The following is a 54995-nucleotide window of genomic DNA, read 5'->3' as shown; positions in this document are numbered from 1 at the left end:
AAGCTGCGCAGTCAGTTGATCGAGGTCGATTACCAATTATACGAGAAAGCTAGTGCCGGATCAGGGCAAGGATTGCGGACGGATCAAGTGGAAATCGACCTACTAGAAAAGCGAAAAGGCGAGCTAGGACGCAGGATTGCGAAGCTAGAGTCGCATATCGGCGATATCGGCTCAAAGGTTCCAGATTTAAGGCAGTATACAGACGGAAATATGCAAAATATCTATTATATTCACGACAAAGAGCAGTTTGACGCAGCGGAAAAAGGAATAACCAAATCATAAGGTGCCCTTCGGGGCGTCTTTTTAAATTTTAGGAGGGATTAAATGGTTTATTACATGTATTCGCGCGCAACAAAAGGTGGAGGCGCACTCGTTAAGACCACAAAAGGCGGCGGAGCTACAACGGCAACAAGTTCGGCAGGGGGCGGCGTAAGCACGTCAACAGCAAGTGGCGGTGGTAGTTCACAGACGTCTAGTTCAGGCGGGGGCACGCAGTCGACAACAAGTACACGAAACTTTGCACAACTGAATTTATTGAGCGGTATTCCGGAAGGTTTGAGTAGCGCTCATGTTCATGAGGTCCAGATACCAGGTGATCGATTCAATCATAGTCATGACATTAGTATAGCGAGTCATACACACACGGTAAATATTCCATCACACACGCACAATTTTAATGTACCGAACCACAGCCATGACGTATCTATCCCGAATCATCATCACGAAATCGAACTACCGGATCATAGTCATGACATAGATCATGGGATTTATAAATTAGACCGATTACCTACTGCGGTAAAAATTAAGGTTGATGGAAATGTTATACCGCATACTGCAACTAGTGGGGAAAACATTGACTTGGTTCCTTATTTAGCTAAGGACAGTGAGAACAAAATACTGAGAGGATGGCATACGGTAGAAATATTGCCGAATGATTTGGGCAGAATTGCAGCGCAGTTAAATGTCCAGTTCTTTCTACAATCGAGGGGGAAATATACATTATGAGTCTGGTTATAACTATCGCGACACAGGATTACGCAATTATCGCCGGTGACCACCGATGCACTCATATTCGTGATGATAATGTCTATTACGATGCAGCCTTAAAGGTGTTTAACGTCAATCAGAATGTAATTGTCGGGTTTACTGGCGACGTTGACGCGACAATGCAGCTTGTTAATCAGTTGCCGGCTCTTTCCTCGAACGCTACGGTTGAACAAATCGCACGAGAGTTGCGTGTCTTGGTTCTGGATGATACCTATCTAACGATAGTGTTATCGGGTGTAGCTAAAGACGGCCGCGTTCGTCTTATTGAAATGAGTCATCGTGATAACTTTACGCAACATATAACGGACATTCCTGACGGGGAGATTCGCTGGCTATCGAGTTATGCTTACGTCAATCCTAACGACATGATCGCGGAAGAGTTTTCGAAGTTACCGGAAGGAAGTCCGCAAGAAGTGGCGGAAATGATTAAAGGTATTATCGAAAAGGTGTCCGTTGAAGATATACGCGTAAGTAAAGAATGTACATTACTAGGAATTGTTAACAAAACTATGTAAATTCGTATTGCCTTCATGGTATAATTTAAGTAAAAAAGGTGATGGATGATGCGGAAATTAACTATGTTGGCGCTACTTTTACTATTAACTGCTTGCGCAAATGAGTCTACGGAAGATGATAAAAGCAAAGAAGTCAAAGCAAGCGCTGACGTAGTTACCGCAAAGGCTGAAGATGTGCCGTGGGAAAAGTATACAGCACAAGAGGTATACGATTTAGTTGAAGGTGGTAAAGAAGTCTATTCGCTAGAATATGCGGAACCATTGGAGGAAGAGTTTTTCCGTCTTTATGAAGCAGGAGAGCTAACATCCGAATGGGGCAACTATTTGTATGTATTTGGCGCTGAGTTGACGTCAAAGCATCCGGAAAAAGAAGAGTATTTAAAATTGATAGCAAACGCAGGAGTTAGTGTGAAAAACGAAAATTATGACGAAGCGAAGAGTAAAATGGAACATGCAGAAGCTTTGAGAGATTCTAATTAATGCGTTACTTTAACTTTCGATGGAGTGTGTACAATGCGAATTAGACCGAAAAAGACAAATAACGTTGCAATTCCAGTTAATATTTATAAAGGAGAAGCGCTTATCCGAGAATGCAATAGTATCCAAGAAGCTGCGCATTTCTTTAAGGAAGAGACTAATGCGAAAAAGAAAAATTGGTCAGCTATTAACCGTGGTATTTGGGAAGGCGAGTCGTATTCAATTAATGGAGCAACATATCATTTTATGACTGACGAAGTATTAGTGCAAGAAAAATCAAATAAATATACAAAACATGACGCCAAATAAGGCGTCTTTTTTGATGCGTCAAGGAGGAAAAATATGAGCAATCATCAAGCGACCATGGCGGAATTAACCGCAAGGATAGAACAGATGCGCCGGGAACGGATAGCAGCCGGCAAGCCAGCCGATCCGCCCGAGCCATTCTTGCCATATGCTGCCGCAATAGTGCTCGCGGAGAATATACCGGATTATCTGCCATACATTGTTAAATATACGCAAATATTAAACGAGACAGACGAAGTGCACCCGATTGATACTTCGAAGCTAGACCGTTACTTTGATGGGCTGAAACTTATTGGCCAAACAGCGGGAACTGGCGGGCGTGAGGCTAAACTATGGGCGATATTTACGGGCAGAGCACTTGCCTTAATAATTCGCTTAAACAACGACACATATGACGGCACGGTCGAAAAGGCAGTCCGCCAGCTTCATCAGTTTATTAGATTAATCAAAATGGGCAAGAAGCCGTCAATAGAGCACGGCGTCAACCATTCGACTGAAATAGATGATTTAAAAGCAGAATGCGAACGCTACAGGTCCGACGAATCGTTAATGGATAAGTGGCGCGAACGTTACGCGGAAATTGAGGGGGATTTATAATGATTACACTTGGAGAAATTAAATCGCAACTAACACCGGAACAAATGAAGGCGGCGCAGGCACTAGTAGACAACGAGTTTGCCGGCAAAAGTAAACGAAGCTATGAGGAAATAGCGGAAGGGCTTGGGGTTACGGTGCGCACGCTCTATACTTGGCGTCAAGACAGATACTTTACGCTTTATCAGACTTATTTAGCGGATCATGCGCTTGATAACTTCATGCCGACGGCTGTCGCAAAGCTTAAGGAGTCGATAGAAGGACGTTCTAGCAACGGCATTCCGTCGATGAAGGCGCTAGAGCTATACTTCAAGTTGTCCGGTCGCCTAGTCGATAAGAAGGAAATTGTTAAATCGGAAGAGCCGACGTCAAGAGTACGTGTGACGCGCGAAGATATTAGCCGTGAGCTGGCTGAATTGGATAAGCTGCTGAATTAATGAGAGGTCGCCTTCGGGCGGTCGATACATAACGCTTGTGAACGCGATTCTGACGCAGTTAACTTTTGATTCGTGAATAATGACGCATTCGATGCAAATATCGCTTGTGTTATCGGAAAACTTTGGGTAATATTGAGTTAACGTAATCCATCGCTATGATTGAGCGATATTATTAATCTGAAAGAACAATAACAATCGTCGAATACGGCATTAAACGTTGATATTATCACGTTTAATCTACCGTTTAACTGAACGAGGGATTCACCATCGACAATCCGAATGCGATCGCCAATTGCGGCTGCGGCTCTTCTTTTAGAACAGCAACAAAGGTTGGAACGCCTGAAGAGTGCTAAATAAATGCTTGATTAATTTAAAAATCAATTGCCATTAAGGTAATTGATTTTTGCTTTTTTACAGCATCTGTTCAAAAAAAGCCCTCGGAACCATCCAAGGACTTTTAAATTAAAACATTGAAGTACTATGTTTAGGCTGAACTCTTGCTTTCGGATCGATATATGTTTTTGCATGGCTGACAGCAACAGGAGCCTCACCGAAGCCGCAGGCAATTAATTTAACTTTGCCATCATACGTACAAATATCTCCAGCTGCATATACACCTTCAATATTTGTTTCCATCTTTTGATTTACGACGATTGAATTTTTTTCGATTTCAAATCCCCAATCTTTAATTGGGCCAAGGGAAGAGACAAATCCATAGTTTACAATTACTGCATCAACATCGAAAACTTCTTTCTCCTCTTCGCCTACTTTTTCTAAGATAACTTGATTAATTCCGTTCTCATCACCGACTAACTCAGAAGGAATATATGGTGTTTTAACATCCACTCTAGAATTGTGCAGGTTTTCGACACTATGTTCATGGGCGCGGAATTTATCTCTACGATGAACAATCGTTACTTTTTCAGCGATTGGCTCAAGCATTAATGCCCAGTCTACGGCAGAATCTCCGCCACCAAATACAACAACTTTTTTACCGGCAAAATGGTTTAAGTCATCGATAAAGTAATGAAGGTTTTTACCTTCATACTGCCTGGCGCTTTCAAGCTCTAGGCGGCGAGGTTGAAATGCGCCATTTCCAGCTGTAATAATGACTGATTTAGAATAATGAACCTCTTTGTCTGTGGAAATTTTAAAGGTGCCGTCCGCTTGCTTCTCAAGTGTTTCTACAGATTGCTCCAAAGAAATTGTTGGGTCAAACTTCGCCATTTGTTCCTTTAGATTATCGATCAATTCTTGTGCGCGAATTTTTGGGAACCCAGCTACATCATAAATATATTTCTCTGGATAAAGCGCTGAAAGTTGTCCGCCAAGCTGTGGTAAACTTTCTATTATATTAACAGAGGCTTGTCTCATTCCGCCGTAAAAAGCTGTGAATAAGCCTGTAGGGCCCCCTCCGATAATCGTTATATCATAGATTTTCTGCTCTGTGCTCACACTATATCCCCCCGAGTAAATTAAGATTGTTTTTATAATTTTACCATAAATGAATGAAGTTCTGTAATATTTGCAGTTGCTATTACAGCTGCAACACTGAATTTTTTTAATCCTTTAAATAATTAAAGGGAAAAAGTGGAGAAAAGTCCATGTTTTTTTCCAATTGACTTATTTATGTAAGCGTTACCGAAAGGCGCAGTTTTAGTAAATTGAACATAGATATATGGAAAATATCTTAAAATTCTCAAAGTAAGATTTTAGCTTGAAAATAGTGTCGAAAAGGAATAATATGAAGTAGGAGATATAATATTAATTTTTTGTGACATTTTTCGAACATTTTTTTGAACTTCTTAGTGAATAAAATCACAAACTTCTGTTTTCATATAATATGATGGAATGGAAGAGAATAAGAAGAACTATAAAATAATTTTTAAAGGTGGAAGTGATACACTTGAGAAAGCCAAAGATCGTTATTTTAGGTGCAGGTTACGGTGGATTAATGACAGCAACGCGCTTGCAAAAAGCTGTCGGTGCCAATGATGCAGAGATTATTTTAGTAAATAAAAATGATTACCATTATGAAACTACATGGCTTCATGAAGCTTCAGCTGGTACATTACATCATGACCGTGTACGTTATGATATTAGCAAGGTTATCGACAACAGCAAAATCGAGTTCGTTAAAGGTACAGCTGTTGAGATTAAGACAGAAGAGAAAAAAGTTCTCCTTGAAAAAGGCGAATTAGAATATGACTATTTAGTTGTTTCACTTGGCGGAGAGTCAGAAACGTTCGGAATTAAAGGATTAAAAGAATACGCTTTCTCAATCTCAAACGTGAATTCAGCACGTCAAATTCGCGAGCATATTGAATATCAATTTGCTACTTATAACACTGAGAAAGAAAAAGACGATACTCGCCTTACAATTGTTGTTGGCGGAGCTGGCTTTACAGGTATTGAATTCCTTGGCGAACTTGGAAATCGCATCCCTGAGCTTTGCAAAGAGTATGATGTTGACTTTGAAAAAGTTAAAGTGATCTGTGTTGAAGCAGCGCCAATGGTTCTTCCAGGATTTGATCCAGAACTAGTGGAATATGCAGTTGCTCACCTAGAGAAGAAGGGGGTTCAATTCCGTATTGGTACGGCAATTAAAGAAGGAACTCCTGACGGCATCATTGTTGCTAAAGGCGAAAACGATGTAGAAGAAATTAAAGCTGGTACAGTTGTTTGGGCAGCTGGTATTCGCGGCAATGCAATCATTGAAAAATCTGGATTTGAAGCAATGCGCGGCCGTGTAAAAGTTGATGCAAACTTAAGAGCACCAGGTCATGATAATATCTTTATCATTGGAGACAGCTCTCTAGTGATTAATGAGGAGATCGACCGTCCATACCCACCTACTGCTCAAATTGCAATGCAGCAAGGTGAAGTTGTTGCGCGCAATTTAGCAGCATTACTCCATAATAAAGAGCTTGAAACATTTAAGTATGACAACAAAGGTACTGTATGCTCTTTAGGTGATGACGATGCAATTGGTGTTGCTTTCGGCAAAAAATTGGTCGGCACTAAAGCTTCATTTATGAAGAAAATGATCGACAACCGTGCGCTATATATGATTGGCGGGGCTTCTCTAGTAGCGAAAAAAGGTAAATTTAACGTATTAAAATAAGTTGTACTTTGATATAAAAAACAACGAAGGAGCAGACTGTCAATGGTTTGCTCCTTTTTTATATTTTGCTATGAAAAATCTATATTGGAGGATAAACATGAGCGGGAAAAATAAACGAGGGAATGTATGGCTAGGGGTCACAGGTCTACTTATTAATGCAGAACAAGAATGGCTTGTTGTGAAAAAACGATATGGTGGCTTAAAAGGAAAATGGTCTCTCCCAGCAGGTTTTGTGAATGCTGGAGAAACGGTAGATGAAGCAATCGTGAGGGAAATGAAAGAGGAAACAGGAATTAATTGTAAAGTAAAAGGCCTTATCGGTTTAAGAACAGGCGTCATACAATCAGAAATAAGTGACAATATGTTGATCTTTCTTATGGAAGCGACCGAAAAACAGATAATTAAGATTCAAGAAGATGAATTATTTGATGTTCAATTTTTGGATCCAATGGAATTAATTAGAAGTGAAGATTCATCCATCATGATCAAATATATTCTCGAAAAGACTGATGCAGAGGTAAAAGCAGCGATTCATGGAATTAACCCTGGCGATCAGTTTGGGTATACAAGCTATAAACTATTTTTATAATGTTCTGATATTTTAAGATATATGAAGATAAATCAAGCAATATATACTTGTATACGTTTACATAAGCAGTTTTTACTCGTTTTTAAACCTTTTCATTTTTCTTATTTTTCTGTATCATTTAGTTATTATCAGAAAATTCAATTATTCCAAGGGAGATGAACAACATGACAGTAAAAAATTATGAATCAAAAGTATGCATCTATTGCTCAGGTAAAGGATATTTTCAACTAATCCTTGGTGGATCTGAAACATGCGCCTGCTGCGGCGGTTCCGGAAAAACGAAAGAATAGAACTTAATGAAACCTTCGCTAATGATAGCGGAGGTTTTTTATGTTTTTCTTATTCTATTAATTAGGTGAATAATCATTCTTTTTATTGACTCGCAAATGTACATTCAGTACACTAAATATTGATGTGCAAAGGGAGGACAAGCTTTTATGCAAATGACTATTTTCGTATTGCCAATTTCCATGCTTCTCTTTTTCGTGTTATTTTTCGGAATTGGATTTATATTGAATATGCTTTTAAGAATGTCGTGGATTATGGCAGTTATTTATCCAATAGTTACGATTAGAATTATTGATAAAGTTCGTTTTATTGAATATTTTACTGATACTAAAGCAGCTTTTTCGAGCCTTTGGACTGAAATTACCAGCCTTGCAGTGGCGGATGTGCTCATTTTAAGCAGCGGAATGGCCGGAGCAATTGTAGCAGGAATTGTGATAAGATTGCTTCGTAAACGTGGATATCAAATGTTTTAAAGTAGAGCTCTGCAAAAGGCAGGGTTTTTCTTTTTTTGCTTGAAATAGAACGTATGTTTGTTTATTCTCTTATAAAATATGAATATTTCTCAGCAATATGGGAAATGACTATTGTTGGGAGGAGTGATTTTTTAATGATTTTAATAAAAAAATGGGCAAAAAGGGCAATGATGTCGGTGTTCTTTATTGCAGCCTTATTAACAACCTTTCATTCTATTTCTGGTGTTGAAGCAAAACAATTTGCAGAATATGTTAATGAAGATTTATCGTTAAAAGCAAATAAGGAAGAAGATTGGTTTACCTTCAATCACGCATTAAAAACAGTTGGAGTAGCTTTTAAACAATTAAGAGAAGCTGTGAGTTCAGAATCAAAAATCTCTTCAAGCACGGCGGTTGTTGAAGAAATCCCGTCATTGGAAGATTCTGTAGACTGGACTCAATATTCAGCGAAGGAAGTTGTAGCAACTGGATATACTGCTTATTTTGAATCGACAGGGAAAAATCCAGACCATCCTGAATTCGGCATTACTTATTCAGGCGTAAAAGTTAAAAGGGACTTATATTCTACAATAGCAGCTGATTTAAATGTTTTTCCAATAGGGACGATTTTATTTATTCCAGACTATGGATATGGTGTGGTCGCTGATAAAGGCGGTGCAATTAAAGGGAATAAATTGGATCTCTATTACGAAACAGTCGATGATGTTTATAATCTATGGGGTAAGAAGACATTGGATGTGTATATTATCTCGATGGGCGACGGCACTTTAACAGAAGACCAATTAACCGAATTGAATGAAAATGAATCGATGCAAGTTTTCAGGCAGCAATACAATTAATGCGGATGGAAAAGGACCGGAATCAAAAACACTATTTATGCTGGCAACTGATGAAAAGGCGTTATGGTTAAGTGTGGAAAGAAACGATCCGATGGAGCATTTTCAGCGGGCAATCCTTTAGGGACATGCTCATGGAAGTGCTTTTTTCTTTTGTTAATAATCCGTCTGATATATAAACTAACCATTAATCTCTTGTGCAGTGTATAACCTTTAGATAATGATGTAAGCTAATATTAAAAGGTACTTCATTTTCTGTTCAACTAAGTGAAGCTGATTCAATTTAGTTAATCTTTATTTCAAAAATAAATGCTTAGTCTCGTCAGGGAACCGTTAGGCTAAAAAAGCGTTTAGGAAAATGTTGATAGAGTATTAGCACTTTAATACTAAGTGCTTGTAGCTATACATATGTTTAGAAGCTGTTAAAATATCTATTCGGTACAATAACCATCAACATTTCACAAAAGAAATTAAAAACCTGAGTTCCTATAAATCATGGAATCAGGCTATTTTAGTATTGCGCTTTTATTCGTGCAAACTTGACAGGGCTATTTAAGTCCAATATTTTCTGTATAGCTCGTTTCTGCTAAAAAATCTTGAATCCTCTCTAAATATTCAGGGCTATGAGGATAGTGTTCGTAGACGTTACGATCGGTATCGAATTCGTATAAAGATTCAATTTGTTCATTATTAAGGTCATATATAAGTTCGATGTATTTACCCTCAGAATAAACAATTATTCCAACATCTTCCCTTTTTAACCCATCATTATTCATTAGTTTTTTATTTTCTAAAACCAAAACTTCCTCAATAGCAGTTTCGTATTTTTGGTTCACTTCATTTCTATTTTGACATCCAGACATTACTAAAATAATAGATAATAACATCATAAATTTTATTCTCCTCATTGACACTCCCCCTTTTGGCACGTTCAATAAATCCCTTGTCTCCAATAGAAAAAACACCTTCAATTCATATGGTGTAGCATTCCCTGAATCTAAAGGTGTTTTTATTTGTTTCTCTAGTCGGCTTCTACATAGAGGCGCCTCTATTGATTTAAGCTTTATCCCTTTTGAAAACTTAACTGAGCATAATATTCAGGATGAAGAATTTTTGCTAATTTAATTGCTCCCTCCATTAAGCGTGGGGAAGGGCGGCAATATAATTCCTCTTCCAGTACATGCACATTGTTCCTTTTAATCGCATCCATATTCATCCAGCCTGGTCTTTTATACAAGATATTCGGGTTTACCTTTTTTCTTCTGACACCTACCCATGCTAAGCAAATATAATCTGGATTTCTATTTAATATATCATCCCAATCAGTTTGAATATTAGCCTTTTCCTCCTTGTGAAAAATATTCGTTCCACCAGCTAATTCACTAATTTCAGTTAACCAATTTGTCCCTCCAGGTGTAAATACAGGTTTGGGCCACCATTCCCAATAAATTGTTGGCCGGTTGGCAATATCTTTAGAGATGTTTTTCATTGCTTCAATTTCGCTTAGGTAGGTATGAACAATTTCCTCGCCGACTTCTGGTATATTTACAGCTTTAGCGACAGTATATAAATCCTCGGCAATATCTTCGAGGCTTTGTGGATTAAGTGTGATAAACGGGATATTTCTTTCTTTTAGGGAGTCAATATTTTTTTCCATGCCAGGGACGCTTAGTGATGCTAATACTAAATCAGGTTTAACATTCTCGAGCTTATCCATATCTATCGATAAATCTGGACCAAGCCTTGGCAGGGCATTAACCGCTTCTGGCCAATCAGAGTAATCATCGACGCCAACTAGCATATGTGTTAGTCCGAGATAGGCGATCAATTCCGTATTGCTGGGACAAAGTGATGCAATTCTCATTGCTAAACTTCCCCTCTCTTATAAGGATAAAAAATAGTAAATCACTAAAGTTAATAGGACACCAGTAAGTCCGCCAAAAAAGACCTCGACTGGTTTATGACCTAATAATTCCTTCAATTCTTTTCTCTTCTCCTGCTCAGGTTTCTTTGGCCACGATTTGGCTTCATCAACAAACTTATTAAAGTCTGTAACAAGCTGATTGAGAACGATCGCCTGTTCACCTGCTTGTCTGCGCACACCTGTAGCATCAAACATTGTTATAATGGCAAACATAGCTGAAATAGCAAAAGCTACTGAATCAACGCCGCTCTCAATCGCTACCCCTGTAGATAAGGCAGTTACTGCAGCTGAATGGGAACTTGGCATTCCTCCTGTGCTCGTCAATAAGGACCAATCCAATTTTCTTGTAGCAATAAAGGTAATCGGTACTTTAACAAATTGAGCGAAAAGGATGGCTGCAATTGCTGACCAAAGCGGGAAATTTTGAAATAATTCCATATTAATAACCACCTTACACTAGTATAAAAATTTTTTACCCGTTCATGTAACTTTTACACTCCTCTAGTAACTAAATGACAAGAAGGAGTGCAATGAGAGGGGATTTTAAGGGGCAGTATGTATATTATTATTAGGGTAGCATAAATAAAATGCATTTGAAAATTTACTTGTAAAATTTTTATTGAATTTTTACAAAAGGCTGCCTTCATGCTCTTTGAAGATGAGTAAGTCGAAATATTTCTACAGATTAGATATAATAAATATATATTTGATGGAGGTGGAAACATGTTTACTGTAAAACATGAAAGCTTATATTCTTCAAGCCATGAGAATTTGATTATAGGTGTATTTGATGCACCAAATAAATTCGAGAATAAATTAGCTAAACTAAATGACATTTTCGAAGGGCAGTTAATGGATTTTGCCAAAAGCGGGGATGTTTCGGCTAAGCCAAAATCCCTTTCAAAAATACATACATTTGGGAAGATTGGTTCAAAACGTTTATTGTTTGTTGGACTCGGCAAGAAAAAAGAGTACTCCTTTGACGTTCTTCGCGAGGCATTAGGCAAAGCATTTAAAGAGACGAAAAATATGAAGATTGAAGAAACAGCGGTTTTTTTAGATTCCTTAACAGCGGATGAAAAAGTGGATACGTTGGATGCCGCCCATGCGATAAGCGAGGCTTTTGCAATGGCTACATATGAGTTCGAAGGTTATAAACAAAAATCAAATGAACCTGAAAAAAATATAGAGAAAATAGCTGTTTATACAGAAGAATCACAAGAAGATGTGATGGCGGCTTTAACCGTTGGCTTTGCCTATGGTAAAGGAACGAATTCAGCGAGAACACTTGTTAATATGCCGGGTAATATCCTAACCGCATCGGAAATGGCTAAGTATGCTGCAGAGCTAGCGAACCGATATGAGTTTGATATTGAAATATTGGACAAAAAGGAAATGATTGAGCTCGGCATGGGTGCATTGCTGGCTGTTAACCAAGGATCAGTTGAACCGCCAAAAATGATTGTGATGAAATATCAAGGAAGAGAAGATTGGAATCATGTTATTGGCTTAGTTGGAAAAGGAATTACGTTTGATACGGGCGGCTATTCTATTAAACCAAAAGATGGCATTGTTGGAATGAAAACTGACATGGGTGGCGCTGCTGCTGTATTAGGGGCTATGGAAATTATCGGTGAGTTAAAGCCTGAGCAAAACGTAATCGCTGTCATCCCGTCAACAGATAATATGATCAGCGGTGCTGCTTTTAAACCGGACGATGTCATTACGTCAATGAGCGGAAAAACAATTGAGGTATTAAATACGGATGCAGAAGGACGGCTTGTTCTAGCCGATGCAGTCACTTATGCAAAACAGCATGGTGCGAGTTATTTAGTTGATGTAGCTACATTAACTGGCGGAGTTATTGTTGCGCTTGGTACGGAAACGACTGGAGCAATGGCGAACAATGAGGCGCTATTTGAGCAAGTTTTAGAAGCGTCCTATGAAGCAGGTGAGCCGATCTGGCGTTTGCCGCTTTTTGAAAAAGATAAACAAAGAATAAGAAACAGCCAAGTAGCTGATTTAAACAATTCTCCAGGCCGAGAAGGACATGCAATTATGGCAGGAGGATTCATTGGAGAATTTGCAGAAGATACGCCATGGGTGCACCTTGACATTGCGGGAACTTCTACAAACAGCAAACAGCATGATCTAGGTCCTGCCGGAGCAACCGGTGTCATGACAAGAACCCTCGCGTTGCTAGTCGAGCGTTTTGAAGCAACCGAAGAATAAAATACAGCGATTAGTATAAGCCTTGGGTGATTCACTTCAGGGCTTATTTTTTTGATTTAAAAGAGGAGAACTGGAACCAAAAAAGCTTGAGCGAATCGCAAAACCGGTCATAGAGTGAGGAACTGGAACCAAAAAGGCTCGAGCAAAGTGCAAAAATGGTCATAGAGTGAGGAACTGGAACCAAAAACCTCGAGCAAAGTGCAAAAATAGTCATAGAGTGAGGAACTGGAACCAAAATGGCACGAGCAAAGTGCAAAAATGGTCATAGAGTGAGGAACTGGAACCAAAAAGGCTCGAGCAAAGTGCAAAAATGATCATAGAGTGAGGAACTGGAACCAAAATGGCTTGAGCGAATCGCAAAAATGGTCATAGAGTGAGGAACTGGAACCAAAAAGCTTGAGCAAAGTGCAAAACCGGTCATAGAGTGAGGAACTGGAACTAAAATTAGCTAAAAAATCACAAAAATGTTAATAATTTCACCGGATTATGAATTAGTTGAACTAATTAAGAGGAATTAAGGAGTGTGTTTACTAGACATAAATTAAGCCACTGGTTGACAATATCCAGGAAAATATGATATTTTTATATTCATATTTTATCACTCTACCATTTTAGTGAGATAAAGAAAAAATAATTAAGTTCAACATAGAAAGGTTTTTCAACTATGAATTCGGTAATAATTGCAGTATTTGTTATGCTAATCCTCAGTTTATTGCGGGTCAATGTGGTTTTATCGCTTATAATCGGTGGGCTCGTTGGCGGTCTCACCGGCGGGCTTGGTATAGAACGAACAATTGAAGTGTTTACGAATGGACTAGGTGGAAGTGCAGAGGTTGCACTGAGTTATGCATTACTAGGCGGTTTTGCTATTGCAATCTCACAGACGGGGTTGCCTAATTTATTAGTAGAATTAATTATTAATAAGGTAGGTAAAGAAGGAGATTCAAGAAAGAAAGTACTTTCAAAAACACTCATTGTACTTGCGATATTAATAATGGCATGTTTTTCCCAGAATGTGATTCCGATTCATATCGCATTTATTCCGGTATTAATTCCACCATTATTAAAAGTAATGAATGAATTGATGATTGACAGAAGATTGATTGCATCTGTTCTTACATTTGGGCTAGTTACACCGTATATGCTGATTCCTGCCGGTTTCGGAGCAATATTTCATCAGCTGCTCGCTGATAATATGACAAGCAGCGGTCTTACGGTCAATGTGGCTGATATCCCAGCTGCCATGATTCTTCCTTCATTGGGGATGGTGGTTGGATTAGTGATTGCAATTTTTATATCCTATCGTAAGCCTCGTCAATATGAGCAGAAGGAAGATGCGATTGTTCAAAAAAGTGAGTACTCAAAGGTTGGCATTGTTTTTTCTTTCATTGCCATTATCGTTGCGTTAATTATCCAAATTACTTTAGATTCCATGATCATCGGGGCAGTGGCAGGTATTATAGTTGTATACTTAAGCGGGGCTGTAAAGCTAAAAGAATCCGATCAATTGCTGACAGATGGCATGAAAATGATGGCTTTTATAGGGTTTGTCATGCTTGCGGCATTTGGTTTTGGAGACGTGCTCAAAGAGACAGGAGATGTCGCTTTACTCGTTGAGGATGTTGCTGCTGTAATCGGCAATAATCAGGCGTTAGGGGCTATCTTGATGCTTCTTGTGGGGCTCCTGGTGACAATTGGGATTGGTTCCTCATTTTCTACAATTCCGATTATTACAACCATCTTCGTCCCATTATGCTTAGAGCTTGGTTTTAGCCCGATGGCAACGATTGCCTTAGTAGGTGCTTCTGCAGCCATTGGCGATGCAGGCTCACCAGCTTCTGATAGTACACTTGGACCAACTGCCGGGCTAAATGCAGACGGTCAGCATAATCATATATGGGATACTTGTGTTCCAACGTTTATCCATTACAATATTCCTGTTATTCTTTTTGGATGGTTGGCAGCAATGATTCTATAATTGTTTAACCGTTGTTTCCTTTTCGGGGGCAGCGGTTTTTAGCATTGCGTAAAAAATAGTCCAGGGATCCAATCAGCCTTGGACTATTTTCCATGTACTAAAAGTCATCGAAATGTCAGAATCCAAAAAGCATAGTGAGGATATTTTTCTTTCTTACTCGTTTTCTTGGTTTTTCTTGATCAAAAATCAAAAGATTATCCGAGGGAAGAGGGGCGGTAGCATGTGCATGTTTCTTTTCTAATTGTTGAATTCTTTCGTTAAGTCTTAAAACCTCAGCCTGCAGCTCTTCAATTTCACTGCGATGATGAAGCAGCTGATAGGAAGCGACGTCATCTGCTTTAGCATTTAAGCGACTTTCGATATCATCCATTCTTGCGAGAATTTTATTGAATGATGCTGTGTCATTTTGGGGAGCAGCTATTCCAGTCCGTTTTTTTCTTCCTTCTACATGTACATCCTGCAGCAATACTCCATTATTTAACTGCTCGTGTACTTGCTTGAGAAGATGGATATCCTCTTTTGAAAAAGTATAATGGCCAAGTTCATTTCTCTCCATTTCAAGCTGTAATTGCTTTACCCAGCGCTGAACGGTACTTTGTGAAACGCCAAGAAGTTTGGCAACAGCTCCTGTGTTCATAAAAATCTCCTCCTTTATTGACTAATTGTAAATTGTATTGAAATTATGTGTTCATTCCAAGCACTTATCTAATCCTTGCTATCTTGATTCTTTATTAAAAAACAAAATCCTTTCACTATGACAAAAGTAGTTTTTCTTCGGCAAAGAAAGTGTAAATTTTACAAATAAATATAGGAAGGGATAAGAATGTTTTTTCATGTGCACAATGGTTGAAAATAGATGAGGTGTTGCAGATGACAGAGTCACAATTAGAAGCAGCATTTGATGCTGTCGGCTATAGCATTCTATATGAAAAGCTTAAATATAAAATTTGGGTAGCGTTTAATTGGAAAGAGGATGATGTCGATATATTGGAGCGGTTTTTATCAGCTTATGCCTTTGAAGAAGATGAGGAAATCCATTGCAATGAGTTTTTATTTCACTATAAAATTTATAAGAATATCGTTGAAAAAAACCATTGGAATTAAAAAGGCTGCAGATTCTGCAGCCTTACTTCTATTATTTTGCTGATGCTTTATAATGACTTTCAAAAAACTCATTTGTGTCTTGTACCACAACTTTTCTTAAAAGTATAAGGGCAATTAAGTTCGGAATCATCATTAAAGCATTGGCCATATCTGCGAATGCCCAAACTGTTGCAAGGTTTACCATTGCACCTGCAGCACAAGCGATGATATAAATTGCGCGATAGCCTGCAATTCCTTTAGTTCCAGCTAAATACTCAAAACACTTTTCACCGTAAACATACCAACCAACGATGGTTGAAAAACCGAAGAAAATTACTGAAAAAGCAACGATATACTCGCCTGCCGTCCCTAGCACATGAGCAAATGCTGCACTGGTTAGCGCTCCGCCATCGAGAGAACCATCATGCGGAACACCTGAAATTAATCCTCCGGTCGTATCCCAGAATCCTGTAATAATTAAAACGAGACCAGTCATTGTACAAACGATAATAGTAACGATAAATGTCCCAGTCATTGCAACTAATGCTTGTTTAACGGGGTGATCTGTTTTTGCATTGCCTGCAATAAGTGCAGCAGTACCGAGACCGGATTCATTGGAAAAAATCCCTCTTGAAACCCCATTTTTTATTGCCTCTGAAACAACGATACCAACAAATCCGCCTGTTGCTGCAACCGGATTAAAGGCATAGTAAAAAATCGTCTGGAATGCCGGGATAATCTGATCATAATTAATAAATAGAATGATGAGTGCCCCAGCAATATATAATAATGCCATAATCGGTACGAAGAAACCTGCAACTGTGCTTATTCTTTGCAGTCCGCCGAATATAATCAAGCCTGCTAATACTGCAAGCAAGATACCTGTAAATATACTATTAATGCCAAATGAATCCTCTGCAACTTGAGCAATTGTATTTGATTGCACACTATTCCCAATGCCTAGAGCGGCGAAAGCGCCAAATATAGCAAACGCGAGGGCAAGCCATTTAAATTTGCTTCCTAATCCGCGCTCTATATAATACATGGGCCCACTGGAATATTCTCCATTTTGGTTTTTTACTCGATATTTCATTGCTAATAAAGCCTCTGCATATTTAGTGGCCATACCTAGTAGGCCTACAATCCACATCCAGAATATAGCACCCGGTCCTCCAAGTGTAATGGCTGTTGCAACACCAGCAATATTACCGTTACCAATTGTGGCAGCTAAAGCAGTCATTAAAGCTTTGAAGTTGCTTACATCTCCTTCATCATCTGAAGAGGCGTTACCTTCTTTAGTAAATGCAAGCTTAAAGGCATAAAAAAGCTTAGTAAAGGATCTTCCTTTTAATAAAATTGTTAAGAGCAAGCCTGTACCAAATAATAATATTAAACTTGGGGTTCCCCATAGTACTGCATTAATTTTAGCTAGGAGTGCCATAATGTCCATATTTTAATCTCCCTTTATGTTAGATTCAAGAAAAATCATTGAGCCATGCCGAACATTTGAAAGCGATTGCAGTAATTTTTCTTAAGAAGCAATTGATTAAATTTATGAGAATATTTATTATTGTAAAATTATCTAAATATAACATCAAGTGAAATGAAAAAGTAAGTCAATTTTGAATTTTGAATTTATTTAGAGGTGAATAAATGAATTTTTCAAGCATGTCACTCCTAGAGCTGTCTAGCTTTTTAAGCTATAATAGAGCTAATATTATTTATAAAGATGTGTGCTTTTGTTTTAGGGGAAAACATAATTTATAGGGGGATAAAAGGGTGGCGTTTGAGAAAATGAACAAAGACAAAGATCCATTTAAACGACCTTTTGATAGTTTGGAAAATTTAGTTGATAAAATCCGAGATGTATTGGAATGTCCAGTAACGATTGAGGATGCTAATCACCGCCTTCTCGCATATAGCACACATGACGATCAAACGGATGCAGCCCGAATTGCCACTATAATAAGCAGAAAAGTGCCAGAGAAGGTAATTAACAGCCTTTGGAAAGCAAATGCAATTCCGCAACTTATGAAGAATGGAGAGCCTTTGAAAATACCGGAAATTAAGGAGATAGGTCTAGGAAATAGGGTGGCAATTTCAATAAGAAATCAAAATGAGGTACTAGGTTATATTTGGGTAGTGGAACGGGATAAATCACTTTCAGAGGATGAAATGAATTTATTAAAACTTGCTGCCAAATCAGCAAGGACAGAGCTCCTAAAGCTAAATCGGCAAAAGAAAAAAAGAGAAGAAAGCTATCAGGATTTCTTTTGGCAGCTACTTACTGGCAGATATCCAAATCATGAAGAAATTGTAGATAAAATGGAAGATTTGCATATACAGCCACCTTCGAGCTTCGCAGTGATTGTATTTAGGTTCGCTGACGATATTGATTTACAGACAGAGCAAAGCATCATATATTTAATTTCAACGAGCCAAAAGCTGCATGTAACCTTTCACACAGCAATGGGAACTGAATTTATCATTCTAGCTTCACCTTCCGAAGCTAAGGCGACAGAAAAAAACATCATTGAGTTTATTCATTATTTTATAGGTCAAATGAACACCCGATTTCAAGTTAATCAAATTATTGGCGCCAGCAGCGCTTTATCTGATGTTTTAGAGCATGTAGAGGAACGATACGCAGAAAGCTTGGAGGTCCTTCGTTTAAAATCACAATTCCCTGACGAAATGGAGGGAATTCAAACATATAATCAACTTGGTTTGTTCAGATATTTTGAATCCATCCTTGAAAAAAAGCAGAATGATGAATATAAATATCCGGTTATAACAAAGCTGCAGAAATACGACCATGAACATAAGACGGATTTATTGAATACAATAGAATGTTTTCTGGATTATGACAGTAATGTCAATGAAACAGCGAAAAAACTGCATATTCATGTGAATACGCTAAACTATAGGCTGAAGCGGATTTCCGATATCGCTGAACTAGATTTAAAAAGCGCCCATGAGAAATTTTCATTATATATGGAACTTAAAATAAGAAAATATATGTATAGAAAGCATCGTTTGTGAAATTCTACAAACGATGCTTTTCTAATTTTCATATATACACAATGTCATTTCAATTCTCTATTATTATACTGATAATAAGATAAAATAAAACTCACCAAATGGAGAGTTATACTGACGTAATGATCATTACGTTTTTTTAAGGGGAATTTTCAAAATACTTAATAATATATTTGGTGGATGAAAGGGGAATACTGATGATCATCGGGGTACCTAAGGAAATTAAAAACAATGAAAACCGTGTAGCAATGACGCCAGCTGGTGTGGATGCATTAGTAAAAGCTGGACATGAGGTCTTAATTGAAACAAATGCCGGGGTTGGAAGCGGTTTTGAAAACGCAGCTTACCAACAAACAGGTGCAAAAATCGTTGATACAGCACAAGAAGCTTGGGCTGCAGAGATGGTGATGAAGGTGAAAGAACCTCTTCCATCTGAATATGGATATTTCCGTAAAGGTCTTGTACTATTCACATATCTACATCTGGCAGCAGAGCCTGAACTTGCGCAAGCTTTGGTTGAAAGCGGTGTAACGGCAATTGCTTATGAAACGGTAGAAGTAAACCGCACTCTTCCATTATTAACTCCTATGAGCGAAGTGGCTGGAAGAATGGCAACACAAGTAGGCGCGCAATTCCTTCAAAAAACAAACGGCGGTCAAGGTATTTTGTTAGCAGGCGTGCCTGGTGTTTCTCGCGGAAAAGTGACGATTGTCGGTGGCGGAGTTGTTGGCATTAACGCTGCTAAAATGGCAATCGGTCTTGGCGCAGATGTAACAATTATTGATTTAAGCCCTGAAAGACTTCGTCAATTGGATGATATCTTCGGTAATAGCATCCAAACATTAATGTCAAATCCATTCAATATTGCTGAATCTGTCAAAGAGGCTGATTTGGTTATTGGGGCTGTTCTTATCCCAGGTGCAAAAGCGCCTAAGCTTGTAACGGAAGAAATGATTCAATCTATGAAACCAGGTTCAGTTGTCATTGATGTTGCAGTTGACCAAGGCGGTATTTTAGAAACAGTTGACCATGTGACAACACATGATGATCCAACATATATTAAACATGGCGTTGTTCATTATGCTGTCGCTAATATGCCTGGAGCTGTTCCAAGAACATCTACGATTGCCCTAACAAACGTAACAATCCCTTATGCCCTGCAAATTGCAAACAAAGGGGTAAATGTGGCAGTGGAAGCAAATCCTGCGCTTAAGCTTGGTGTGAACGTTGTAAATGGCAGCGTTACTTACGAAGCGGTTGCAAAAGATCTTGGCTATGATTATATGCCGGTTTCAACTGCACTAGACAATCAAAAAATTGCTAACTAATAAAACAGGCTCCCTTTTAATTAAGGGAGCTTTTTATAAGGATAATTCGAGTTAGAAAAATGTCTCAGCTCCAGCGCCTCCCCTTATCTATGATCTAAGCCAATCCTACCGCAAAGGTAAAGAACACCTTTCTGCGCTATTCTAATTTGCTAATGGATTTGACTTTTTCCTCCAAAGTATATATAATCTTCAAAAAATAGCTAAACGTTGATGAGGATTAGTAAAATGATGCCGTTTTTCACAGAGAGGGAGCCGTTCGCTGCAAGGCTTCTATTAACAATCATTTGAACCTGCCTGCTGAGTTCATGATGGACAATTGATGTCTCATCATGCGGATTGGATCTGAGCAATCCGTTATCAATAAGAGTGTAAAGCTTTGCTTTGAAATAGGGTGGTACCGCCATGCATATGGTCCCTATTTGAAAGCAGAGCTTTTTTTATACAAATGAACAGGAAATAAAAATAAATGAGGTGTAAAGAATGGGAAAAGAATTTGTTAAAGAAATAACTAGCATGGATGTAGACTTTGCACAATGGTATACAGATGTAGTAAAAAAAGCAGATTTAGTCGATTATTCCAGTGTTCGCGGTTCAATGATCATCAGACCATATGGTTATGCATTATGGGAGAATATTAAAGGTGAGTTGGATGATCGTATTAAAGAAACTGGACATGAGAATGTGTATATGCCTTTATTCATCCCTGAGAGCCTTCTTCAGAAGGAGAAGGACCATATTGAGGGATTTGCTCCTGAAGTAGCCTGGGTCACTCATGGAGGCGATGAAGAGCTGACAGAGCGTCTTTGTGTGCGCCCAACATCAGAGGTGCTTTTCGGTGAACATTATAAAAACATCATTCATTCCTATCGTGACTTGCCAAAGCTCTATAACCAGTGGTCTAACGTTGTTAGGTGGGAAAAAACAACGAGACCTTTTCTACGCACACTCGAGTTTTTGTGGCAGGAAGGACATACTTGCCATGCGACAGATGAGGAAGCCCATGAAGAAACAGTGAAAATGCTCGAAGTTTATGCTGATATTTGTGAAAATATTCTTGCTATCCCTGTCGTTAAAGGGAAGAAAACAGAAAAAGAAAAATTTGCAGGGGCAAAGTTCACCTACACAATTGAAAGCCTAATGCATGATGGCAAGGCGTTGCAATCAGGAACTTCCCATCATTTAGGCGATGGCTTTGCCAAAGCATTTGGCATTCAGTTCACTGATAAGGATGGAAAACAGCAATATGTGCAACAAACCTCATGGGGCTTTACAACAAGAATTATTGGCGCAATGATTATGGTGCATGGTGATGATCGCGGTTTAGTCATTCCTCCAAAGGCTGCACCAATACAAGTGATGATCGTACCTGTTGCTCAACATAAAGAGGGTGTGCTTGATTATGCTTACGGATTAAAGCGTTCACTTTCTAACGTTGCCAGGGTGGACATAGATGCGAGTGATAAAAAACCAGGATGGAAATTCAATGAATATGAGATGAAAGGTGTACCATTGCGCCTCGAGGTCGGACCAAAAGATATTGAAAAGGGACAGGTTGTCTTAGCAAGAAGAGATACCGGTGAAAAAATATTCGTCTCTGTTGAAAAACTGGAAGAAACGGTCGAGCAATTGCTTGAAGAAATTCAAACTTCCCTTTATAAAAAAGCATTGAATCATCGTGAAGAAAATACGTACACTGCATATAATTATAATGAGCTGGTTGAGCTGTTTAAAGAAAAAACCGGGTTTGTAAAAGCAATGTGGTGTGGTGACCGCGCATGTGAGGATAAAATAAAAGAAGATACTAGTGCGACATCAAGATGCATGCCGTTTAATGAAAAGGCCATTGGGTCCAAATGTGTATGCTGCGGAGAAGAAGCCGGCCATTTAGTATTTTGGGCTAAAGCATATTAAAAAAAATTTTATGACCCGTATCTTTTTATCCCTTTGTTTCGTTTAAAAAATAGAAAGGTTGAAGGAGTGAATGAAATGTATGGGAAGAGCAAGATGGATACTAAGGAAGAACAGTCTGGCATAGTGAATCTATACCCGGATCTTGAGCGTTACTGCTGCTTTCTCTGCCAAAATGAATGGGACGGCAAGGATGTTGCTCAAGAGACGATATTAAAAGCATGGAAATACTATAGTGATCAGGAGAAAATCACGCCTGCATTGCTGAATAAAATGGCTTATCATCAATGGATTGACACGATTCGCAAGCGAAAAAAAGAAATGATTACAGATGAACCTGAGGATAGGGCGCTGGCGCAATCAAACATTAATGAAATCGTGGAAACGCTGTTTGAAAAGCTGACGCCAAAGCAGTCGCTTATCTTCACTTTAAAGGAAGCGTTCCTGTTTAAAGTGGCTGAGATTGCAGAGATGCTTCATTTAACTGAATCTACGGTCAAAGGGATTCTATATCGTGCAAAACAGCGGGTAGAAAAAGAGGATCCTGCATCAGTAGCGCTATTTTGGAATGAAGAGCAGAGAGAAGTATTCTTTCCGATATTTTATCAAGCATTGACGCAGCAAAATCCTGATTTACTATTAGACATTCTTCCATACTTCCATGAAGAAAAAGTATCTACCATTCATTCTCATATTTCCACACCTTCCAATACTTTCTGTATGGCAGCATAAGCTGCTTCAAAAAGGAGGGAAAGATCATGAGCACGATTCCTTATGTAGTGGAGCAAACTGGTCGCGGTGAGCGTTCGTATGATATTTATTCCCGTTTATTAAAAGACAGAATTATTATGATTGGTGAAGAAATCAACGATCATATGGCTAACAATATTGTGGCTCAATTATTATTTTTAGCAGCGGAGGATGAAACAAAAGATATTTCTCTTTATATTAATAGCCCTGGAGGGTCAACTTCTGCAGGCTTTGCCATCTACGATACGATGCAATATATTAAGCCAGAAATACGTACGATATGCACAGGAATGGCAGCTTCATTCGGCGCGCTCCTTCTTTTGGCTGGGACAAAGGGAAAACGATTCGCACTGCCAAACAGTGAAATAATGATTCATCAACCGCTTGGAGGAGCTCGAGGCCAAGCAACTGATATTGAAATCTCTGCAAAAAGAATTTTAAAGTTAAAAGAACACACAAATAAAATTATTGCAAACAGAACCAATCAGCCGCTGGATAAGGTTGCCAAGGATACCGACAGAGACTATTTTATGAGCGCAGAAGAAGCAAAGGAATATGGCATCATTGACGGTATACTAGAATAAATTTTTGTTAAAAAAGACTTCCGCACAGGCAAAAGATGAGCGGAAGTCTTTTTTGCGGAACAAACCAATCATTCGGACTTCCTTTGGGCTTCCAAAGCCCACGCTCATGTCGTGACATTCGCATATGTAATAGTGTAGCGAACTCTAATTAAGGAGGTATCCCGATGCAATACTATTATAGAAGCCCGTATCCGGGAGAAGAGCGTTTTTTTTCATTTTTAGCAGCGCCATTTGTCGGCGGTTTTCTTGGCGGATTAGCTGGGGGAGCATTGGCAGCTCCGTTTTTCTTCCGGCCAAGACCATGTGGGTTTGGCCCTTGTCCACCCTTTGGCCCAGGATTTGGTCCATATGGTCCATATGGTCCGACACCGTATGGACCCGGCCAGGCTCAGTTTGGCGCAGGCGCACCGTTTAATCCAGGTCCATATGGTAACACTTTGATTAATATAAATAACGATGTATATTAATTTGTAAAAAGCACTCATATTTGAGTGCTTTTATATATTGTGCTTATGTCCACCGTAATCTTAATGCAAGGCTCGTATTCGTATCTCCTTTTGCTTCAAAGATTAGACGTAAACCGTCAGGATTGTATGTTACTTTAGGAATATTGTTTATGCCTGTCGATTGAATAAGGCTTTCCACCTTGGCTTGGTTTGATTCTTGTGCAGCAGTCATAATATTATATGAGAATTGCCGAGATTCCGCCATTTTGGCTAGTAATTTACTTGCATTTGTCATTAAACCCTCCATTTCTTTTGCTGAGACAATAAACTTGCTCGGATCCACACTCGGGAAGGTTCGATAGTTTTGAGCGTAATATGGGTAGGGAGCAGATGGATAATAATAGGGTGGTTGACAGGGAGAATAGTAATATGGGTACATTGTCTTTCTCCTTTCCATTTAGTCACTGTCATTAATTTATGTCTTTCAGGCTTTTCCTATGATTAAAAGCTAATATTTTCCTAATCCTGAAGAATAGAAGCTATAATAAAAAAGAGAAGCTAATTTACGAATACATAAAGGAGAGATAAGCATGTATCAAGGCGGCACTTTAGTGGATGCATTAGGAATTGAATTAGTTACACTTGAAAAAGGTAAAGTCGTTGCGACAATGCCAGTTGATGAAAGAACAAGGCAGCCCTTTGGCATATTGCATGGAGGGGCATCGGTAGCACTTGCCGAGACGGTCGCAAGTATCGGTGCCTATGAGTTGGTGGATAAGGAATCGGAAGCAGTTGCAGGCTTAGAAATCAATGCAAATCACATCAAATCCAAAACTGAGGGTATTGTAACTGCAACAGCGACTGTACTTCATCAAGGGAGAACAACTATGGTGTGGGATATAAAGATTGTGGATGAGGATAATCACTTAATTTGTGTGTCACGTTGTACGGTAGCCGTTCTGAAAATTAAAAGATAGATGATAAAAAAACAGCGAAGGGATTTGGCTCCTCCGCTGTTTTTCCATTAGCATTATTTCGATTCTGCCTTTATATTCTCTTCAATTTTCTTTCGATATGCCTCATATTCCTGATATTTCTCGGACTTCTTGATTTCGATATATTCTTTATAATCATCCGGCCCGTTTTGACCCCACATTTTAACACCAGAATGATAAGCGGCTCTTCCAAGCAAATGACCAGCCACTGGAGCGGTTAGGAACATGAATAGAATGCCTAAAAGGACTCTGGAGTTAAAGTGATCGTGAATAAAATAAAAATATAGAAATGTACCGAGTAAGATGCATAGGACACCGAGTGTCGCCGCTTTTGAGGCCGCATGGTTTCTTGTATAAACATCAGGTAGCCGAATGACACCAAGTGCAGCAATAAGGTGGAAAAAGGCTCCGATGAGTATGAAAGCGACAATAATAAGTTTAGCTATTTCTATCATTTTCAATAATCACTCCCTTCTCTAAATATTTGGAGAAGGCAACTGTACCGATAAAAGCTAAAATACCGAACAAGAGAATGACTTCCAGAAAAGCGTTTGTATCAAGCGCAATACAAACTAATGCCACCATCGCTACAATATTGACGCCAAGGGCATCAAGCGCAACAATTCGGTCAGGGAGCGTAGGTCCTTTTATTACACGGTAAAGCAACGTAATCATGGCAACCGCTACACAAATGAGGGCTATATAAACAACCGTTTGAATCATGTTCGGCTCACCTCCATGATTGCTTTTTCAAAGCTTTCTTTTATTCCATCAATTTCTGCTTTTGCATCCTTTATGTCAATCGCATGGACGAAGAGGATTTTTTTATCTTCAGAGATATCAATGACCATTGTCCCAGGTGTTAATGTAATCAAGTTAGCCAAAGTCGTAATCTCCCAATCCTTTTCCAATGAAGTAGGATAAGCAAAGATTCCTGGTGTCATATCCATTTTTGGCTTTAAAACCACCTTCACCACAGCTATATTCGCCATAATTAACTCTTTAATAAAAATCAGCGCGAGTTTGATAAAGGAGAATACTCTATATAAATAAAACCGTGAGTCAAAAAATTTCCGGAATACGAAAATAATGAGCAGGCCGAATATATATCCTTTTACAAATGCAACTGGTTCGTAAGTCGTTGTTAAAAACATCCACATGAAACCTAGAAACACATTTAATAATACTTGTTTTGCCATACTCACTACTCCTTTAGAACTGCATCGATATAAATATTTGTATTTGTTAATGTCTCAGCAGCTTGAGAAATATAAGGGTAAACAAAATCTGCACCTACACCATAGCATACGGATAATATGACAAGAATAACTGGTGCGATCAATAGTTTCTTATAAGGTACACGCTCTTCATTTTCAAAAGCGCGCGGTTTTCCCCATATCCCGTTAATAAATATTTTCATAATTGAGATGAGCACAAACAGACTCGACATCAGCACAATCGCAGCACCCCAATAATGCTCGGAAGCAAATCCGCCTTGGACGATTAGCAGTTTGCCGACAAATCCGCTTAATGGCGGGATTCCTGCAAGTGCTAGTGCAGCTAGGAAGAATGTCCACCCTAAACCGGGATAGCGTTTAATCATGCCGCCCATTGAACGAAGGTTGCTTGTCCCGGCAATCGCAGCCATAAGGCCAACAAGGAGGAACAGGGCTGCTTTTATAATCATGTCATGAATGAGATAAAATACGGAGCCTGTTAAGGCATCCTGATTCATTGTGGCGATTCCGAACAGAATCAAACCTACAGCAACGATTATATTGTAAATAACGATTTTCTTAACATCCCAGTAGGCAATTGCGCCGATCAGACCGCCTACAATCGTTAATATTGCCAGAACGATTAACAATTGTTGAATATAACCAGCTTCCTCAAAGAAAAATAGGGAATAGGTTCTAATAATTGAATAAACGCCTACTTTAGTCAGCAAGGCACCAAAGATTGCCATGACCGGTACTGGCGGGGCGTAATAAGATCCCGGCAGCCAGAAATATAGCGGGAATATCGCTCCCTTCAACCCGAAGACAATCAGGAAGAGAACACCAATTATTGTCACAATGCCTGGCTGAGAGATACCGCTCAGTTCACTTAATCTCACTGAGATATGAGCCATATTCAGCGTTCCAACTACAGAATACAAATAGGCAATTGAAATAACAAACAGAGCTGATGAGATGACATTTACTAATATATATTTAATAGATTCTCTCAGTTGAATTTTTGTCCCGCCTAATAATATTAATACGTAGGATGACATCAGCATTACTTCGAAAAATACGAATAAGTTAAAAATATCACCTGTTGTAAATGCACCATTTACACCAACAATCAAGAAATTGAACGCTGCGTAATAATGAAATTTTTCACGTTCTTCGCCAATTCCTTTAAATGAATAGATGATGCAGGCAAAAGCGACGACACTAGTTGTCAAAACAAGGAGTGCTGACAACATATCTGAAACGAGCGTAATGCCAAATGGCGCATCCCAGTTTGATAAGTTCAACGTTTGAACGCCGTCATTCTTTACCTTCTGGACGAGCATTGCCGCTACAACTACAGTCATAAAAGCTGAAAGACCTGCAATCCATCTTTGCAGCATAATTGATTTATTTGCGAAGATGAGAAGGACGCCTGTAATTAACGGGATGAGTATTGGTAATATTAAAAAGTTAATCATTGCCTTCATTTCCTCTCAATTTTTCCATATTATCTGTTCCTAGTACTTTATAGGATCTGTATCCAACGACTAGGAATAAAGCGGTGACACCAAAGGCGATAACGATTGCAGTTAAGATTAGCGCCTGAGGTAGCGGATCAGTATATGAACTAGCATTTTCACCGACTAGAGGCGCAGCTCCGCCTTTCAATCCGCCCATCGTTAATAAAAGCAGATGAACGCCGTGGCTCAAAATGGTGGTGCCAAGAATAATCCGAACAACGCTTCTAGATAGCATTAAATACGTTGCTGACATAAATAATATGCCTACGACAAAAGCCATCAATATTTCCATTATTCATCCCCTCCTATCGTTTGAATAATGGACATGGTCACACCCACGACAACAAGGTATACACCTAAATCAAATAAAGTCGCAGTGTGAAGATGCAATTCACCAAGTACAGGCACATGTATATCCCCAAATGCATGAGTAAGAAAAGGTGTGTTAAATAATAATGCACCTGCACCCGTGCCAATCGCAAATAATAATCCTAATGCAACCATGTACAAATAATTAAAAGGTAGAATTGTTTGTACTGTTTTCATATCGAAAGCAAGCAATAGCAAAAGAATCGCTCCTGATGTTAGAAGACCGCCGACAAATCCACCGCCGGGCGTATAGTGACCGGCAAAGAAAATATACACAGAGAAAAGAACGATGAGAAACAAAATCAGCTTTGTTGCAGTTTGTAGTATTAAATCACTTGTCTTCAACTTTCTTCCCTCCGTTCTTGCGCAGTTTAATTAAACTGAAAATGCCTAATGCAGCGATTCCTAATACTGCAATTTCAAACATCGTATCAAAGCCACGGAAGTCAACGAGAATTACGTTAACCATATTTTTACCAGCTGCTTCGGTATAAGTATTTTCAATATAATACTGTGAAATTGAATCAAATAGCTTGTTGCTATGGGCGGAAAGTGCAATTAGTGTTACGACTGCTCCGACTCCAACAGAGATGATCGCATTCCTCACTTTAAATGAAAGCGGGTCTTCTGTGAGCTTCTTCGGCAAATGGTAGAAGCAAAGAAGGAATAATGAAACAGAAATTGTTTCAATAACCAATTGCGTCAATGCCAAGTCAGGTGCTCTAAAGATGACGAAGAATAACGATACAATATATCCGATTGTGCCCGTTAGAATAATAGACGTAATCCGCGATTTTGTAAAAAGAATGGCAATGGAAGCGATCGCAATGATTAGCGAAAGCAGCACTTCGAAAAATTCAATCTGAGCAACATTTTCAGTACTAAAAGCAAACGCATCTTTTCCAAACAAAGTGGCAGCCAGAATGATAATGATAAACGTGAACATATAAGCTAAGTAGTTGCGAATCGAACCTGTCATATAGGCATTCGTTATTCCGTAAGATCCCTTTTGCATCCAATCGAGACTGTTATCATAGAAGCGGTTAAGTGCAAGCTTTTCCGGAAATAGACCATATACTCCACGCCACTTTGATAATGTGAAATAAAGAATCACGCCGACAAGAATCACGCCTATTGTCATGAGAAGCTCTTCATTTACTCCATGCCAGAATGAAATTTTAACATCAAACGAGAAGCCTGGCATAATCGTCTCCAAAGCTGGAACTAAAACTGAACTAGACAAAATATTAGGGAAGAAACCGAAAATAATTACTAATGAAGCTAGGATAATCGGTGAAATCAGCATACCGATCGGTGCTTCATGCGGCTTTTTCTCTAATTTTTCCGGCTGATATTTGCCTGTAAAAGTCTTGAAGACAAGAATCATGCTGTAAATGAAAGTGAATACGCTGGCTATCCAGGCGATAATTGGAATTAATATACCCCAGTTGAAATCCATTTCCAACACGCTTAGCATGCCTGTAAAGAACATTTCTTTGCTCAAGAAGCCATTAAATGGCGGTAATCCAGCCATTGAAAAGGCGCCGATGATCGCGATGGTGAAAGTAATCGGCATAAAATTCATTAACCCGCCGAGTTTGCGAATATCACGCGTTCCTGTCTCATGGTCGACAATCCCGACTACCATAAACAAGCTGCCTTTAAAAGTGGCATGGTTGATTAAGTGAAATACAGCAGCTGTTGTAGCGACAGTAAAGATTGCCGGGTTCAGCTCATCAAAATGCAGTGCGGCAGCGCCGATGCCAAGCAGCGACATAATTAATCCGAGCTGGCTGACCGTTGAAAAGGCAAGAATTGATTTTAAATCTGTTTGTTTTACCGCCGAGAAAGATCCCCAGAATAAAGTAACAAGTCCAAAGCCGGCAATGAGCCAAACCCAAAGTGCATGCTCTGCAAATACAGGACTCATTCGCGCTACTAAGTAAATTCCCGCTTTAACCATCGTAGCGGAGTGCAAATAAGCACTAACAGGTGTAGGCGCTTCCATTGCATCAGGTAGCCAGATATGGAATGGAAATTGTGCAGACTTTGTAAAGGCGCCAAGCAAAATACATAATAATGCCGGAACAAATAATGGATGATTAATAATCGCATCTGATTGTGCAATGATTTCAGTAATGCTAAAGGTTCCCGTCATTAAGTATAGAAGGATAATTCCGCCAAGCATCGCAAGACCGCCAAGCACGGTAATGATCATTGACTTTTGTGCACCATAGCGGGACTTCTCACGGTCATACCAATAGCCAATCAGCAAAAAGGATGAAAAGCTTGTCAGTTCCCAAAATGCATACAGGACAATGAGGTTATCAGATAGAACGACACCTAACATGGCTCCCATAAATAACAGCAAATACACATAAAATGTATTGAGCTTTTCAGTATTTTTAGATAAATAATAAATTGAATATAGGACAACCAATGAGCCAATACCAGTAATAAGCAAGGCGAAAAGCAGACCTAATCCATCTACTTTTACGGTGAAATCAATTCCGAGAGATGATATCCATGAAAAAGACTCAGTTATCGTCTGCTTGTTAGAAGTAGAGGAGATAAACGAAATAAAATACACGAATAAGAGAATAGGCAATGGCAGGACAAACCAGCCAGTATGAACTCCTTTTATGTACTTATAAAAAAATGGAACAAATATCGCAATGATAAAAGGCGCGATAATTGCCAAATGTAACAGTGACAAAATAATACCCCCTTCGTTTTGAGACTGTTTTATTCACAATCCATTATATCGAATTTTGTCTAACACTTTTAATTTATTCATCCACCATGAAAGTAATTATAACGTAAAAATATTGTCCCTGCATGACAGAAATCCTTAATCAATAGGTTTTCCCAACTGATTAATAAATAAGTAGAAACACGTCGATTTTTGGCAAAAATTTTTTATTTGGAATAAAAGTTTGTATATTTATACAAACTACTATTAGGTGGTGGTTTGTATGTTGAAAATAAAGGCTTTAACCGCGATTTCAATATTTTCAATCATGTTTGCAGGCGCGTGGATTATTAATCAGGCCGAAGTGGACGATTTTTATATTATTGCTCCAAATAATCAGCCAGAGCAGAATGTAAATGATTCTGTGGAGATTATAGACGAAGAGTTTAAAGCAGGAAATGACTTGGAATTTGGTCCAAGGGAATATGTGAAAATCAGAAGAATTTCTTAAAAAAAAAGTTGAATCAAGTGAAAATGCGGAGAAGGCAGACTTCTTCGCTTTTTTCTATTACCAATGTGCAGAAAAATGAAAATATTTCATGATATAATAATATATATTTAATAAAATGGACTTGGAGAAGGTGAGGAGAAAGTGAAGGAGCAGCAATATTTATTTATTGATTTTGAGTTTACAATGCCTGAAAAAGGATGGAAAACGAAAGGCTTTTATCCAGAAATCATCGAGGCTGGCATTGTTTCAGTTGTAAATGGAACGATCCTTCATGAATACTCATCTTATGTTAAGCCTGAGCGATTCCCCGTATTATCAAAACGATGTAAATCATTTTTGAACATCGAGCAGCCGCAAATAGATTCCGGTATTTCTTTTCGACAATTAGTTGAAAACATGCGGAAAATCAATGAGAAAAGACCATGCACAATCGTTACTTGGGGAAATATGGATATGAAGGTGTTGAAAAATAATTGTTTGCAAGCAGGTGTTTCATTCCCATTTGTTGGGCGAGAAATAGATTTATCTATGGAGTATAAACGCTTTTTTGGCGACCAAAACCAGACAGGACTTTGGAAGGCTGTGCAGGAATACGGCAGGGATGGCACAGGCAAGCATCATCGTGCTCTGGACGATGCGATGACAACTTATAACATTTTTAAACTGGTCGAAAAGGATAAAAAGTACTTGCAAAAGCCCAAGCCCACCACAATAGGTGACCTTGTCGATTTCTCAAAGCTGTTTAATCATTACGCATAAATCGGCCGTCCAATTGGGCGGTTTTTTGTGATGGGGATCAATTGAAGTATGCTGTTAATATAGCTGTTCATTCTAAAGAGAATCTAAAGTTCCTCAATAGACACTTAACAGAATTTACTCTTGTGAAGTACTCCCAAAAGCAGCGGAACAGCGGAATAAATAGAGTTTATTCCGTTGAATAAGCCCCAGAGGCCTGCCAAAAAGCCGAATAAATGGCTTGAACAACAAAATAGCATCCAAAAGTTTTCAGCTTGTGGATGCCGCATTTCAAAGTGAAGGAAAATTAATTTCTAAAATAATCTTTTTCTAAAATTTCCAAATTCTCAATGCTCTTCTCGGCCCATGGCGTGCCTTTTTCCTGCAAATCCTGCCGCATTTTTTTTAGAGCACTCATTAATGATTCGTTGTAATCGGGGATCTCTTCGTCAAATGGTTTGACCATTTGTTTTGGTACATTTGTCTGCTCGCGGTATGCAAGTGCGCGCCGTTCCTGAAAGAACACGCCATCGGTTTCTTTAGGATGATGAAGGTCTCCTTGAGTGGGATGCTTCAATACAGCGAGTACACGGACTAAATATGCTTGTGATCGAATATCCGTAACTTCCCCAATGTATTTACCAGTTTTATAAATGCCAGTGACAATATCGCCAATGTTCATTTCAGTCATTTGTATCTCCTCCTTATCGGATATTTTCATTATGACGGACGCGAGTAAGAAAGACAACGAATAGAAATCAAACAAATATCCTTGCCAATTTTGGCAAAAACAGATAGATAGACACTTTACAATGACTAGCTAATTCAAAAATAATGATAGTATGATACATAACGGAGGTGTTTTTATGAAGTTACGTTTATTTGCTCCAGTTTTCGCATTTATGCTGCTATTAGCTGCTTGCGGAACCAATGCTGATGAAAGTGAAAATCAGGGGGCGACTGGCGACAAGGAAAAAAATAATGAAACAGAACAATCGGAAGAAGTAAAGGATTATCCGCAATTATCACAAGATGTAAAAGAGAATGAAACGCTTGTAGAAATGGAAACATCAATGGGAACCATTAAAATTAAACTATTTCCGGAACTTGCGCCAAAGGCAGTTGAAAACTTTGTGACGCATAGTAAAGATGGTTATTATGATGGGGTCATATTTCACCGCGTCATTGAAGACTTCATGATTCAATCTGGCGACCCAGAAGGAACAGGCGTAGGCGGTGAAAGTATTTACGGCGACTTTTTTGAAGATGAATTCACTAATCAAGCATTCAATATTCGCGGCGCTCTATCAATGGCAAACCGTGGAGCTGATACGAACGGCAGTCAGTTCTTTATTGTACAGAATACAAAATTAGATGCTGGAATAGAAGAGCAGTTAATAGAAAATAACTATCCGGAAGAAATCATTGAAGCTTATAAGGAAAATGGCGGCACACCTTGGCTTGATGGGAAACACACTGTGTTTGGACAAGTCATTGAGGGGATGGATGTAGTAGATAAAATAGCTGCCGCAGAAAAAAACGAAAATTATAAGCCGAACGAAGATATCGTGATAGAAAAGATTACTGTGAAGGAATAAGGTTGGACTGATTTTCCTTAACTGTTATAATAAACAGGAATAGGATAGTTATCTTAGAAAAACTTGGCGTTCGGCCAGTTCGAATGCCTTTCCTTTTCTTCATTTAGGAATTCAAATTAATCAGACTACAAGCGCATGAATAAAGTTAAACTCTCTGATTAGCCTAGAAAGGAACGGTCATAATGTTGCAATCGTACGTATTGTCGCTATTCTTATACTTTCCAGAGGATAAAACGGAATACATCCCAGCGGTCATTTGGCTTGCTGTTTTCATGGTATTTGCCTTTTTAGCGATGAGATGGTTCATTAAGACCTCTAAACGCGAAGGAGAAAAAACAAAAGATCTGGAAGAGCGCATTAATAAACAAAGAGAAAAACCAGCCGAATAGAGTGAAAAATACAACTGCTCGAAATCGAGCGTTGTATTTTTTTTGTGCCATAAATGGAAATTGCTAGTGAGAAGGAACATACGTCTGCAGTGGTCATATTTCTATCCTCTTCCGGGTAGTCTAACGATATAAATATGGTTTTTGGAGGATAGGCGATGAGATTTAAATTAGGTGTCGGTATTAGCTTCGTCATTTTATTAGCGGGCTGTGGACAACAGGAAATATCAAAATTGGATGTGGAATTATATAATGCAGTTGGAGATTCACTTGGCAAGGTGAAGCTAGAGGAACAATCAAGCGGTGTAAAGCTAGGTGTTGATTTAAAGGGGCTTCCGCCAGGGGATCATGCGATTCATATTCATGAGAAAGGGTCATGTGAAGCACCGGATTTTAAATCTGCCGGCAATCATTTTAATCCAGAAGATAAGGAACATGGGCTTCTCAATCAGAAAGGCCATCATGCAGGTGATTTGCCAAATATTACAGTTGAAGATGATGGCAAGGTAAAAGTAGATTTAATGGCACCAGAGGTGACATTAAAAGATGGGAAAGGTTCTTTAATAACAAAGGATGGCACCTCAATTGTAATTGATGAAAACATTGATGACGGAATGACACAGCCTTCAGGAGATTCTGGAGAGCGCATTGCCTGTGGTGTAGTTTCAAGAGATAAAGAAGGTGCCGGACAGAAGGAGGCACAGGATGATAAAGGAGAACAGGAGACATGATGTACATGAGCTGCTATACAAGTTAGAGCAGCTCATACTATTATCTATCGCCAAATCTCACCTAATATTTTTATGCCCGCTTTTATTTCATTTATCGATGGCGCCCCATAACCAATCATGACTTGGTTATGGGGCTTTTCCTGTTGATACATCGTTGAAACAGCATCTATTGCAATACCATTAGCATTTGCCCTTGCTAATGCTTCTGATTCATCCAATCCCGCTGGCAAATGAACAATAATGTGAAGGCCAGCTGCATCGCCAATCATTTTAAATTCGTCCCCTAAATGATTGTGCACACTTTCTATTAAGCAGTTTCTTTTGGTACGATATAATGTTCTCATCTTAGCGATATGCTTTGCATAATTGCCTGCCTCCATAAACCTTGCTGTCACCCGCTGATTCACTTTTGAAACCACAGATTTTTGAAAACGATTAAACTTTTCGTATTCCGCCTGGAGAGTTGCAGGCATGACTAAGTAGCTTATTCGAAGGGAAGGCAGCATTGTTTTTGAAAATGTACCAAAGTAAAGCACCCTATCAAAGGAATCTAAATGAGATAGAGTAGAGATAGGTGCACCTTTATAGCGGAATTCTGAATCATAATCATCTTCAATGATATAAGAATTGTGGTCAACGGCCCATTTTAATAGATGCAATCTTCTTGAAGCTGTCATGATTTTCCCTGTTGGGTATTGATGCGCAGGCGTTGTGTACAATAGCTTGAGGCTTTGTCGAGGAACCATACAGCCTTCATCATCCACCGGGATTGGCTTGCAATCTAATTTCAATTGCTCGAAAACAGCTTTTGCTCTAATAAAGCCAGGCTCCTCCATTCCTACAATTTGAGGGCTAAAAAATAAGCAAATATTTAATAGCTGCTGCTGAAAGCCGTTGAAAATATATATTTGTTCCGGCTGACACGCAATTCCTCTTGCCTGCGATAAATAATGTGCCAATTGTAATCTTAACGAATACTCTCCTTGCCAAGGAGCAGTGCCTCCTCCTAATTCATTCAATTCATTTTTATAGATTCGTAGCCAATGCTTATAGGGGAACGCAGTATCATCGACCTGTCCATTTTTAAAATTAATGATGGCGGACGGCTTATTTGCTGCTTCTTTTAAAACAACAGGTTTTTCACTATATTGCCAAGCTTCATCAAACCCTGATACGAAGCTCCCTTGCCGTTCAATAGAATAAATATAGCCTTCACTTTGCAGCTGTTCATAGGCAGTTTGGACTGTCAGTATACTTACATTTAATTGCTGCGCCAAATTTCGCTTTGAAGGCAGTTTATAGTGGGCGTCTATTTGCTTTTCGAGGATATATTGCCGAATCCTCTGATAAATTTGAATATATTTAGGCTGGTCATTAGTAAAATGAATATATAATTCCATTTTCATCACCTGGTATTATTAATTTTTTGATTTTTGGATATATCCATCATATCAGAGATAGGATTTAATAAATAGAAAGGAGTGATGGAGATGAAACCGATTGAAAACAATTTAATCCAGCTGATTCCAATGGATACAGAGCAGGTTGATGGGATTTTTGCCGCAGCTCATGATGAGAGGATATGGACGCATATGTCTGTAAACTTAATGGAGAAGGAGCGGGTGATTCAATATGTGCAAGATGCATTGCAGACAAGAGCGACAGATTTTGCATATGTGATTGTCAGCAAAGCTGACAAGAAAATTATTGGCGCAACTTGGCTGCTTGATATATCAAAAGAGCACAAACGGGTGGAGATAGGTTCTACCTGGTTGAATCCTCATTATTGGCGGAGCCATATAAATACAAATTGCAAGTATTTGTTATTGAAGTATTGTTTTGAGGAATTGCACGTAAACCGTGTGCAAATAAAAACAGGGCATGAAAATTTTCGGTCCCAGGCAGCAATTGAACGGATAGGGGCAGTGAAAGAAGGCATTCTCCGTAACCATATGATTCGCAAAGAAGGAATAATCAGACACACGGTGATGTATAGCATCATTAAAGAGGAATGGGATCAAGTGAAGAAACGCTTTGAGAATAAACTGCTTTCCAATAGATAATTCATTTTGCAAAAAAATAAACCGGGTCATTTACCCGGCTTATTTTTATGCAAATGCTTTTTTTAATCTTTCTAACCCGTCCACGACAATATCATGAGGACAAGCGATATTCATTCTGACAAACCCTTCTCCTCCAGGACCATATTTTGGCCCCGGTTCTAAGCCGAGCTTGCCTTTTTTTATAAGATTTTCGTGTATCTCCTCATCAGTTAAGCCTAATTTACGACAATCCAACCAAATTAAATAAGTCCCATCCGGGTCCATTACAGAAATATTAGGTATCTCGCGGCTAATAAATTCCTTTACTGTCAGTATGTTTTGCTTCAAGTAGTCGTGTAAATCATCAAGCCACTCGGCACCATGCCGGTATGCCGCTTCCATTCCGACCATTCCGAAGATTGATAAGCTGTGGAATCCTTGTTTATCTTGGAATGTCTGAAATTTTTCTCTGAGATTCTGATCTGGGATAATTAAGGCAGAAGCTTGTAAACCTGCAATATTAAAGGTTTTCGTCGGTGCGATGAGCGTAATCGTGATCGTAAGAAACCTTTGGTCAAGGCTGGCAATAGAAATATGTTGCTTTGGTTTATAGACTAAGTCTGCATGAATCTCATCGGCAAGAATGAAACAGTCATGTTTATAGCACAGTTCTCCGATTTTAAACAATTCATCTCTTGTCCATACTCTGCCGCCAGGGTTATGCGGATTGCATAATATAAATAGCTTTACGCCTTCCTTAAGCTTATTCTCAAAGTCATTAAAGTCTATTTCATAGCGATTATCTTTAAGAATTAACGGTGAGTTCACCACTTTACGGTTATTTTTCGTAACCATATCAAAAAATGGCGGGTAAACCGGTGATTGGATTAAGATTGAATCTTCTTCTTCTGTAAATGTTTGAACTGCCGCTGCAATAGAAGGGACAACTCCGCTGTTATATAAGATGGAGTTTAAAGGAATCTCCCAGCGGTGTCTCGCTTTTAACCACTCTCTTATAGATTCCGCTATAGAAGGCGGGGAAAATGTGTATCCATAAATACCATGTTCGATTCTTCGTTTAATCGTTTCAGTTATTTCTGCAGGCGGTTTGAAATCCATGTCCGCCACCCACATTGGCAATACATCAGCTTGTCCAAATATCGTTTGTGTAAGCTCCCATTTGACAGAGGAAGTATTGCTGCGATCAAATTTTTCATTAAAATGATGTTTTCCCAAAATATCCCCACCGTTTCTTTGTTTATAGTTGCTTTACTATATGATAAGATATGAAAACAAAAAGATAAAATAAAAGGTGATACGAAATGGACACACAGCATACAAACTTAATGCTTGTTGATTTATTAAATGAATGGGATCCATTTAAAATTGGTGATGGAAACTATGATACGGAAATTGCTGACACTCTTCAATCTGTTCAAGATTTAGATGAAGCGGATAAGCTGGCAAGACGCATTCAATCCATTTATGAATTCTCTTTTGAAGAAATCATCCCACTACAGGAATGCAGTAAAATTGCAGAACAGCTACTGATAATTAAAAATAATCGTTCTTGTACATTTTAAATTGCAGAATATTCATCCTTAAGTAGGCTCATATTGTTTCAATTAACATATGAGCCATTTTTGAATACTTCGTTTTTCAGAACGCCGTCCATATGAAACCTTATTTTTCATATTGCTTAATGACCCTCTCGTTTTCACTATCCACCGTCAGATACACTTCAGTTGCATACTCTTTTCTTCACAAACGTTTATCCACAGCCCAAGTTCGGCTTTGCCGAAAGAAATCGATTACATACCTACTTTTTTGAATGCGAAGGAACAGGAGATTAATCCTCGTTCAATGGCACGCTGGCGTTGTTATGGTCAGAAAACCAAATATAACTGAGAATCCAGTCTTTTTTAATAATTGGTTGGTGGGGTGTGACTCTTTTTCCATCCTCCTTTATATTAGCCACTCCTTTTATAAAACCTATAACAGCTGAAATTAATAGCTAATTTTGCAAATGTTCTACGATAATGGACATGACCTGAGACGGTTTTTCTTCTGGTATGAGGTGGCCGGCATCATTAATGACGACGAGCTTGCTATTAGGCAAATCTTCCTTTAACCGTTTTCCGATTGATAATGGCACGACACGATCATGTGAGCCCCATATAAGCAGACAGGGGGTGTTGATCGTTTTTAATACCTTCTCATCCAAATCCCCTTCCCGGTCTCTAATCATTCTTGATAATGCTCGGAAAATCTCATTATGTAAAAATGGCTCCATATAGCCTTGTCTCATTTCTTCATCGATCATTTTTTGGTTATATACGACGTTTTGCAAGTTCGCTTCAAGACCTGATTTTTCGAGATATTTTTTCACATAAAAGGGAAAGAAAGGAAGGTAACTTGAATAAATCATCGCTTTTTTCATTCGCGGCAAATAGGATGAACTGGATAGGAGTACAATTTGTTTTACGATGCTAGGTTTTTGATGTGCAATATTTAAACAAATTTGACCGCCCATTGAATGCCCAACCAAAATCACGTCTCCCAAATGTAAGTTTTCTAAAAGCTGAATCAGTGTTTCAGCCATATTTTCATAAGAATATTTAAATTGATGGGACTTTCCACTTTTACCAAACGGAGGCAAATCGATATTGACTACTTTATAATTTGCTGCCATTAACGGAATCATTTTTCTGAAGCTAAAGCTTGAGGAGAGAAAGCCGTGCAGCAAAACAAAGGTTTGCTTGGCTGACTTATTTTCATAATATTCGTAGTAGATTTCATTGCCATTGATAGTGGTATGATTGCCTAGTTGTTTAGTAACCAAAGCGTGTTCCCCCTTGAATGATTGAATGATATGGGTTAGTGTTCCCATTTTAGCACGGTCTGTACAAGAAATAAAAAAATGGACAACCCAATAAGGGCTGTCCTCAACAAAAAAGGGGGGAATTCTAGAAAGTCTTACAGTAAAGGCTTTCCAAATTCCTTTCACTTTATACATCATGATTTAAAAAACGATAACATTCGCTTTCATTTAATTCTTGAGGATTGTACATTTCATAGGGAATGTGTTCAGGTATTTGTGTTGAGTGTAAGCCTGAATTCATAATTGTAGATACTGGGATATCTAGTACAGTACATATTTTGAGGATTGTTAATGTATCAGGAATGGATTCGCCGGTCTCGTATTTCTCAATCTTCGCGCTGCCGACTCTTATCTTGTGAGCAAGCTCCTTTTGTGACATATTACATCTTTCTCGGCTTGTTTTTATATTTTTGCCAATTAAATTCATATCAATCACCCCTTCTATAAATATTTTACCACTAGAATACATTCAGAATCATTAATTGTGTGAACATTTAGTTAATTAAATGTGATCGATTTTTGAACAATCATTTGGAGCGGAAGTATTTTGATTAATTTCTATTAGTATGATATAATTTTTTATTGCGTATAAAGACGATAAAATATAAACAATATAGGAGTGTTCCCATGTCAGAGAAAATCGAAGTAGGCAGTGTTATTACAGGAAAAGTTACAGGTATTCAACCTTATGGTGCCTTTGTTGCGTTAGATGAAAATACTCAAGGTCTTGTTCACATTTCTGAAGTAACTCACGGATTTGTTAAAGATATTAATGAGCATCTTAAAGTCGGCGATGAAGTAAATGTAAAAGTTTTATCAATTGATGAAGCAGCTGGAAAAATTGGTTTATCTATTCGTGCGACGCAAGAAGCACCTGCTCAAACTGAAAAGCCAAAAAAACAACCACGCAAACGCCAGGCAGCTCCAATTAAAGTAGAAGATGAGTCTGCTCAAGGATTCAATACACTTAAAGACAAACTACAAGAGTGGATTGAACAATCAGAACGTGAAGATTTAATTAAAAAGTAATCAAAAACCGGGCGGATGCCCGGTTTTTTGTTTGGGAAAAATTAAATTCTATTGGTTGCTTTTCCTATACAAGGTGCAAAACGATAAAATCCGTTTCTGAGATGCCCTCTCTATTCCTCTTCATGCCACTACCCGCATCCATTGCTTAATGCTGTCCAGCTACAAAAGTTCCTTTCACTACAGAAGAAAACGGGAAGCCTCCACTTTCCAACCTTTCCGTTTTGTGAAAATAACAGCCACTCGCACATCCTTGTCATGCATTCACTTAGTCGGTCAGTGAGCTTTTTTAGCTGGCCATTCCAATTCTTTGATTTGGAAAATAAAGGGTGGTCAAGATTAACTGCGAAATAATGATAGTCATTTGATCATTAAAATTTAAAAAAAGATGACAATCGATTTACGAATGATCCATAGGAATTTTCCTTTTTAAGTGGAATATGTTCTTGGAGAATAAAAAGGGGTGAAATCAATGTCAAAAGCTGATCATATGCTTTCGATTATTTGGCTATTAAAAACAAGGAATAAAATGACTGCAAAGCAGCTGGCAGAGGCACTGGAAATTAATATTCGCTCTGTTTACCGCTATATTGATTCCCTATGTTCAAGCGGTGTTCCAATCGTAGCTGAATCGGGTCATAACGGCGGTTATAGCATACTTAAACAATTTAAAGAATCGCCGCTTATTTTTCACCTCGATGAGCAAAAAGCATTGATTCATGCTGCTGCCTTCGCAAGAGAAGGAGGCTACCCTTTTGGGGCAGCCTTAAATAGCGCCATTGAAAAATTAAAAAAGTATACTACATATAATCAGCTTCAAGAAATAAATCAGCATTTGACGGCCTTTGAGGTCATTGTTCCAGGAGAAAGCAGCAAAAATGAATGTGCACTCCAACGGATAGAAATTGCTGCAGCTGAGAAGAAGAGTATGATAATTAATTACCAAAAGGATGAACAATTACAGCCGACTATGAGACAAATAGATCCTTATGGGCTGATCACATGGAAAGGTAAATGGTATATCATTGCCTATTGTCATTTGCGTCATGAGATGCGCAGTTTTAGAGTGGATCGCATTCTTTCTTTTAAAGAAACAAACATCACATTCATTCGCCCTGTCCACTTTTCTGCAAGGGAATTTTTTCTAAGCAATATTTATCCAGATTTATCTGTTAAAGAAGAATTAATCGTTATTCATATTAAAGGTTCTAAACGAATAATTGACGAATTATGCGAACATTGGTTTATTAGCTATGCGCTGCTGGAGAGAACATGTCAAGATGCATTTATAACCCTTACAGAGAAATCTATGCTTACATATATGCCGCATATCCTTCTAAACTTCGGCAGTGGAATAGAAATTGTTGAGCCAAATATTCTAAAAGAAAAAATGATTAACATGGCTGCAGAAATATTGGCGCATTATCAAAAATAATATCTTCACTGACTAAAACTGTCAGTCATGCGCGCGTATGATGGTCATAGAAAAAGGTAGGAGGTAATAAAATGACACATCATTCGCTTGATTTTTATACTTATCATAACTGGGCAAACGAGAGGGTGTTTGAACGGCTAAAGGAGGTACCTGAAGAAATTTATCGCTCTGAAGTACAAAGTGTTTTTCCGAACCTGTCAGCTGTTGTCCTTCATATCTATTTGACTGATTTAGTATGGATTGGAGCGATGGCAGACGAATCGTATGAAGACATCCAAATGGAAACCGGAGCTGCCTCCACCCGATTGCAAACCGCCTCGATAGAAGAAATAGAAAGGGAGTATGCGATCCTAAAAGAAAGATATTTAGATTTCTTTCTGGGAAGAGAGGACTTGGATAGTAAAATCATTCGCTCTCATCCTCAATTTGGTTCAGTAGAAACAACCCTATCAGAATTGCTCCACCATGTAGTCAATCATGGCACCTATCATCGAGGGAATATTACTGCCATGATGAGACAGCTCGGATATCACGGGCCATCAACAGACTATATTTATTATTTGTATGCAAAAAAATAACGAAAACAATCGCTGAAAATCATTTGATTTCAGCGATTGTTTAATTAAAGCTTAATCATTGCATTAGCTGATAGAAATAAAAGATAATAATGAAAAGGAGGCTGTGTACATGAATAACTTTACATTTTGGAACCCAACAAAACTAATCTTTGGTAAGGAGCAATTAGAAAAACTCAAATCAGAGATTCCTCAATATGGAAGTAAGGTGCTTGTAGTTTATGGAGGCGGAAGTATTAAGAAGAACGGTTTATATGGTAAAGTAATGAATGAACTTAAAGAAATCGACGCTACAGTATTTGAACTGTCAGGAGTGGAACCAAATCCTAGAGTATCAAGCGTCCGTAAAGGTGCAGAAATCTGCAAAAGCGAAGGAATTGACTTCATTTTAGCTGTTGGCGGCGGCAGCGTTATCGATTGTACAAAGGCAATTGCTGGCGCAGCAAAGTATGATGGAGACGCGTGGGATATGGTTAAAAACAAAGTTAGAGTGACGGAGGCTATTCCTTTTGGAACGGTGCTTACTTTGGCAGCGACTGGATCTGAAATGAATTCCGGAGCAGTTATTACAAATTGGGAAACGCATGAAAAGCTATCATGGGGAAGCCCTGCTGTATTTCCGAAATTCTCAATTCTTGACCCGGAGAATACATACTCAGTGCCGCGAGACCAAACGATCTACGGTATTGTTGATATGATGTCACACGTATTTGAACATTATTTCCATTTAGAAGAAAACACATTGTTTCAAGATCGTATGTGTGAATCACTGCTGATTACGATAATGGAAACTGCACCTAAGCTTCTTGATGATTTAGAAAGCTATGAACACCGTGCAACGATTTTATATAGTGGAACGATGGCTCTCAATGGAATGCTAAACATGGGCTATAACGGCGATTGGGCAACACATAATGTAGAGCATGCAGTTTCAGCAGTATATGATATCCCTCATGGTGGCGGCTTGGCCATTCTTTTCCCTAACTGGATGAAGCATGCATTGCATGTAAAGCCGGAAAGATTCAAGCAGCTGGCTGTTCGCGTATTTAATGTTAATCCGCAAGGGAAATCAGATGAAGAAGTGGCTCTTGAAGGCATTGAGCATTTACGTTCATTCTGGAATAGCATTGATGCACCATCTACTCTGGCCGACTACAATATCGATGACAGCAAGCTGGAAGAAATGGCCGATAAAGCCACATATAACGGGCCGTTTGGACGGTTTATGATGCTGGAAAAAGAAGATGTTTTATCAATCTACCGTGCATCATTATAAAATAGGGGACTCCTGTGATTGCAGGTGTCCTTTTTCTATATAATAATATTCACATAATATGAAAGCCAAGAAATGGGTACGATTACATAGACTGATTCTTGATAAACTGCTAACCTTTCGATAAAGTGATAAGGGTAAAGAATTTTATTAGTTATTTTCGGAGGATGAATAGAATGACACATATTCAATTTGATTATTCCAAAGCATTAAGCTTTTTTGGTGAACATGAAATTACATACTTGCAAGACGCAGTAAAAGCTGCACATCATTCATTGCATGAGGGGACTGGTGCCGGCAATGATTATTTAGGATGGATTGATCTTCCCGCAAATTATGATAAAGAAGAGTTTACTCGAATTCATCAGGCGGCTGAGAAAATCAAAAGTGATTCAGAAGTATTGCTCGTCATTGGAATCGGAGGCTCCTATCTAGGTGCCCGCGCTGCGGTTGAAATGCTACAACATAGTTTTTATAATTCGCTGCCGAAGGAAAAACGAAAAACACCGCAAGTATTCTTTGTCGGTAACAATATCAGCTCTTCTTATATGAAAGATTTGATTGATATGCTAGATGGGAAAGATTTTTCTGTTAATGTTATCTCAAAGTCAGGGACAACAACAGAACCGGCCATCGCTTTCCGTTTATTCCGCAAAATGCTAGAAGATAAATATGGTGTGGAAGAGGCGCGCAAACGTATTTATGCGACTACTGATCAAGCAAGGGGCGCTTTGAAAACCTTAGCAAATGAAGAGGGCTACGAATCTTTTGTTATTCCTGATGACGTCGGCGGACGGTATTCTGTACTGACAGCTGTCGGCTTGCTGCCAATTGCTGTCGCTGGAATAGATATAGATGCAATGATGGAGGGGGCAGCTGCAGCCCGTGCGGATTTCTCTATGCCTGAACTGGCAGAAAACCTTGCATATCAATATGCAGCTGTTAGAAATGCTTTATACAATAAAGGAAAAACGATTGAAATGCTCATCAATTATGAGCCTGGTCTGCAATACTTTTCTGAATGGTGGAAACAGTTATTTGGAGAAAGTGAAGGGAAGGATTTAAAAGGCATTTACCCATCCTCTGCCAATTTTTCAACGGACCTTCATTCACTAGGCCAATACGTACAAGAAGGGCGAAGAGACATATTTGAAACAATCATTAAAGTAGCGAAACCGCGCCACGAAATGACGATTGAAGCAGCGGAATCCGATCTTGACGGGTTGAACTACCTTTCTGGTAAAACAATTGATTTTGTAAATAATAAAGCTTTTGAAGGTACAATGCTCGCTCATACTGACGGCGGTGTTCCGAACTTAATTATTTCCATTCCTGAGATGGACGCTTATACGTTTGGCTACCTTGTATATTTCTTTGAAAAAGCATGTGCAATCAGCGGATATTTATTAGGTGTTAACCCATTCGACCAGCCAGGTGTGGAGGCTTACAAAGTGAACATGTTCGCGCTGCTTGGTAAGCCGGGATATGAAGAGAAGAAGAAAGAGCTTGAAGATCGCTTGAAATAAGGGTTTTTGACTCTTGTTACTTTGATAATTACAAGATAAAAATTAATGAATATGGCTGATTGACCACATTTTGACCACATTTCATGCAAAATGTCTATAAATCAGCCATATATTTTGAGACAATTGACTGTACTTCCATTTTTTCAGTTACATGACTATAAATATTACCAATCATCATAATGTCTTTATGTCCAAGTCTACCTTGTATTTCTTTAAGTGAAACTCCAGCTTCTAATAACATGACCGCGTGGGTATGTCGAAGATCTAGTATTCCTAAACCTTTTTAAGAAAATTCAAGGAAGCTGGCAAAGTGAACTCTGTAGTCAAAGGGGTTCAATTATCCGAATTGGAAGTTTTTAAATAGTTAATCAACAACGTTTCGTATATCAAATAGTTAATCAACAACGTTTCGTATATCAAATAATTAATCACAAGAATTATTAAATTTCATAAAAAACGCTTTCCTCTTAATGGAAAGCGATGATAGGGGTTAAAAAAGAATACCCCATATGTATTTTAATCCATCCCATAAAGCTAAGGCTAAGATTACAGCAATAATCCCTTTAAAAATATCTTTCATTTTAGTTGCACCTCCATACAGTTGCTATTTATGCATACGGTTAAGTGTTTTTAAAGGTTTCATTTTTGAGAATTTCAAAATAACACAAGAGTTTGGAGGCAGTCATGGAACAACTTGATTTATTTTCCTTCGCTTTGAAAGACCAAATCGCTTAAGATTTTTTCTGGTTTATGAAAAATGTGGTTTTAAAAATCCATTCTCATTCGAGAGGGGCTTACAAATCTTCTTCAGTTATTTGTTGTAAGGTTACTCCGTAATGCAACTTTTTGTAACGTTTCCTCATTAGGAACTGTAACATTTCTCTCGTATCTGGATAATTAATCAGTAGAAATACCGATCTCTTTTGCATTTTTAGATTGTTGTTTATTTAATTTAAATCTCAACATTCGTAAGTTTAAACCTAAGCTGCCTATCATCTTATCACCCATTTTATTTATCGGGTCAACCTCCCTTTTTGTTTAAATAAACATCTAACAGTTCCTCACATTTGTTTCTAAGACGTGAATTAAAATAGTTATGCTGTTCTTCAAATCCTTTATAGAGGAACGAAAACATTGTAAAAGTCTCGTCACGATTGACTTGATGAACTTTCATATTTCCTTTCCACATTTTATCTCGTGCAGCCTTAAGATCCCCTTTGTAAAGCTTTCAACTCATTTTCTACAAGCGTAAGGTAAGGGCGATTAATTTTAAATGGTGTCTTCTCAATAATCTGCAAATCACGTTCAAGAATAATGACTATCATGGGTAAATAAATGGTCTGTTTAATTAGATCGCGATCATTTTAAGGTATCCTCGTCATGGTCATATCCTTTCTGCAGCAATAATCTTCTCAATATGTATACATTTCATTTCATAATCTTTCTGAGCTTCCACTCTAATTTCTCTCTTTATCATATCCAAGGTATCTACAATCGCAGTCATATGATGAGTAAAACCATTTTCCCAAGTGGATATCTTAATGGGCAAGGTGTAATGAAGAGATTCCATGATGACAATTTGTATCTCTTCTAATTGATGTTCATCGAGTGGCGGCTTTGATATTTTATTGGCATCAATCTCAACATCCTTAAGCATCTTTACATGTTCCGGTATAAAAAATGCACTTTGCCATTTCATTTTTCCGCGGTCACGAATCATAATCCCATCTCCTTTCTTTTATTATATGCAAACGTTTGTTCCTTATTCAATTGAAGTCGAACAGAAGTTCTTATATAATTAATGGTAACAAGATGAATGAGGAGTGAAGATAATGGGGGTAAAAATGCCTAAGAAGTCTAAACCTCAGCGACCTTCAAGGGATGAATTTGAATTAGAAGAATTGGGAAATGCAGTGGTTGAGGCTCATAGGGAGAATAGTGAGGTCTTAATTACGTTATGGCAAAGAGATCCAGTACAAGGGAAAATTGTTAAGCTTGATGGTCAAACTCAGCTTATACATATAGAAAGTGGTTATGACACAATAAAAGTGAAGTTTATTGATATATTATCAATTAAAAGCGCTCCTGAATAATAGGAGTGCTTTTTAGGTGAAATTGGTTTAGATGATTAATTACTATTCTTCATACAGAAAGAAACCATCATAGATTTTGGAAGTTGTTATAATTTCGTTTTTGCTGTTGATAGATTGTACTTTAGCGTTAGTTAAAAAATAGAAATATTTTCTTTCGCTAGTTTGTGAATTTCCTCATTTTATGATGTGGTGTACCAACCAAAATACTATATTCACATGTGATTAAAAAAAATTTTCCAAGGGTGTAAAGAATCAATCTCTCGAAAGACTTTTATTTTTTTATCTCTACTTAGAATTGATTTTAAATGTGCTTAAGTGGGTGGTAAGTGCTATATGAAAATGACCACATTTGTGACCACATTTTTTCTGTTAAAGCGTAAAATAATTTGAATTAGATTTAAGTGATAATGCTGTATTGAATAGGCATACGTTCACATGTGAAATTTAACGAAAACGCATGTGTACAAAGTGAACATGTTCGCGCTGCTTGGCAAGCCGGGATATGAGGAGAAGAAAGCAGAATTGGAAGAACGGTTAAAATAAAAGAAAAGGCTGATTGCGTTTCAACACTCAATCAGCCTGTTTTTATTTCCACATAATTATAATCAAATCAGCAACTAGCCGTTTCATCACACAATATTCTACGTGGGAAAACCTTCATTACTCGGCATACCTTAGATAGTTTTTTATCTATTTCACATATGATTCATGAAAATTCCTTTTTAGGAAAAACTAAAAAAAAGTCATGAAAAGGGGTAATTATAATGATTGAAATTCCTTCAAAAATCGAAGGCGAACAATATCATTTGTTTAAACTTGAGCAAAAATTAAAGCCGATTGGCTATAGCATTGGCGGCAACTGGGACTATGATCATGGCGCATTTGATTATAAAATAGATGCTCAGGAAGGCTATCATTTTTTGCGTGTGCCATTTAAAGCAATTGACGGACAACTAGATACAAGCAATTGCACTGTTGAACTGGGCAGGCCTTTTTTGCTATCACATATTTACGAAGAAGGTACTGATCATGACTATTCCAATATCGGGAATTTTTCGGCCTCATTTAATCAATTTGCTGAACCGGTTGATAAAGATGGAAAAGTCCCTGAACAATATGTGGATACTGGAAAATCACTTGTTGAGGAACTTGAAGATACATTATTAAATTATTAATTAGTTATGACGATTAATAAGTCGTTCTCTTGAATGATGAAGGGATGGAGAGGATTCACCATTGTTTCTTCTCCTCTTTTAATTCCTAATAATAAAATTCCATCCTCCATTAACTTCAAGTTGATATCTGTAAAGGTGTAATTCATAAAATCGACAGGTGCCGGCTGTATAGTAAGTCTTCTTTTATCTAACTGGCTTAATAAGTCCATGAAAGAAGTCACCAAATCCTGCGATGTTAAGCTATTAATCATCACAAAACTAGTTAATAAATTGGATTGTACAATTTCGTCCGCACCTGCTCTTTTTGCATTTGTCACTTGCTCGTTAGTTAGGATCTCAACGATGCACGGGACCTCGGCATTGAGTCCTTTAATTGCAATAAGTGTAAGAATTGAATTCATATCAGCATTCAATTCATCTTTATTTTGATCTGCTGTTATGATGACCTTTCTTGCCTTCTCAATATTCGCTTTTATTAAAGTTTCATCACGGCTCGCTCTCCCTTTTACAAAATGAAGATTTTTATTAGGCAGCGGGTTCTCCTCTAATGTTTCATCTATTAATGTAACCGATAGACTATTTTCTAAGCTGCAAACTGTGCGCAATAATTCTTTGGATCTTTCATTCCAACCAATGACAACGATATGATCACTTCCCTTAAAGTGGAATTTACCTTGAATATAGTCATTTTGCTTTGAGACGGCTGCGGTAGCTAATGCAACGAAGTATGAAGCTAAAAAGCCAGCTCCAAACATAACAAGAAGTATTCCGGTGATTCTGCCTACAAATGTTTCAGGTACATAATCTCCATATCCCACAGTGGATGCAGTAATGATTGCCCACCAAATACCGTCAAACCAAGTTGGGAAGCTTTCCGGCTCTATTAGATGGGCGAAGCAGCCGAAGAAAATTACGGCAAATAAAGCCATAATCAGTATTCTTATGACGAGCGGAAGCCTAGTGAAATAAGAATAAATAAATTGCGGCATAAAAAAACTCCTTAAATTTTAAAAATCTATTCATCATTATGGACGAAAAACGGCAGATCCATAAGGGTAAAAACAGTATATTTGATATGTTTAATCCGGTTTGAAATAATAGCAAGTGAAGATAAGGAACATCTGAAAGGAGAATGAAATAATGAAAGTACTTGTAGTCGGCGCAAATGGACAGATTGGTAAACATGTGATTAATAAGCTAAAAGAAAGCAATCATTTTACGCCAAGAGCGATGGTAAGAAAACAAGAGCAAGTCGATTATTTCAATGATTTAGGTGTAGACACAGTGCTTGCTTCATTGACTGGAACCGTTGACGAGATTGCCGAGGCGGCAAAAGGCTGCGAAGCGATTGTATTTACAGCTGGTTCTGGTGGACACACAGGATATGATCAAACACTACTTATCGACTTAGATGGTGCAGGCAAAACAATTGAAGCTGCTCAGAAATCAGGTGTTGACCGCTTCATCATGGTCAGCGCTATACATGCAGACAAGCGGGAGAGCTGGACAGCCATCCAACCATATATGGTGGCGAAGCATTATGCTGATAAAATGCTGGTCGCCAGCGGATTAAACTATACTATTCTTAGACCAGGCGGCTTATTAAATGAAGAGCCAACAGGAAAAATTTCAATAGGAAGCCATATTGACCGAAGCACGATTCCACGTGAAGATGTGGCGAGCACAATTTTAGCTGTATTGGAAAATAACAATACAATTAACCAATCATTTGACCTCGTATCGGGAGAAACTCCGATTAATGATGCGATTGCAAAAATATGATATATGAAAAGAGAGCTGCTTTATCAAAGCAGCTCTCTTTATTTTGACATGGAGTCATGTTTGTTTGCATGTGAAGTAGCCAAACGAATTACTTGAGCTGCTCGAATAAATCCTGCGTCATTTTTCACTGGATAGTTTATTTTTTTTCATCCATAATAGAAGCTCCGAGATACATAGACAGGAGATGGCTTTATTGAGTGAAAAAAGAAAGATTCCTAAATTTCTAGTTCCATTCATTATTGTGATTTGCATTGTTTCAGCGATCATTGCACCTAATATGAATGAACTGCAGATGTTTGATGATTCAAACAATGAGAAGCATATACATGAATATGATGAGACATACTATGAAAACGCGATAGGGAAAGCAGGAGAGGAATTAAAAACAGCTCTTCATGAGATTATAAGCGGCCACCACGAACTGACTTATGCTGAGGTTTGGGAAGCATTAAAGAAAACAGATGAAGATCCGAACAATGAGGATCACATTATGTTATTTTATACTGGAAGATCACAGGACAAGTCGACAAACGGTCCTCATCCAGATGATTGGAACCGCGAGCATATTTGGGCAAAATCTCATGGCGGCTTCGGAACTGAGAAAGGTGCCGGAACAGATATTCATCACCTTCGCCCAACAGATGTAAGTGTGAATAGCTCAAGAGGGAATTTAGACTTTGATAATGGCGGCAAAGAGCATGCTGAAGCATTGGGGAACTTCTATGACGGAGACTCATGGGAGCCAAGAGATGAAATGAAAGGTGATGTAGCAAGAATGCTTTTCTATATGGATGTTCGTTACGAAGGACAGGATGGCGAACTCGATTTAGAATTGAATGATAAAGTAAACAATGGCAGGCAGCCCTATCATGGAAAACTCTCTGTGCTATTAGAATGGCATGAACAGGACCCAGTTGATGATTTTGAGAGGAAAAGAAACAATCTCATTTTTGAAGAATATCAATATAATAGAAATCCGTTTATAGACAATCCTGAATGGGCAGAAGAGATTTGGGGTGAATAAAAAGCTTCAGGCAGTTAAGCTGGAAGTAACCGGGATTTATTCCGCTGAAAGAGAGTCAAAAGAGGAACTACAGCAGAATAAAATGAGCTTATTCGCCGAAAAGAGATGCATGTCATTTAAATGAAGGGACATGCATTTATTTTTTTAAAAATTATGTGTAATATTCCAAGCAAAAATTTTGTCATCATAAAACTAGAAAAACTTGGTTGACATCTTTAATAAGCGATGGTAATTTATACTTATATCGTTCTTTATATAGAACTAAAATAGTTTGATAGTTGCAATTTAACATAATTGCTTTCTTTTTTTTAATTAGGTGATTCTTTAAAAAGAACAACAAAGGAGGAGTGAGATGTCTGCCATTGCAGGAATCCTTCACCAAAATAATGACCCTGTTCCTTATCAACATAGCGAAGGAATGATGCAGGCATTTCGAAATTTTCCAGTAGATCAAACAGCCGTGTGGAGCAAAGAGCATATCTTTCTTGGCTGCTGTTTACAATGGATTACGCCTGAATCAATTCATGAATTATTGCCATTTTATGATTATGAAAGAGGCTTAGCGATTACAGCAGACGCAATTATTGACAATCGTGGGGAATTATTTGAAAAATTGCAAGTGCATAAAGACGATCAACAGAAAATATCTGATAGTCAGCTCGTGCTGCTCGCCTATTTTAAATGGGGAGAGGAATGTCCAGCATACTTGGTTGGCGACTTTGCTTTTATGGTATGGGATGAGAGGAATAACAAATTATTTGGTGCAAGGGATTTTTCCGGTACACGCACGCTTTATTACACATCGCAAAATGAACGGTTTGCCTTTTCGACAACTGTGAGCGGTCTTTTATCGCTTCCATATATAAATGATGATTTAAATCCGCAATGGATCGCAGAGTTTATTGCTAATCCTGGTATGTTTGAGTCGGTTGATACATCAGCGACGGTATATAAAGAAGTTTTTCAATTAGCTCCCTCTCATTCAATCACAGTAACTGCTGGAGGCATCAAGCTGAAAAGGTATTGTACATTAAATGAAAGAAATAAATTAAGGCTAAAAAAGGATGATGAATATATTGAAGCGTTTCAAGACGTGTTTCAGTCGGCGATTCAATCTAAATTGCGGACATTTAAAAAGAAGGGGGCACATTTAAGCGGTGGGCTTGATTCGGGCTCAGTTGCGGCATTTGCCGGAAAATCATTAATCGGCGAGCAGTTGCATACATTTAGCTTTGTGCCTGTTCATGATTTTGAAGACTGGACACATAAAAGCAGAATAGCCAATGAAAGACCATATATAGAATCAACCCTTCAATATCATTCTAATTTATCTCCAAACTATGTTTCAGTATCAGAACGCAATCCTTACACCGAAATAGATGAGTGGCTACATACTTTGGAAATGCCCTATAAATTTTTTGAGAATACATATTGGCTTAGAGGAATCTATCAAAAGGCTGCTGAGATGAATGTTGGTGTGCTCTTAAATGGCCAGAGAGGAAATTGGACCGTTTCATGGGGGCCGAGCATTGATTATTATGCCCGACTTATAAAAAGAATGAAGTGGTTGAAGTTTTATCAGGAAGTGCAAGCTTATAGCCGCCAATCAGGGATAGGAAGAAAACGGATTGTATCTGTTGTCGTTAATCGGAAGCTCATGCCAACGACTTATAAAAAAGAGGATTTATTTCCCATTTTTATAAACAGGAATTTTGCAAAAGAAACAGGAGTTTTTGAGAGATTGCGGATGAATGGAATAGATCCTGCAGGTAAGATGAGTAGCGATGCATACAAAGTGAGGCAGAATCAATTTCAACAGCTTTACTATTGGAATACAACGGGGACTTACGGTGCGAAAATGGCGCTAAGATATGGGCCTGTACAAAGAGATCCTACTGATGATTTGCGCGTGATTCGCTACTGTCTGTCTATTCCTGATGATCAATTCGTCCGCAAAGGAATGGACCGGGCACTCATAAGAAGAGCTGTTAAAGGCTATCTTCCTGACAATATCCGTTTAAATGACGAAACGAGGGGCGTCCAAGGTGCAGACGGCGTCCATCGCATGATGCCAGCTTGGGAACAGTTCACAGATGAAATTAAAAAAATGATAGAGAATCCACTCATTCAAGAGTTGCTAAATAAAGAAGTTTTAACAGACGCATTAGCGAAGATCAAACATCCGGATGCAAGCTTAGCTTTTGAATATGAAATGAAGATATTAATGAGGAGCTTGATTTTGCATCGCTTTTTAATTGGGAGGGGGTGATTGTATGAAGAAGCATTGGCAAAAGCCGACATTAGAAGTGCTTGATATGAAAATGACAATGGCGGGACCTGGCCGGAAAACACCGGATTCAGTTCAGCCAGATCCGGATGATCCAGTAAAATTCAGCTAAACTAAGTGTCTTCCTATTTTTGTTGCTGCCCTCGTACCCATCTAAAAAGTATGAGGGTTTTTACTAAGTTTTGTTTGGAGGTTCTATGTTAACTACAATAAAAACCTATATGTATTTTGCATTCGGTTTGCATTTGCAAAGTTCAATGCCACTGCCGGAATTAATGATAGATAGACAGTCTATAACAGAAGCCGATGTTCAAATAAAAGTGAATGATTTGACCGGGCTATGGAGTAAATATGGAAAGCAGAATAAATTTAATGTAATGCAAGATCATTCAGTTTTATTTGAAGTGCCTGACACAGCGATTTACCATATTGAAAAGGGGAATAAAATTACTGTTTCGCCAATAGAGAATGCTTCATTTGATAAAATCCGCCTTTTTGTTCTAGGCTCATGCATGGGAATTATTTTAATGCAGAGAAAAATACTTCCGCTTCATGGAAGTGCAGTTAAGATAAATAACCAAGCCTATTTAATTGTCGGCGAATCTGGGGCTGGAAAATCAACGTTAGCATCAGCATTGCTTAGCAAAGGGTATCAATTATTAAGCGACGATGTCATTGCAGTTACTCTTTCAAACACTAATCAGGCAGTTGTCACCCCTGCATATCCACAGCAAAAACTATGGCAAAAAAGCTTGGATGCATTTGCAATGGCTTCTGAAGATTACCGTCCCATTGCTGACAGAGAATCCAAGTTTGCTGTCCCGGTTCATACACAATTTTCATCTGAAGTACTTCCGCTAGGGGGGATATTCGAATTGGTCAAAACCGATACTGGAACTTTAAAACAAGAGCCAGTTGTAGGCTTGAACAAATTGCATACTTTATATACACATACTTACCGTCAATTTCTAGTTGAACGATTAAACTTAACAGAATGGCATTTTCAATTATCAGCAAAAATTTCAGAGAATACTAAAATATATAGATTAACAAGGAATGAAACTGGGTTTACTGCTTATTATTTAGCAGACAAACTGCTTGAATCAATATTTGAGGGAGTGAAAAAATGAATAAAGAAAATGTGTTGCTTTTTAAAGAGAAAGT

General features: G+C 38.3%; 68 protein-coding genes, 2 pseudogenes and 1 other annotated feature (2 of these 71 cut by a window edge). Of the genes and pseudogenes, 46 read left to right on the top strand and 24 right to left on the bottom strand.

What is annotated here, in order from left to right; genetic code table 11:
- From CWS20_RS17270 to CWS20_RS28755, 8 genes and pseudogenes are all read left to right on the top strand, one after another.
- Positions 1 to 282: the end of a hypothetical protein gene (locus tag CWS20_RS17270; protein WP_066190601.1), read on the top strand. 489 nt of this gene lie to the left of the window's left edge; only the last 282 of its 771 coding nucleotides appear in the window; the start codon falls outside the window, past its left edge; it ends in the stop codon at positions 280 to 282.
- A 54-nt stretch (positions 283 to 336) separates the two neighbouring features.
- Complete coding sequence (locus CWS20_RS17265) at positions 337 to 1005, top strand: hypothetical protein (RefSeq protein ID WP_142385397.1); 669 nt, start codon at positions 337 to 339, stop codon at positions 1003 to 1005.
- Complete coding sequence (locus CWS20_RS17260) at positions 1002 to 1562, top strand: Ntn hydrolase family protein (RefSeq protein ID WP_066190606.1); 561 nt, start codon at positions 1002 to 1004, stop codon at positions 1560 to 1562. The genes CWS20_RS17265 and CWS20_RS17260 overlap by 4 nt, the downstream gene beginning before the upstream one ends.
- Positions 1563 to 1607: 45 nt before the next feature.
- The gene (locus tag CWS20_RS17255) at positions 1608 to 2042 is read left to right on the top strand and encodes a hypothetical protein (RefSeq protein ID WP_142385396.1); all 435 of its coding nucleotides are present in this window, start codon (positions 1608 to 1610) and stop codon (positions 2040 to 2042) included.
- Between the two features lie 33 nt (positions 2043 to 2075).
- Positions 2076 to 2348, top strand: coding sequence for a hypothetical protein (locus tag CWS20_RS17250; protein ID WP_066190612.1), 273 nt, complete (start codon positions 2076 to 2078; stop codon positions 2346 to 2348).
- Positions 2349 to 2432: 84 nt separating this feature from the next.
- A complete protein-coding gene (locus CWS20_RS17245) occupies positions 2433 to 2942 on the top strand; it encodes a hypothetical protein (RefSeq protein WP_142385395.1) in 510 nt (169 codons plus the stop codon).
- Positions 2942 to 3376, top strand: a complete 435-nt coding sequence (locus CWS20_RS17240) for a phBC6A51 family helix-turn-helix protein (RefSeq protein ID WP_066190616.1) — start codon at positions 2942 to 2944, stop codon at positions 3374 to 3376. The genes CWS20_RS17245 and CWS20_RS17240 overlap by 1 nt, the downstream gene beginning before the upstream one ends.
- A 257-nt stretch (positions 3377 to 3633) precedes the next feature.
- Positions 3634 to 3729: pseudogene (locus CWS20_RS28755) on the top strand (iron-sulfur cluster assembly accessory protein); the annotation flags it as partial.
- Between the two features lie 109 nt (positions 3730 to 3838).
- Here the strand turns inward: CWS20_RS28755 and CWS20_RS17230 are convergent.
- Positions 3839 to 4831 carry an NAD(P)/FAD-dependent oxidoreductase gene (locus CWS20_RS17230; RefSeq protein ID WP_101226353.1) on the bottom strand — a complete coding sequence of 331 codons (993 nt, stop codon included), beginning with the start codon at positions 4829 to 4831 and terminating at the stop codon, positions 3839 to 3841.
- A gap of 451 nt (positions 4832 to 5282) precedes the next feature.
- Here CWS20_RS17230 and CWS20_RS17225 point away from each other — a divergent pair, with 451 nt between their 5' ends.
- From CWS20_RS17225 to CWS20_RS28345, 6 genes are all read left to right on the top strand, one after another.
- Positions 5283 to 6500 (top strand): NAD(P)/FAD-dependent oxidoreductase, encoded by a 1218-nt coding sequence (locus tag CWS20_RS17225; RefSeq protein ID WP_066190620.1) that lies wholly within the window; start codon positions 5283 to 5285, stop codon positions 6498 to 6500.
- 97 nt (positions 6501 to 6597) lie between these two features.
- Positions 6598 to 7089 carry an NUDIX domain-containing protein gene (locus CWS20_RS17220; protein WP_066190623.1) on the top strand — a complete coding sequence of 164 codons (492 nt, stop codon included), beginning with the start codon at positions 6598 to 6600 and terminating at the stop codon, positions 7087 to 7089.
- A 164-nt stretch (positions 7090 to 7253) separates the two neighbouring features.
- Positions 7254 to 7379: a YuiA family protein gene (locus CWS20_RS28090; protein ID WP_158237014.1), complete on the top strand. Its 126-nt coding sequence runs from the start codon at positions 7254 to 7256 to the stop codon at positions 7377 to 7379.
- 147 nt (positions 7380 to 7526) lie between these two features.
- Positions 7527 to 7850, top strand: a complete 324-nt coding sequence (locus tag CWS20_RS17215) for a YuiB family protein (protein ID WP_066190625.1) — start codon at positions 7527 to 7529, stop codon at positions 7848 to 7850.
- Between the two features lie 134 nt (positions 7851 to 7984).
- Complete coding sequence (gene spsC / locus CWS20_RS17210) at positions 7985 to 8689, top strand: stationary phase survival protein SpsC (protein WP_066190630.1); 705 nt, start codon at positions 7985 to 7987, stop codon at positions 8687 to 8689.
- On the top strand, positions 8652 to 8810 hold the full coding sequence (locus CWS20_RS28345; protein WP_162299518.1) for a hypothetical protein: 159 nt from the start codon (positions 8652 to 8654) through the stop codon (positions 8808 to 8810). The genes spsC and CWS20_RS28345 overlap by 38 nt, the downstream gene beginning before the upstream one ends.
- 424 nt (positions 8811 to 9234) lie before the next feature.
- On the opposite strand, the gene CWS20_RS17205 is transcribed toward CWS20_RS28345, so the two are convergent.
- The 3 genes from CWS20_RS17205 to CWS20_RS17195 all read right to left on the bottom strand — a co-directional run bounded on the left by CWS20_RS17205 (position 9235) and on the right by CWS20_RS17195 (position 11048).
- Complete coding sequence (locus tag CWS20_RS17205; protein ID WP_066190631.1) at positions 9235 to 9594, bottom strand: hypothetical protein; 360 nt, start codon at positions 9592 to 9594, stop codon at positions 9235 to 9237.
- A gap of 155 nt (positions 9595 to 9749) precedes the next feature.
- A complete protein-coding gene (locus tag CWS20_RS17200) occupies positions 9750 to 10550 on the bottom strand; it encodes a cobalamin-binding protein (protein WP_066190632.1) in 801 nt (266 codons plus the stop codon).
- A gap of 18 nt (positions 10551 to 10568) precedes the next feature.
- Positions 10569 to 11048: a divergent PAP2 family protein gene (locus CWS20_RS17195; RefSeq protein ID WP_066190635.1), complete on the bottom strand. Its 480-nt coding sequence runs from the start codon at positions 11046 to 11048 to the stop codon at positions 10569 to 10571.
- Between the two features lie 285 nt (positions 11049 to 11333).
- Here CWS20_RS17195 and CWS20_RS17190 point away from each other — a divergent pair, with 285 nt between their 5' ends.
- Together CWS20_RS17190 and CWS20_RS17185 are read left to right on the top strand one after the other, a co-directional pair.
- Positions 11334 to 12842: a leucyl aminopeptidase gene (locus CWS20_RS17190; protein ID WP_066190637.1), complete on the top strand. Its 1509-nt coding sequence runs from the start codon at positions 11334 to 11336 to the stop codon at positions 12840 to 12842.
- A gap of 664 nt (positions 12843 to 13506) precedes the next feature.
- Positions 13507 to 14820 carry a Na+/H+ antiporter family protein gene (locus CWS20_RS17185; protein WP_066190639.1) on the top strand — a complete coding sequence of 438 codons (1314 nt, stop codon included), beginning with the start codon at positions 13507 to 13509 and terminating at the stop codon, positions 14818 to 14820.
- A 115-nt stretch (positions 14821 to 14935) separates the two neighbouring features.
- Here CWS20_RS17185 and CWS20_RS17180 read toward each other — a convergent pair whose 3' ends face one another.
- Complete coding sequence (locus CWS20_RS17180; protein WP_066190644.1) at positions 14936 to 15457, bottom strand: MerR family transcriptional regulator; 522 nt, start codon at positions 15455 to 15457, stop codon at positions 14936 to 14938.
- 233 nt (positions 15458 to 15690) lie between these two features.
- Here CWS20_RS17180 and CWS20_RS17175 point away from each other — a divergent pair, with 233 nt between their 5' ends.
- Positions 15691 to 15924 carry a hypothetical protein gene (locus CWS20_RS17175; protein ID WP_066190647.1) on the top strand — a complete coding sequence of 78 codons (234 nt, stop codon included), beginning with the start codon at positions 15691 to 15693 and terminating at the stop codon, positions 15922 to 15924.
- Positions 15925 to 15955: 31 nt separating this feature from the next.
- On the opposite strand, the gene CWS20_RS17170 is transcribed toward CWS20_RS17175, so the two are convergent.
- Positions 15956 to 17353, bottom strand: coding sequence for an alanine/glycine:cation symporter family protein (locus CWS20_RS17170; RefSeq protein ID WP_180321491.1), 1398 nt, complete (start codon positions 17351 to 17353; stop codon positions 15956 to 15958).
- Between the two features lie 329 nt (positions 17354 to 17682).
- Between CWS20_RS17170 and CWS20_RS17165 the strand changes: the two genes are divergently transcribed.
- The 6 genes from CWS20_RS17165 (at position 17683) to CWS20_RS28750 (ending at position 23979) form a co-directional block, all read left to right on the top strand.
- Complete coding sequence (locus CWS20_RS17165; RefSeq protein WP_101226352.1) at positions 17683 to 18945, top strand: PucR family transcriptional regulator; 1263 nt, start codon at positions 17683 to 17685, stop codon at positions 18943 to 18945.
- Positions 18946 to 19139: 194 nt separating this feature from the next.
- Positions 19140 to 20270 carry an alanine dehydrogenase gene (ald, locus tag CWS20_RS17160; protein WP_066190650.1) on the top strand — a complete coding sequence of 377 codons (1131 nt, stop codon included), beginning with the start codon at positions 19140 to 19142 and terminating at the stop codon, positions 20268 to 20270.
- Positions 20271 to 20468: 198 nt separating this feature from the next.
- Positions 20469 to 20690 (top strand) — a binding site (T-box leader).
- A 60-nt stretch (positions 20691 to 20750) separates the two neighbouring features.
- Positions 20751 to 22181, top strand: coding sequence for a proline--tRNA ligase (gene proS, locus CWS20_RS17150; RefSeq protein ID WP_066190656.1), 1431 nt, complete (start codon positions 20751 to 20753; stop codon positions 22179 to 22181).
- A 75-nt stretch (positions 22182 to 22256) separates the two neighbouring features.
- Entirely contained in the window at positions 22257 to 22910 is a 654-nt protein-coding gene (locus CWS20_RS17145; RefSeq protein WP_066190657.1) for a sigma-70 family RNA polymerase sigma factor, read from the top strand.
- 26 nt (positions 22911 to 22936) lie between these two features.
- The gene (clpP, locus tag CWS20_RS17140; RefSeq protein WP_066190659.1) at positions 22937 to 23512 is read left to right on the top strand and encodes an ATP-dependent Clp endopeptidase proteolytic subunit ClpP; all 576 of its coding nucleotides are present in this window, start codon (positions 22937 to 22939) and stop codon (positions 23510 to 23512) included.
- A gap of 164 nt (positions 23513 to 23676) precedes the next feature.
- Complete coding sequence (locus tag CWS20_RS28750) at positions 23677 to 23979, top strand: hypothetical protein (RefSeq protein WP_241504213.1); 303 nt, start codon at positions 23677 to 23679, stop codon at positions 23977 to 23979.
- 43 nt (positions 23980 to 24022) lie between these two features.
- On the opposite strand, the gene CWS20_RS17130 is transcribed toward CWS20_RS28750, so the two are convergent.
- Positions 24023 to 24397 carry a YuzC family spore coat inner layer protein gene (locus CWS20_RS17130; RefSeq protein ID WP_066190667.1) on the bottom strand — a complete coding sequence of 125 codons (375 nt, stop codon included), beginning with the start codon at positions 24395 to 24397 and terminating at the stop codon, positions 24023 to 24025.
- Positions 24398 to 24548: 151 nt separating this feature from the next.
- Here CWS20_RS17130 and CWS20_RS17125 point away from each other — a divergent pair, with 151 nt between their 5' ends.
- Positions 24549 to 24935 carry a hotdog fold thioesterase gene (locus CWS20_RS17125; RefSeq protein WP_066190672.1) on the top strand — a complete coding sequence of 129 codons (387 nt, stop codon included), beginning with the start codon at positions 24549 to 24551 and terminating at the stop codon, positions 24933 to 24935.
- Between the two features lie 53 nt (positions 24936 to 24988).
- Here CWS20_RS17125 and mnhG read toward each other — a convergent pair whose 3' ends face one another.
- The 7 genes from mnhG to CWS20_RS17090 are packed head-to-tail and all read right to left on the bottom strand — an operon-like array spanning position 24989 to position 30775.
- The gene (mnhG, locus tag CWS20_RS17120) at positions 24989 to 25408 is read right to left on the bottom strand and encodes a monovalent cation/H(+) antiporter subunit G (protein ID WP_066190675.1); all 420 of its coding nucleotides are present in this window, start codon (positions 25406 to 25408) and stop codon (positions 24989 to 24991) included.
- Positions 25392 to 25676, bottom strand: a complete 285-nt coding sequence (locus CWS20_RS17115) for a Na(+)/H(+) antiporter subunit F1 (protein ID WP_066190678.1) — start codon at positions 25674 to 25676, stop codon at positions 25392 to 25394. Before CWS20_RS17115 ends, mnhG begins: the two co-directional genes overlap by 17 nt.
- Entirely contained in the window at positions 25673 to 26152 is a 480-nt protein-coding gene (locus CWS20_RS17110) for a Na+/H+ antiporter subunit E (protein ID WP_066190681.1), read from the bottom strand. Before CWS20_RS17110 ends, CWS20_RS17115 begins: the two co-directional genes overlap by 4 nt.
- A 5-nt stretch (positions 26153 to 26157) precedes the next feature.
- Complete coding sequence (locus CWS20_RS17105; protein ID WP_066190684.1) at positions 26158 to 27648, bottom strand: Na+/H+ antiporter subunit D; 1491 nt, start codon at positions 27646 to 27648, stop codon at positions 26158 to 26160.
- On the bottom strand, positions 27641 to 27982 hold the full coding sequence (locus CWS20_RS17100; RefSeq protein WP_066190687.1) for a Na(+)/H(+) antiporter subunit C: 342 nt from the start codon (positions 27980 to 27982) through the stop codon (positions 27641 to 27643). Before CWS20_RS17100 ends, CWS20_RS17105 begins: the two co-directional genes overlap by 8 nt.
- Entirely contained in the window at positions 27982 to 28404 is a 423-nt protein-coding gene (locus CWS20_RS17095; protein ID WP_066190689.1) for a Na(+)/H(+) antiporter subunit B, read from the bottom strand. The genes CWS20_RS17100 and CWS20_RS17095 overlap by 1 nt, the downstream gene beginning before the upstream one ends.
- Complete coding sequence (locus CWS20_RS17090; RefSeq protein WP_066190692.1) at positions 28391 to 30775, bottom strand: Na+/H+ antiporter subunit A; 2385 nt, start codon at positions 30773 to 30775, stop codon at positions 28391 to 28393. Before CWS20_RS17090 ends, CWS20_RS17095 begins: the two co-directional genes overlap by 14 nt.
- A gap of 259 nt (positions 30776 to 31034) precedes the next feature.
- Between CWS20_RS17090 and CWS20_RS17085 the strand changes: the two genes are divergently transcribed.
- Entirely contained in the window at positions 31035 to 31262 is a 228-nt protein-coding gene (locus CWS20_RS17085; RefSeq protein WP_066190695.1) for a hypothetical protein, read from the top strand.
- 141 nt (positions 31263 to 31403) lie between these two features.
- Complete coding sequence (gene kapD / locus CWS20_RS17080) at positions 31404 to 32021, top strand: 3'-5' exonuclease KapD (RefSeq protein WP_083957164.1); 618 nt, start codon at positions 31404 to 31406, stop codon at positions 32019 to 32021.
- A 283-nt stretch (positions 32022 to 32304) separates the two neighbouring features.
- Here kapD and kapB read toward each other — a convergent pair whose 3' ends face one another.
- Positions 32305 to 32688, bottom strand: coding sequence for a kinase-associated lipoprotein KapB (kapB, locus tag CWS20_RS17075; protein ID WP_066190697.1), 384 nt, complete (start codon positions 32686 to 32688; stop codon positions 32305 to 32307).
- A 175-nt stretch (positions 32689 to 32863) separates the two neighbouring features.
- Here kapB and CWS20_RS17070 point away from each other — a divergent pair, with 175 nt between their 5' ends.
- The 3 genes from CWS20_RS17070 (at position 32864) to CWS20_RS17060 (ending at position 34712) form a co-directional block, all read left to right on the top strand.
- Positions 32864 to 33595, top strand: a complete 732-nt coding sequence (locus CWS20_RS17070; protein ID WP_066190699.1) for a peptidylprolyl isomerase — start codon at positions 32864 to 32866, stop codon at positions 33593 to 33595.
- A 182-nt stretch (positions 33596 to 33777) separates the two neighbouring features.
- Entirely contained in the window at positions 33778 to 33984 is a 207-nt protein-coding gene (locus CWS20_RS17065; protein ID WP_066190702.1) for a hypothetical protein, read from the top strand.
- Between the two features lie 155 nt (positions 33985 to 34139).
- Positions 34140 to 34712: a superoxide dismutase family protein gene (locus CWS20_RS17060; RefSeq protein ID WP_066190706.1), complete on the top strand. Its 573-nt coding sequence runs from the start codon at positions 34140 to 34142 to the stop codon at positions 34710 to 34712.
- A gap of 44 nt (positions 34713 to 34756) precedes the next feature.
- Here CWS20_RS17060 and pdxR read toward each other — a convergent pair whose 3' ends face one another.
- Positions 34757 to 36112: a MocR-like pyridoxine biosynthesis transcription factor PdxR gene (gene pdxR, locus CWS20_RS17055; protein WP_083957165.1), complete on the bottom strand. Its 1356-nt coding sequence runs from the start codon at positions 36110 to 36112 to the stop codon at positions 34757 to 34759.
- A 90-nt stretch (positions 36113 to 36202) separates the two neighbouring features.
- On the opposite strand from pdxR, the gene CWS20_RS17050 reads away from it, so the two are divergent.
- Positions 36203 to 36775, top strand: coding sequence for a GNAT family N-acetyltransferase (locus CWS20_RS17050; RefSeq protein WP_066190710.1), 573 nt, complete (start codon positions 36203 to 36205; stop codon positions 36773 to 36775).
- A 45-nt stretch (positions 36776 to 36820) separates the two neighbouring features.
- On the opposite strand, the gene CWS20_RS17045 is transcribed toward CWS20_RS17050, so the two are convergent.
- Positions 36821 to 37990 (bottom strand): MalY/PatB family protein, encoded by a 1170-nt coding sequence (locus tag CWS20_RS17045; protein WP_066190714.1) that lies wholly within the window; start codon positions 37988 to 37990, stop codon positions 36821 to 36823.
- 86 nt (positions 37991 to 38076) lie between these two features.
- On the opposite strand from CWS20_RS17045, the gene CWS20_RS17040 reads away from it, so the two are divergent.
- A complete protein-coding gene (locus tag CWS20_RS17040) occupies positions 38077 to 38337 on the top strand; it encodes a DUF1871 family protein (RefSeq protein ID WP_066190717.1) in 261 nt (86 codons plus the stop codon).
- Between the two features lie 431 nt (positions 38338 to 38768).
- On the opposite strand, the gene CWS20_RS17035 is transcribed toward CWS20_RS17040, so the two are convergent.
- Together CWS20_RS17035 and CWS20_RS17030 are read right to left on the bottom strand one after the other, a co-directional pair.
- A complete protein-coding gene (locus CWS20_RS17035) occupies positions 38769 to 39596 on the bottom strand; it encodes an alpha/beta fold hydrolase (RefSeq protein ID WP_066190719.1) in 828 nt (275 codons plus the stop codon).
- A 166-nt stretch (positions 39597 to 39762) separates the two neighbouring features.
- Positions 39763 to 40062, bottom strand: coding sequence for a helix-turn-helix domain-containing protein (locus CWS20_RS17030; protein WP_066190722.1), 300 nt, complete (start codon positions 40060 to 40062; stop codon positions 39763 to 39765).
- Between the two features lie 200 nt (positions 40063 to 40262).
- Between CWS20_RS17030 and yugI the strand changes: the two genes are divergently transcribed.
- The 5 genes from yugI (at position 40263) to CWS20_RS17005 (ending at position 45470) form a co-directional block, all read left to right on the top strand.
- Positions 40263 to 40664 (top strand): S1 domain-containing post-transcriptional regulator GSP13, encoded by a 402-nt coding sequence (gene yugI, locus CWS20_RS17025; protein WP_066190725.1) that lies wholly within the window; start codon positions 40263 to 40265, stop codon positions 40662 to 40664.
- Positions 40665 to 41133: 469 nt separating this feature from the next.
- Positions 41134 to 42096 carry a helix-turn-helix transcriptional regulator gene (locus CWS20_RS17020; RefSeq protein WP_066190727.1) on the top strand — a complete coding sequence of 321 codons (963 nt, stop codon included), beginning with the start codon at positions 41134 to 41136 and terminating at the stop codon, positions 42094 to 42096.
- A 71-nt stretch (positions 42097 to 42167) separates the two neighbouring features.
- Positions 42168 to 42674, top strand: coding sequence for a DinB family protein (locus CWS20_RS17015; RefSeq protein WP_066190730.1), 507 nt, complete (start codon positions 42168 to 42170; stop codon positions 42672 to 42674).
- Between the two features lie 109 nt (positions 42675 to 42783).
- Positions 42784 to 43947: an iron-containing alcohol dehydrogenase gene (locus tag CWS20_RS17010; RefSeq protein WP_066190733.1), complete on the top strand. Its 1164-nt coding sequence runs from the start codon at positions 42784 to 42786 to the stop codon at positions 43945 to 43947.
- A gap of 173 nt (positions 43948 to 44120) precedes the next feature.
- Complete coding sequence (locus CWS20_RS17005) at positions 44121 to 45470, top strand: glucose-6-phosphate isomerase (protein WP_066190735.1); 1350 nt, start codon at positions 44121 to 44123, stop codon at positions 45468 to 45470.
- Between the two features lie 94 nt (positions 45471 to 45564).
- On the opposite strand, the gene CWS20_RS17000 is transcribed toward CWS20_RS17005, so the two are convergent.
- The 4 genes from CWS20_RS17000 to CWS20_RS16990 form a co-directional block, all read right to left on the bottom strand.
- Entirely contained in the window at positions 45565 to 45741 is a 177-nt protein-coding gene (locus tag CWS20_RS17000; RefSeq protein ID WP_276328319.1) for a tyrosine-type recombinase/integrase, read from the bottom strand.
- Between the two features lie 750 nt (positions 45742 to 46491).
- A complete protein-coding gene (locus CWS20_RS29500; RefSeq protein WP_338084541.1) occupies positions 46492 to 46644 on the bottom strand; it encodes a YhjD family protein in 153 nt (50 codons plus the stop codon).
- A gap of 31 nt (positions 46645 to 46675) precedes the next feature.
- A complete protein-coding gene (locus CWS20_RS29495) occupies positions 46676 to 46795 on the bottom strand; it encodes a YhjD family protein (RefSeq protein WP_476391558.1) in 120 nt (39 codons plus the stop codon).
- Between the two features lie 59 nt (positions 46796 to 46854).
- On the bottom strand, positions 46855 to 47190 hold the full coding sequence (locus tag CWS20_RS16990) for a YolD-like family protein (protein ID WP_083957167.1): 336 nt from the start codon (positions 47188 to 47190) through the stop codon (positions 46855 to 46857).
- Between the two features lie 112 nt (positions 47191 to 47302).
- On the opposite strand from CWS20_RS16990, the gene CWS20_RS16985 reads away from it, so the two are divergent.
- The 3 genes and pseudogenes from CWS20_RS16985 (at position 47303) to CWS20_RS16980 (ending at position 48738) form a co-directional block, all read left to right on the top strand.
- Positions 47303 to 47563, top strand: coding sequence for a YolD-like family protein (locus CWS20_RS16985; protein ID WP_241198876.1), 261 nt, complete (start codon positions 47303 to 47305; stop codon positions 47561 to 47563).
- A gap of 462 nt (positions 47564 to 48025) precedes the next feature.
- A pseudogene (locus CWS20_RS29200) lies at positions 48026 to 48106 on the top strand (hypothetical protein); the annotation flags it as partial.
- A gap of 221 nt (positions 48107 to 48327) precedes the next feature.
- Complete coding sequence (locus tag CWS20_RS16980) at positions 48328 to 48738, top strand: YugN-like family protein (protein WP_066190742.1); 411 nt, start codon at positions 48328 to 48330, stop codon at positions 48736 to 48738.
- Here the strand turns inward: CWS20_RS16980 and CWS20_RS16975 are convergent.
- On the bottom strand, positions 48735 to 49727 hold the full coding sequence (locus tag CWS20_RS16975; protein WP_066190745.1) for a potassium channel family protein: 993 nt from the start codon (positions 49725 to 49727) through the stop codon (positions 48735 to 48737). The two genes, CWS20_RS16980 and CWS20_RS16975, sit on opposite strands and share 4 nt — an antisense overlap.
- 151 nt (positions 49728 to 49878) lie before the next feature.
- Between CWS20_RS16975 and CWS20_RS16970 the strand changes: the two genes are divergently transcribed.
- The 7 genes from CWS20_RS16970 to CWS20_RS16950 all read left to right on the top strand — a co-directional run.
- Positions 49879 to 50520 carry an SDR family oxidoreductase gene (locus tag CWS20_RS16970; protein ID WP_066190747.1) on the top strand — a complete coding sequence of 214 codons (642 nt, stop codon included), beginning with the start codon at positions 49879 to 49881 and terminating at the stop codon, positions 50518 to 50520.
- 277 nt (positions 50521 to 50797) lie between these two features.
- Positions 50798 to 51544 (top strand): endonuclease I family protein, encoded by a 747-nt coding sequence (locus CWS20_RS16965; RefSeq protein WP_066192046.1) that lies wholly within the window; start codon positions 50798 to 50800, stop codon positions 51542 to 51544.
- Positions 51537 to 51668 (top strand): hypothetical protein, encoded by a 132-nt coding sequence (locus tag CWS20_RS29035; protein WP_276328318.1) that lies wholly within the window; start codon positions 51537 to 51539, stop codon positions 51666 to 51668. Before CWS20_RS16965 ends, CWS20_RS29035 begins: the two co-directional genes overlap by 8 nt.
- Before the next feature lie 228 nt (positions 51669 to 51896).
- Positions 51897 to 53813 carry an asparagine synthase-related protein gene (locus CWS20_RS16960; protein ID WP_066190749.1) on the top strand — a complete coding sequence of 639 codons (1917 nt, stop codon included), beginning with the start codon at positions 51897 to 51899 and terminating at the stop codon, positions 53811 to 53813.
- Positions 53814 to 53817: 4 nt separating this feature from the next.
- A complete protein-coding gene (locus tag CWS20_RS27770) occupies positions 53818 to 53943 on the top strand; it encodes a paeninodin family lasso peptide (RefSeq protein WP_142385394.1) in 126 nt (41 codons plus the stop codon).
- A gap of 85 nt (positions 53944 to 54028) precedes the next feature.
- Positions 54029 to 54961 (top strand): phosphoenolpyruvate carboxykinase (ATP), encoded by a 933-nt coding sequence (locus CWS20_RS16955; protein ID WP_066190751.1) that lies wholly within the window; start codon positions 54029 to 54031, stop codon positions 54959 to 54961.
- Positions 54958 to 54995: the 5' portion of a lasso peptide biosynthesis PqqD family chaperone gene (locus CWS20_RS16950; protein WP_066190753.1), read on the top strand. The gene runs 259 nt beyond the window's last position; the window shows 38 of its 297 coding nt (coding positions 1-38); it begins with the start codon at positions 54958 to 54960; the stop codon falls past the right edge of the window. Before CWS20_RS16955 ends, CWS20_RS16950 begins: the two co-directional genes overlap by 4 nt.

The sequence above is a fragment of the Cytobacillus horneckiae genome, from assembly GCF_002835735.1.
GTDB lineage: Bacteria > Bacillota > Bacilli > Bacillales > Cytobacillaceae > Cytobacillus > Cytobacillus horneckiae.
Note: the sequence above shows the minus strand (reverse complement) of the source record. Positions and strands in the feature narration are given on the sequence as shown.

Excerpts from the sequence above, each read along its gene's own strand:
- yugI (WP_066190725.1), top strand. The coding sequence starts at position 40,263 with ATGTCAGAGAAAATCGAAGTAGGCAGTGTTATTACAGGAAAAGTTACA.
- CWS20_RS16985 (WP_241198876.1), top strand. The coding sequence starts at position 47,303 with ATGGGGGTAAAAATGCCTAAGAAGTCTAAACCTCAGCGACCTTCAAGG.
- CWS20_RS17130 (WP_066190667.1), bottom strand. The coding sequence starts at position 24,397 with ATGTACCCATATTACTATTCTCCCTGTCAACCACCCTATTATTATCCA.
- CWS20_RS29500 (WP_338084541.1), bottom strand. The coding sequence starts at position 46,644 with ATGAAAGTTCATCAAGTCAATCGTGACGAGACTTTTACAATGTTTTCG.
- CWS20_RS17260 (WP_066190606.1), top strand. The coding sequence starts at position 1,002 with ATGAGTCTGGTTATAACTATCGCGACACAGGATTACGCAATTATCGCC.
- CWS20_RS17005 (WP_066190735.1), top strand. The coding sequence starts at position 44,121 with ATGACACATATTCAATTTGATTATTCCAAAGCATTAAGCTTTTTTGGT.
- CWS20_RS17015 (WP_066190730.1), top strand. The coding sequence starts at position 42,168 with ATGACACATCATTCGCTTGATTTTTATACTTATCATAACTGGGCAAAC.
- CWS20_RS17040 (WP_066190717.1), top strand. The coding sequence starts at position 38,077 with ATGGACACACAGCATACAAACTTAATGCTTGTTGATTTATTAAATGAA.
- CWS20_RS27770 (WP_142385394.1), top strand. The coding sequence starts at position 53,818 with ATGAAGAAGCATTGGCAAAAGCCGACATTAGAAGTGCTTGATATGAAA.
- CWS20_RS17180 (WP_066190644.1), bottom strand. The coding sequence starts at position 15,457 with ATGAACACAGGAGCTGTTGCCAAACTTCTTGGCGTTTCACAAAGTACC.
- CWS20_RS17115 (WP_066190678.1), bottom strand. The coding sequence starts at position 25,676 with ATGATTCAAACGGTTGTTTATATAGCCCTCATTTGTGTAGCGGTTGCC.
- CWS20_RS17100 (WP_066190687.1), bottom strand. The coding sequence starts at position 27,982 with ATGGAAATATTGATGGCTTTTGTCGTAGGCATATTATTTATGTCAGCA.
- CWS20_RS17050 (WP_066190710.1), top strand. The coding sequence starts at position 36,203 with ATGAAACCGATTGAAAACAATTTAATCCAGCTGATTCCAATGGATACA.
- CWS20_RS28345 (WP_162299518.1), top strand. The coding sequence starts at position 8,652 with ATGAATCGATGCAAGTTTTCAGGCAGCAATACAATTAATGCGGATGGA.
- CWS20_RS17175 (WP_066190647.1), top strand. The coding sequence starts at position 15,691 with ATGACAGAGTCACAATTAGAAGCAGCATTTGATGCTGTCGGCTATAGC.
- spsC (WP_066190630.1), top strand. The coding sequence starts at position 7,985 with ATGATTTTAATAAAAAAATGGGCAAAAAGGGCAATGATGTCGGTGTTC.
- CWS20_RS17170 (WP_180321491.1), bottom strand. The coding sequence starts at position 17,353 with ATGGACATTATGGCACTCCTAGCTAAAATTAATGCAGTACTATGGGGA.
- CWS20_RS17205 (WP_066190631.1), bottom strand. The coding sequence starts at position 9,594 with ATGAGGAGAATAAAATTTATGATGTTATTATCTATTATTTTAGTAATG.
- CWS20_RS17145 (WP_066190657.1), top strand. The coding sequence starts at position 22,257 with ATGTATGGGAAGAGCAAGATGGATACTAAGGAAGAACAGTCTGGCATA.
- CWS20_RS17240 (WP_066190616.1), top strand. The coding sequence starts at position 2,942 with ATGATTACACTTGGAGAAATTAAATCGCAACTAACACCGGAACAAATG.
- CWS20_RS16960 (WP_066190749.1), top strand. The coding sequence starts at position 51,897 with ATGTCTGCCATTGCAGGAATCCTTCACCAAAATAATGACCCTGTTCCT.
- CWS20_RS17215 (WP_066190625.1), top strand. The coding sequence starts at position 7,527 with ATGCAAATGACTATTTTCGTATTGCCAATTTCCATGCTTCTCTTTTTC.
- CWS20_RS17255 (WP_142385396.1), top strand. The coding sequence starts at position 1,608 with ATGATGCGGAAATTAACTATGTTGGCGCTACTTTTACTATTAACTGCT.
- clpP (WP_066190659.1), top strand. The coding sequence starts at position 22,937 with ATGAGCACGATTCCTTATGTAGTGGAGCAAACTGGTCGCGGTGAGCGT.
- kapB (WP_066190697.1), bottom strand. The coding sequence starts at position 32,688 with ATGACTGAAATGAACATTGGCGATATTGTCACTGGCATTTATAAAACT.
- CWS20_RS17265 (WP_142385397.1), top strand. The coding sequence starts at position 337 with ATGTATTCGCGCGCAACAAAAGGTGGAGGCGCACTCGTTAAGACCACA.
- CWS20_RS17070 (WP_066190699.1), top strand. The coding sequence starts at position 32,864 with ATGAAGTTACGTTTATTTGCTCCAGTTTTCGCATTTATGCTGCTATTA.
- CWS20_RS17245 (WP_142385395.1), top strand. The coding sequence starts at position 2,433 with ATGCGCCGGGAACGGATAGCAGCCGGCAAGCCAGCCGATCCGCCCGAG.
- CWS20_RS17200 (WP_066190632.1), bottom strand. The coding sequence starts at position 10,550 with ATGAGAATTGCATCACTTTGTCCCAGCAATACGGAATTGATCGCCTAT.
- CWS20_RS16975 (WP_066190745.1), bottom strand. The coding sequence starts at position 49,727 with ATGCCGCAATTTATTTATTCTTATTTCACTAGGCTTCCGCTCGTCATA.
- CWS20_RS16980 (WP_066190742.1), top strand. The coding sequence starts at position 48,328 with ATGATTGAAATTCCTTCAAAAATCGAAGGCGAACAATATCATTTGTTT.
- CWS20_RS29495 (WP_476391558.1), bottom strand. The coding sequence starts at position 46,795 with ATGATAGTCATTATTCTTGAACGTGATTTGCAGATTATTGAGAAGACA.
- CWS20_RS17190 (WP_066190637.1), top strand. The coding sequence starts at position 11,334 with ATGTTTACTGTAAAACATGAAAGCTTATATTCTTCAAGCCATGAGAAT.
- CWS20_RS16970 (WP_066190747.1), top strand. The coding sequence starts at position 49,879 with ATGAAAGTACTTGTAGTCGGCGCAAATGGACAGATTGGTAAACATGTG.
- CWS20_RS16990 (WP_083957167.1), bottom strand. The coding sequence starts at position 47,190 with ATGATTCGTGACCGCGGAAAAATGAAATGGCAAAGTGCATTTTTTATA.
- CWS20_RS17110 (WP_066190681.1), bottom strand. The coding sequence starts at position 26,152 with ATGGCAAAACAAGTATTATTAAATGTGTTTCTAGGTTTCATGTGGATG.
- CWS20_RS17125 (WP_066190672.1), top strand. The coding sequence starts at position 24,549 with ATGTATCAAGGCGGCACTTTAGTGGATGCATTAGGAATTGAATTAGTT.
- CWS20_RS16955 (WP_066190751.1), top strand. The coding sequence starts at position 54,029 with ATGTTAACTACAATAAAAACCTATATGTATTTTGCATTCGGTTTGCAT.
- ald (WP_066190650.1), top strand. The coding sequence starts at position 19,140 with ATGATCATCGGGGTACCTAAGGAAATTAAAAACAATGAAAACCGTGTA.
- CWS20_RS17060 (WP_066190706.1), top strand. The coding sequence starts at position 34,140 with ATGAGATTTAAATTAGGTGTCGGTATTAGCTTCGTCATTTTATTAGCG.
- CWS20_RS17195 (WP_066190635.1), bottom strand. The coding sequence starts at position 11,048 with ATGGAATTATTTCAAAATTTCCCGCTTTGGTCAGCAATTGCAGCCATC.
- CWS20_RS17220 (WP_066190623.1), top strand. The coding sequence starts at position 6,598 with ATGAGCGGGAAAAATAAACGAGGGAATGTATGGCTAGGGGTCACAGGT.
- CWS20_RS17085 (WP_066190695.1), top strand. The coding sequence starts at position 31,035 with ATGTTGAAAATAAAGGCTTTAACCGCGATTTCAATATTTTCAATCATG.
- CWS20_RS17010 (WP_066190733.1), top strand. The coding sequence starts at position 42,784 with ATGAATAACTTTACATTTTGGAACCCAACAAAACTAATCTTTGGTAAG.
- CWS20_RS17250 (WP_066190612.1), top strand. The coding sequence starts at position 2,076 with ATGCGAATTAGACCGAAAAAGACAAATAACGTTGCAATTCCAGTTAAT.
- CWS20_RS28750 (WP_241504213.1), top strand. The coding sequence starts at position 23,677 with ATGCAATACTATTATAGAAGCCCGTATCCGGGAGAAGAGCGTTTTTTT.
- CWS20_RS17185 (WP_066190639.1), top strand. The coding sequence starts at position 13,507 with ATGAATTCGGTAATAATTGCAGTATTTGTTATGCTAATCCTCAGTTTA.
- proS (WP_066190656.1), top strand. The coding sequence starts at position 20,751 with ATGGGAAAAGAATTTGTTAAAGAAATAACTAGCATGGATGTAGACTTT.
- CWS20_RS28090 (WP_158237014.1), top strand. The coding sequence starts at position 7,254 with ATGACAGTAAAAAATTATGAATCAAAAGTATGCATCTATTGCTCAGGT.
- CWS20_RS17105 (WP_066190684.1), bottom strand. The coding sequence starts at position 27,648 with ATGATTAACTTTTTAATATTACCAATACTCATCCCGTTAATTACAGGC.
- mnhG (WP_066190675.1), bottom strand. The coding sequence starts at position 25,408 with ATGATAGAAATAGCTAAACTTATTATTGTCGCTTTCATACTCATCGGA.
- CWS20_RS17020 (WP_066190727.1), top strand. The coding sequence starts at position 41,134 with ATGTCAAAAGCTGATCATATGCTTTCGATTATTTGGCTATTAAAAACA.
- CWS20_RS17065 (WP_066190702.1), top strand. The coding sequence starts at position 33,778 with ATGTTGCAATCGTACGTATTGTCGCTATTCTTATACTTTCCAGAGGAT.
- pdxR (WP_083957165.1), bottom strand. The coding sequence starts at position 36,112 with ATGGAATTATATATTCATTTTACTAATGACCAGCCTAAATATATTCAA.
- CWS20_RS16965 (WP_066192046.1), top strand. The coding sequence starts at position 50,798 with ATGAATGAACTGCAGATGTTTGATGATTCAAACAATGAGAAGCATATA.
- CWS20_RS17030 (WP_066190722.1), bottom strand. The coding sequence starts at position 40,062 with ATGAATTTAATTGGCAAAAATATAAAAACAAGCCGAGAAAGATGTAAT.